Origin of the sequence: Brevibacterium otitidis (assembly GCF_042429315.1) — a bacterium.
GTDB classification, from domain to species: Bacteria; Actinomycetota; Actinomycetes; order Actinomycetales; family Brevibacteriaceae; genus Brevibacterium; species Brevibacterium otitidis.
The window spans coordinates 1-40,403 of sequence record NZ_JBHMAU010000054.1 but is presented as its reverse complement, the minus strand read 5'-3'; the positions used below and the strand labels follow the sequence as shown (position 1 = coordinate 40,403).

Annotated in this window: 30 protein-coding genes, 1 other RNA gene and 2 pseudogenes; 19 read left to right on the top strand and 14 right to left on the bottom strand. The window is 66.5% G+C overall.

The genetic code is table 11. The features are described 5' to 3' along the window. Positions 1-148: 148 nt before the first annotated feature. Positions 149-524, bottom strand: a transfer-messenger RNA (tmRNA) gene (gene ssrA, locus ACFFN1_RS08850). A 615-nt stretch (positions 525-1,139) separates the two neighbouring features. Then, positions 1,140-1,610 carry an SsrA-binding protein SmpB gene (gene smpB / locus ACFFN1_RS08845; protein ID WP_376840328.1) on the bottom strand — a complete coding sequence of 157 codons (471 nt, stop codon included), beginning with the start codon at positions 1,608-1,610 and terminating at the stop codon, positions 1,140-1,142. A gap of 668 nt (positions 1,611-2,278) precedes the next feature. Here smpB and ACFFN1_RS08840 point away from each other — a divergent pair. Next, entirely contained in the window at positions 2,279-4,033 is a 1,755-nt protein-coding gene (locus tag ACFFN1_RS08840) for an HNH endonuclease signature motif containing protein (RefSeq protein WP_376840327.1), read from the top strand. Between the two features lie 217 nt (positions 4,034-4,250). Here ACFFN1_RS08840 and ACFFN1_RS08835 read toward each other — a convergent pair whose 3' ends face one another. The 4 genes from ACFFN1_RS08835 to prfB all read right to left on the bottom strand — a co-directional run bounded on the left by ACFFN1_RS08835 (position 4,251) and on the right by prfB (position 8,391). Next, a complete protein-coding gene (locus ACFFN1_RS08835; RefSeq protein WP_376840325.1) occupies positions 4,251-5,498 on the bottom strand; it encodes a peptidoglycan DD-metalloendopeptidase family protein in 1,248 nt (415 codons plus the stop codon). Between the two features lie 9 nt (positions 5,499-5,507). After that, positions 5,508-6,422, bottom strand: coding sequence for a permease-like cell division protein FtsX (ftsX, locus tag ACFFN1_RS08830; RefSeq protein ID WP_376840324.1), 915 nt, complete (start codon positions 6,420-6,422; stop codon positions 5,508-5,510). After that, positions 6,419-7,108, bottom strand: a complete 690-nt coding sequence (ftsE, locus tag ACFFN1_RS08825; protein ID WP_376840322.1) for a cell division ATP-binding protein FtsE — start codon at positions 7,106-7,108, stop codon at positions 6,419-6,421. Before ftsE ends, ftsX begins: the two co-directional genes overlap by 4 nt. Positions 7,109-7,260: 152 nt before the next feature. Further along, a complete protein-coding gene (gene prfB / locus ACFFN1_RS08820) occupies positions 7,261-8,391 on the bottom strand; it encodes a peptide chain release factor 2 (protein WP_376840320.1) in 1,131 nt (376 codons plus the stop codon). A gap of 245 nt (positions 8,392-8,636) precedes the next feature. Between prfB and ACFFN1_RS08815 the strand changes: the two genes are divergently transcribed. The 8 genes from ACFFN1_RS08815 (at position 8,637) to ACFFN1_RS08780 (ending at position 18,005) form a co-directional block, all read left to right on the top strand. Then, positions 8,637-9,863, top strand: coding sequence for a TadA family conjugal transfer-associated ATPase (locus ACFFN1_RS08815; protein WP_376840318.1), 1,227 nt, complete (start codon positions 8,637-8,639; stop codon positions 9,861-9,863). Between the two features lie 6 nt (positions 9,864-9,869). Further along, on the top strand, positions 9,870-10,742 hold the full coding sequence (locus tag ACFFN1_RS08810; protein WP_376840317.1) for a type II secretion system F family protein: 873 nt from the start codon (positions 9,870-9,872) through the stop codon (positions 10,740-10,742). Between the two features lie 9 nt (positions 10,743-10,751). Then, the gene (locus tag ACFFN1_RS08805) at positions 10,752-11,729 is read left to right on the top strand and encodes a type II secretion system F family protein (RefSeq protein ID WP_376840334.1); all 978 of its coding nucleotides are present in this window, start codon (positions 10,752-10,754) and stop codon (positions 11,727-11,729) included. Between the two features lie 219 nt (positions 11,730-11,948). Beyond that, complete coding sequence (locus ACFFN1_RS08800; protein ID WP_376840332.1) at positions 11,949-12,149, top strand: hypothetical protein; 201 nt, start codon at positions 11,949-11,951, stop codon at positions 12,147-12,149. A gap of 11 nt (positions 12,150-12,160) precedes the next feature. Further along, positions 12,161-12,586, top strand: coding sequence for a TadE/TadG family type IV pilus assembly protein (locus ACFFN1_RS08795; RefSeq protein ID WP_376840315.1), 426 nt, complete (start codon positions 12,161-12,163; stop codon positions 12,584-12,586). Continuing rightward, positions 12,583-13,086 carry a hypothetical protein gene (locus ACFFN1_RS08790; RefSeq protein ID WP_376840314.1) on the top strand — a complete coding sequence of 168 codons (504 nt, stop codon included), beginning with the start codon at positions 12,583-12,585 and terminating at the stop codon, positions 13,084-13,086. Before ACFFN1_RS08795 ends, ACFFN1_RS08790 begins: the two co-directional genes overlap by 4 nt. Continuing rightward, positions 13,083-13,604: a pilus assembly protein TadG-related protein gene (locus ACFFN1_RS08785; RefSeq protein WP_376840313.1), complete on the top strand. Its 522-nt coding sequence runs from the start codon at positions 13,083-13,085 to the stop codon at positions 13,602-13,604. Before ACFFN1_RS08790 ends, ACFFN1_RS08785 begins: the two co-directional genes overlap by 4 nt. Before the next feature lie 204 nt (positions 13,605-13,808). Continuing rightward, positions 13,809-18,005 (top strand): FtsK/SpoIIIE domain-containing protein, encoded by a 4,197-nt coding sequence (locus ACFFN1_RS08780; protein WP_376840311.1) that lies wholly within the window; start codon positions 13,809-13,811, stop codon positions 18,003-18,005. On the opposite strand, the gene ACFFN1_RS08775 is transcribed toward ACFFN1_RS08780, so the two are convergent. Further along, complete coding sequence (locus ACFFN1_RS08775; RefSeq protein WP_376840309.1) at positions 17,981-18,958, bottom strand: histone acetyltransferase; 978 nt, start codon at positions 18,956-18,958, stop codon at positions 17,981-17,983. The genes ACFFN1_RS08780 and ACFFN1_RS08775 overlap by 25 nt on opposite strands. A gap of 58 nt (positions 18,959-19,016) precedes the next feature. Between ACFFN1_RS08775 and ACFFN1_RS08770 the strand changes: the two genes are divergently transcribed. The 4 genes from ACFFN1_RS08770 (at position 19,017) to ACFFN1_RS08755 (ending at position 25,594) form a co-directional block, all read left to right on the top strand. Then, entirely contained in the window at positions 19,017-19,850 is an 834-nt protein-coding gene (locus tag ACFFN1_RS08770) for a purine-nucleoside phosphorylase (protein WP_376840308.1), read from the top strand. Continuing rightward, entirely contained in the window at positions 19,850-21,751 is a 1,902-nt protein-coding gene (locus ACFFN1_RS08765) for a phospho-sugar mutase (RefSeq protein WP_376840306.1), read from the top strand. Before ACFFN1_RS08770 ends, ACFFN1_RS08765 begins: the two co-directional genes overlap by 1 nt. Before the next feature lie 247 nt (positions 21,752-21,998). Further along, the gene (locus ACFFN1_RS08760) at positions 21,999-24,047 is read left to right on the top strand and encodes an LPXTG cell wall anchor domain-containing protein (protein WP_376840305.1); all 2,049 of its coding nucleotides are present in this window, start codon (positions 21,999-22,001) and stop codon (positions 24,045-24,047) included. Then, positions 24,044-25,594: a hypothetical protein gene (locus ACFFN1_RS08755; RefSeq protein ID WP_376840304.1), complete on the top strand. Its 1,551-nt coding sequence runs from the start codon at positions 24,044-24,046 to the stop codon at positions 25,592-25,594. The genes ACFFN1_RS08760 and ACFFN1_RS08755 overlap by 4 nt, the downstream gene beginning before the upstream one ends. 125 nt (positions 25,595-25,719) lie before the next feature. On the opposite strand, the gene deoC is transcribed toward ACFFN1_RS08755, so the two are convergent. The 7 genes from deoC to ACFFN1_RS08720 form a co-directional block, all read right to left on the bottom strand. Further along, entirely contained in the window at positions 25,720-26,397 is a 678-nt protein-coding gene (gene deoC / locus ACFFN1_RS08750) for a deoxyribose-phosphate aldolase (RefSeq protein WP_376840303.1), read from the bottom strand. 65 nt (positions 26,398-26,462) lie between these two features. Continuing rightward, complete coding sequence (locus ACFFN1_RS08745; RefSeq protein WP_376840302.1) at positions 26,463-27,782, bottom strand: thymidine phosphorylase; 1,320 nt, start codon at positions 27,780-27,782, stop codon at positions 26,463-26,465. Next, a complete protein-coding gene (locus ACFFN1_RS08740) occupies positions 27,779-28,201 on the bottom strand; it encodes a cytidine deaminase (RefSeq protein WP_376840301.1) in 423 nt (140 codons plus the stop codon). The genes ACFFN1_RS08745 and ACFFN1_RS08740 overlap by 4 nt, the downstream gene beginning before the upstream one ends. A gap of 82 nt (positions 28,202-28,283) precedes the next feature. Continuing rightward, a complete protein-coding gene (locus tag ACFFN1_RS08735; protein ID WP_376840300.1) occupies positions 28,284-29,582 on the bottom strand; it encodes an ABC transporter permease in 1,299 nt (432 codons plus the stop codon). Then, complete coding sequence (locus ACFFN1_RS08730; RefSeq protein WP_376840299.1) at positions 29,579-30,886, bottom strand: ABC transporter permease; 1,308 nt, start codon at positions 30,884-30,886, stop codon at positions 29,579-29,581. The genes ACFFN1_RS08735 and ACFFN1_RS08730 overlap by 4 nt, the downstream gene beginning before the upstream one ends. Continuing rightward, positions 30,886-32,457 carry an ABC transporter ATP-binding protein gene (locus ACFFN1_RS08725; RefSeq protein ID WP_376840297.1) on the bottom strand — a complete coding sequence of 524 codons (1,572 nt, stop codon included), beginning with the start codon at positions 32,455-32,457 and terminating at the stop codon, positions 30,886-30,888. Before ACFFN1_RS08725 ends, ACFFN1_RS08730 begins: the two co-directional genes overlap by 1 nt. Positions 32,458-32,560: 103 nt before the next feature. After that, complete coding sequence (locus tag ACFFN1_RS08720) at positions 32,561-33,640, bottom strand: BMP family lipoprotein (protein ID WP_376840330.1); 1,080 nt, start codon at positions 33,638-33,640, stop codon at positions 32,561-32,563. 401 nt (positions 33,641-34,041) lie between these two features. Here ACFFN1_RS08720 and ACFFN1_RS08715 point away from each other — a divergent pair, with 401 nt between their 5' ends. From ACFFN1_RS08715 to ACFFN1_RS08690, 6 genes and pseudogenes are all read left to right on the top strand, one after another. After that, positions 34,042-34,578, top strand: a complete 537-nt coding sequence (locus tag ACFFN1_RS08715) for a MarR family winged helix-turn-helix transcriptional regulator (RefSeq protein ID WP_376840296.1) — start codon at positions 34,042-34,044, stop codon at positions 34,576-34,578. Positions 34,579-34,632: 54 nt separating this feature from the next. Continuing rightward, complete coding sequence (locus ACFFN1_RS08710; RefSeq protein ID WP_376840295.1) at positions 34,633-36,450, top strand: ABC-F family ATP-binding cassette domain-containing protein; 1,818 nt, start codon at positions 34,633-34,635, stop codon at positions 36,448-36,450. 16 nt (positions 36,451-36,466) lie between these two features. Continuing rightward, a pseudogene (locus tag ACFFN1_RS08705) lies at positions 36,467-36,948 on the top strand (transposase); the annotation flags it as partial. A 117-nt stretch (positions 36,949-37,065) separates the two neighbouring features. Further along, the gene (locus ACFFN1_RS08700; protein WP_376840293.1) at positions 37,066-38,394 is read left to right on the top strand and encodes an ISL3 family transposase; all 1,329 of its coding nucleotides are present in this window, start codon (positions 37,066-37,068) and stop codon (positions 38,392-38,394) included. A gap of 14 nt (positions 38,395-38,408) precedes the next feature. After that, positions 38,409-38,705 (top strand): annotated as a pseudogene (locus ACFFN1_RS08695) (transposase); the annotation flags it as partial. Positions 38,706-39,049: 344 nt separating this feature from the next. Then, a complete protein-coding gene (locus ACFFN1_RS08690; protein ID WP_376840291.1) occupies positions 39,050-40,252 on the top strand; it encodes an MFS transporter in 1,203 nt (400 codons plus the stop codon). Positions 40,253-40,403: the final 151 nt, after the last annotated feature.

The following is a 40,403-nucleotide window of genomic DNA, read 5'->3' as shown; positions in this document are numbered from 1 at the left end:
ACCCCAACCACCCGATTAGTCAGGAATTCCAGCACTTCACAACCCAAACCCGCAGGTCACAGTGTCAATATGATATCCATCACACCAATTTGAGCCAAGTCAGGTATAAGCGGAAAGCCCCGGATTCGCAAGGAACCCAGGGCTTTCAGAGTGGAGATGGCGGGAATCGAACCCGCGTCCGTCGGCAAGTTATCGGGGCTTCTCCGGGCGCAGTCCGTGAGAACGTTTCTTAGGTCCTGGCCCTCACACGAACACGGTGGCCAACGAACGGAGTTGAGTAAGTGTTCCACTGACATCCCCAACATATGCCAGCGGCAGTGGCTTCCTAGCTGATGCCAGGATCTAGAGCGGAAGCAACTCTAGGCTGACAGAATCGCAGCTCGCTAGATCAGGCAGCGAGGGCGAATTCGGTGCGGTCGTTAGACTTAGCACTTATTTTTTTGCAGAGAACGTTAACGAGATGACTCTACATTCTCGGCCCGCTTCTCCCGACGCATTGAACGACGTCGAAACCGATCATCCCCTTATTCACTTTCGTAACAACACGCTGTCAGCGCCGCCGGTGAGGCGACCAGCTGCCAACGGCAGACCATGAGTCTATCACCGTAACACTAGGGCCTCCAATTCTATTCCGCGAGCTTCGGTGTCTGCACCGGCCCGTTATGCCGGCACCGGCGGACATGACGGATGCATACCGATGACCACAGGCTTTTCCACAGCCCGCGAGACTATCCCCAACCATGTCTGAAAACTGTGGAAAGGACGCCGATTCCTTGCGCTGGCGGGGCGGACCCCAGTTCACCGGCATGCACCGCCCAGGCCGTATCACACCACAAAAGATCCTGCATCACTGCTGGTCAGAGGCCTGCTGAGCAGAAGTGCATGATGGTCGTCAAAGAACCGCAACCGGCTCATTCACAGGCATACTCCCCTTATCCACACATATACACAGGAGCTGTGGAGAAGCGGTAGGAAAACCCGGGCGACCCGCAGATCAGGGCGACGGTTGCGAACTGCCGGTGGACCGCCTCGGGAACGGCGCTCACCCCCGCGCCGGGCCCGGTGGACTGAACAGCGGCCCGCGCCCACACAGGCTGGTCAGGCTGCGGTGGCGTCAGCCTCCGAAGAACAGTGGTGCATCACCCCTGGCGGCGCAGCGACATCGCGCGCTGAGCCTCCCGCTCATCCTGCTTGCGGCGCAGCGTCTCGCGCTTATCCCAGTCCTTCTTGCCTCGGGCGACCGCGATCTCGACCTTCACACGAGAGCCGTCGAAGTACAGCTCGAGCGGAACCAGCGTGCGGCCGGACTCCTTGAGCTTGTGGGAGATCTTGAGGATCTCGTCCTTATGCAGCAGCATCTTGCGTCGGCGCCGAGCCGAGTGGTTCGTCCACGTGCCCTGGAAGTACTCCGGAATGTAGACATGCTCCAGCCAGGCCTCACCCTGGAAGATGATGCCGAAGCCGTCCGTCAGCGATGCACGGCCCTCGCGCAGTGACTTGACCTCGGTGCCGGTGAGGACGAGCCCGGCCTCGTAGGTGTCTTCGATGTGGTACTCATGCCGAGCCTTGCGGTTCTTGGCAATCGTCTTCTTGCCCTGCTCCTTGGCCATGCCCCTCCTCTCCTGCGTCGACGGTGCCTGCGTGCGCACGAAGGCACCATTGTACCGGATCGCGGGCTCGCGGCCAGCGGAGCTTTGGGGTCGCAGCCGGCAAGGCTGTGGGCTCGCGGGACGCAAGGCTGTGGGCTTGCGGCCGGCGGCCGTTCGGACGCCGGGAGCCTCGGGGCTGGCCGCGGGGTCCCGCCGCCGAGGTGGCGGGAGCCTGGGCGCTGCAGCGGCGAGGGGGCGGGAGCCGGGTGCGGCGGCGAGGGCCGGGTGCCGCGCTGCCGACGTTAGCCCTGGTCAGGCAGCGATGTCAGTGCCTCATGCTGTCATAGAACCAGAACACCACACCACCGCAAACACGACGCTAGGCACGACACCAGGCACGAGACCAGCAGAAGGAGGCGACAGCGATGACAGCGACCATCCCCACACCACCCGCAGGCGACACGACCCAAGCCGGCCACGCCTCGGCGACGGCTGCGACGCCAGGCTGCCCACACCTCGGGAACGGGCCCCACCGCTGCACGACTCCCATCGCCCGAATCACGACGTTTTCCCTGGTCAGACAGCGATGTCAGTGCCTCATGCTGTCATAGAACCAGAACACCACACCACCGCAAACACGACACCAGGCACGACACCAGGCACGAGACCAGCAGAAGGAGGCGACAGCGATGACAGCGACCATCCCCACACCAGCCGCAGGCGACACGACCCAAGCCGACCACGCCTCGGCGACGGCTGGTGCTCTGTCCTACCGCGATCGCTTCAGCTCCTTCGAAGCTTCGCTTAGCGCGCTGGAACAGGTGCAGCTCCAGGGCTATGAGGAGATGCTCGGGTTGGTCTTCGAGCGTGTGCGCGCCGACAGCCGGGAGAATGTCGACTCTCAGATCGATGCTCTCCACGACTTTGCCGGAGGCTGTCCTTCCGACAACGCTGCGACGAGCTCTGAGGACACCTCCGGAAGCGCTGGTGAGTCATCAGCCGCTGCGCGTGCGGAGGCGCTGAGCTGGCTGCGTGAGCGCATCGGCACCACCACCCTCACTGGACTGGCGCACGCTCTCGATATCACCTCGAATACGGCATGGTCACGTGTGACGAGCGCTGCCACCGCTTTCATCGGACTCCCCCGGCTCGCTGCTCTCGCGCGCGCTGGAAAGCTGAGCTTTGATCGCTTCGTCTTTGCGGCCGGGCAGGCGTCATCGGTTGATCCGACGCTGCTCGGCAAGCTCGATGCGCTGCTGATCTCGATCACGGCGACGAAGAAGAGCGTGTACTTCTCAGAGGTCAAGGCTGCTATCGCCACACTGGTCACGCGCGAAGAGCAGGCTCGTCAGGTGCGTGAACGGCGGCGCGTCGAGGCCTTCTACGATCGGCACGGTCGCGGCACTCTGATGGTGCATGGGCCCTCGCACGAGATCGCCCTGCTCTATGCCCGGCTTGAGGGCATGGCGCGCTGCGTCGTGCGCGGCTACACCGCGGGCTTCGACCTGCCGGAGAACCATGTCTTCGCTGACTCTCGATCCTTCGAGCAGCTCAAGTACGATTTCCTCGTCGGTGCTGACATCGGCGGATTGGTCAACACGCTGGACCTGGCTCAGGCGGCACTCGCCAAGCGCCAGCAAGCCACCGGCCACACCGGCGTCCCGCACGACCTGCTGGCCGACGACATCGCAGACCTGCTCAGCGACTCGCGGGTATCCTGCCCTGCCAGCGGGCAGTGGCTCGAACGTCAGGCCAGAATCACTGTCACGGTTCCGGCGATGACGCTTTCCGATGGACCAGAAGCCGATCAGCTGCCGGGGTCTGTCGAAGGCCATCCCGTTAGCCCGGAGACAGCCCGGCAGCTGGTCGGGACCGGCAGCGACACCATCTACCGGCTTCTCACCGACCCCTCGACCGGCGAAGTTCTCGATCATGTGGCCACCAGCTACCAGATCAGCACTCATATGCGGCACGCTCTCGTAGCGCGTTGGCGATACTGCACCGCGCCGGGCTGTGACCGTCCCGCGACGAAAGCCGAACTCGACCATATTCAGCCCTTCAACCACCGGCACCCGGCCCGCGGTGGGCCGACGTCGATGGAGAATCTCCACCCGCTGTGCAAACAGCACCACCAACTGAAGACCCAAGATGTGTTCAGACTCAGACGCGAGCCCCGAACAGGGGTGCTGACGTGGACGTTGCCGGGAGGCATGACAGCAGAGACCCATCCACCGGGGTCAGTGCTGCACCGCCGGCATGCCGAAATCATCGCCAGCGCCTCTGCCGATCGCGATGCCCTTGTCAAGACTGCCGGTGCCCCTGCCGATGCCGGTGCCCCTGCCGATGCCGGTGCCCCTGCCGATGCCGGTGATGACCAATCCAGCGTGAGGTCCGGTGACGATACCGGTGCACTCTTCACACCTGAAGGAGCCGGATCTCAATGAGACCATCGCCGCCCCGATCCCTGTGCCAGCGCACTGGCGTGCGGGGCTGTGCGGTCGTTCTTTGATAGCCGCATAGTGACACAGATCGCCAGTCAGCACGTTTGAGCCAGCGCCTGAGCTGCCTCGCGTGCGCTGTTGGCAGCGAAGCTCAGACGTGCTGACTGGTGATTCCCGGAACCTGCTCAGATGCCGCGCGTCGGGTGACCGCGCATACGCGTCAGCTGATCCAGGGCATCGGGTTGACGTACGAGCCGTTCTGCATGATCTCGAAGTGCAGGTGGCAGCCGGTCGAGGCGCCGGTTGTGCCGGAAGAGGCGATGATCTGACCCTGCTTCACGCGGGTTCCTGAGCTCACCTTGAGACTCGAATTGTGGTTGTACGTCGACGCGATGTTTGCGCCCTTCATCTTGCCGTGAGAGATCACGACGCGGTTGCCGTAGCCGCCGGCCCAGCCAGCCGACACGACAACACCGTCACCGGCAGCGCGCACCTGCGAACCACAGGGCATGCCGAAGTCCGTACCGGTGTGCAGCTTCCGGGTTCGGGAGATCGGGTGAATGCGGTAGCCGAACGGCGAGGTGACAGGGAAGCCCTGCGCAGGGTTGACGAGATCGCCGTTGCCGGTGGGCAGGCCCTTGGCCTCCTGCTCCTTCTCCCAGTCCTCGACTTCCTTCGCCAGCCGGTCCTGTTCGGCCTTCTGCTCCTCCAGCTGCCGTTCGGTCTCCGCGCGGCTGTTCTCGATCCGCTTGGACGCCGCATCCTTTGTGGTGATGAGCTCATCGAGGTCGTCGCGCTTCTGCTTTGCGTCGGCTTCGGCTGCTTCCTTGCGCAGCACGACCTTCGCAGCCTCTTCCTTCAGGTCGGAGATCTCGTCGGTGACCGCGTCGAGGCGGTCCTTGTTGTTCATGTTGAGGGAGCGCTGTTCGGACAGCTGCGTGATGCTGCGCTGCTGCGAGCGCACTGCTGAGTCGACGCGGGTCGCGCCTGATGCGCCGTCCTGCTTGTTCGCCATCTGCAGCAGCATCGCCACATCCGAGGTGACACCCGAGTTCTGATACGCCTGGCGGGCGATCTTGGTGACCGACTTCTGCTTCTCCTCCAGGGCTGCTTCGCCTTCGTCGATGTCATCCTGCAGACCGCTCTGGGCGTTCTCTGCCGAGGTCAGACGGGCACCGAGCTCCTCGTCTTCGCGCTGCGCCTCTTCGAGCTCGTCCTGCGCCTGCGCAAGCGCTTCCTCCGCTCCGGGCAGCTCATCTTCAGCCGCTTCCTTCTCCGCGATCGTGCGGGCGAGATCGTCGTCGAGATCGCGGAACTCCTGTTGCAGCTCCTCAACGCGCTTATCGATGCGGTTCTTCTGCTCGCGCGGATTCGCCACAGCCATCTCCATCGGCAGGAGCAGCGTCAGCAGCACGGCGACCACTGCAAGCAGCAGCGAGGGAAGGATCCGTCCGTTTGTCTTCAGCATCTCTCCTACTCAGACCTTCATGTACCGGCGCAAGGTGATGAGCGATGAGCCCCCAGCCATGATGACACCCACGAGCACCAGGAACGGCGCGATGAGCGCGACATCCGCAACTGAGACCAAATCGAAGCTCGACAACTGCGATTGTAGCCAACCACTGACACCGAAGTGCACGATCACAGCCAATCCGCAGGCTGCCAGCAGGGATCCGATCGCTGCAGCGATGACGCCTTCGAGCACGAACGGCAGCTGGATGAACATGTTCGAAGCGCCGACCAGCCGCATAATGCCGGTCTCGCGCCGTCTGGAGAACGCTGAGAGCCGGATCGTGGTGGCGATGAGCAGCACCGCGCACAGCAGCATGATCGCCGCGATGCCGATCGCGATCGCCGTCATCACGTTCATGACGGAGAACAGCTGATCGAGCAGCTGGTTCTGGTCGACGACCTCCTCAACGCCGGGCGTCGCGGAGAAGTACTCGTTGATGATCTGGTACTGCTCGGCATCGGCGAGCTTGACCCGGTACGACTCCTGCATCTGGTCTTCGGGGATGGTGCCCTCCAGCGAGGTGCCTTCGAACTGCTCCTGGAACAGCTTGTAGGCCATCGCCTTGTCCTCGAAGATGACGTCTTCGACATAGGGATCGAGGTCCGCGCCTTCCAGCGCCGTCTCGATCTGCTGCTTCTGCTCCTCAGTCGCCTCGCCTGCCGCGCAGGTGGGAGCAGCCGAGTCCGGCGGGCAGAGGAAGATCGCCACCTGCACACGGTCGTACCAGTAGTCCTTCATGCCTGAGATCTGCATCTGCAGCAGCGCAGCTGCGCCGACGAAGAGCAGAGAGACGAAGGTGACGAGAATGACCGAGACGACCATCGACAGATTCCGGCGCAGGCCGTTCCAAGTCTCGGAGAGGATGAAGGATGCTCTCATGCGCTCACTCCGTAGCTGCCGTGCTCATCGTCGCGGATGATCGTGCCATTCCTCAGCTCGATGACCCGGCGGCTCATCCGGTTGACGATATCGCCGTCGTGGGTGGCCATCAGCACTGTCGTGCCGGCATTGTTGATCCGCTGCAGGACCTCCATGATCTCGTCACCGGTGACCGGGTCGAGGTTTCCGGTGGGCTCATCAGCGAGGAGGATCGCCGGCTTGTTGACGACCGCGCGGGCGATCGCCACTCGCTGCTGCTCACCACCGGAGAGCTCGTGCGGATAGCGCTTCTGCTTGCCTTCGAGGCCGACGGTTTCGAGCACATCGGGCACGAGCGTGGAGATCGCCGCCCGTGTCTTGCCGATGACGTGCAGGGTGAAGGCGACATTGTCGAAGACGGTCTTGTTCGGCAGCAGGCGGAAGTCCTGGAACACCGTGCCGATATTGCGCCGCAGGTACGGCACACGCCACGACGGCATCTTCACCACAGATTTGCCGGCCACGCGGATCCGCCCTGATGTGGGGGTCTCTTCGCGCAGCACCAGCCGGATGACGGTCGACTTGCCCGAACCCGAGGCGCCGACGAGGAAGACGAATTCCCCGGCCTCGGCCGTGAAGGAGATGTCGTTCAGGGCTGGTTGAGCCTTGGAATCGTAGACTTTGGTGACCGATTCGAAGGTAATCAAGAGAGGTTCGCAATCGCAGAGGGACAGTGGCAATCGCTCCCACTGTACGAACTTCTCACCGGCATTGCGCGCACCTGCTTAGGCGAGTCGCTCACCGTTGCGTGTGAGGCTCACGGCTCCGCGGCTCGGAAGGACACCTCGGGCCGGGGCAATCAGGCGAGTTCCGCCTCGGCTGCGGCTGCCTTCTGCTGCTCCTTGCGCCACCGGATGCCGGCTTCGAGGAAGCCGTCGATCTCGCCGTCGAAGACGGCCGGCGGGTTCGACTCCTCGTGCCCGGTGCGCAGGTCCTTGACCATCTGGTACGGGTGCGTGACGTACGAGCGCATCTGGTCGCCCCAGCTGGCCTTGATGTCGCCGGCGAGGTTCTTCTTCTCCCGCTCCTCCTCCTCGTGCTTGAGCTGCAGCAGGCGGGACTGCAGAACGCGCATCGCAGCGGCACGGTTCTGGATCTGGGACTTCTCGTTCTGCATGCTCACCACGGTGCCGGTGGGCAGGTGGGTGATGCGCACAGCCGAGTCGGTCGTATTGACCGACTGGCCGCCGGGACCCGAGGAGCGGTAGACGTCGATGCGCAGATCGTTCTCGTCGATCTCGATGTGGTCGGTCGCTTCGATGAGCGGGATGACCTCGACGGCCGCGAACGAGGTGTGGCGGCGGGCATTCGAGTCGAAGGGGCTGATGCGCACGAGCCGGTGCGTGCCGGCCTCGACCGAGAGCGTGCCGTAGGCATAGGGGGCGTTGATCTGGATCGTCGCCGACTTCACGCCAGCACCCTCCGCGTACGAGGTGTCGAGTTCCTGGACGCTGTAGTCCTTGCTCTCAGCCCAGCGGATGTACATGCGGGTCAGCGTCTGGGCGAAGTCGGTGGCATCATCGCCGCCGGCACCCGAACGGACCGTGATGACAGCGGCGCGCTCGTCGTACTCACCGGACAGCAGGGTGGCGATCTCCAGGGAGTCGAGCTCGCGGCGCAGCTTGGCGATCTCCTCCTCCGCCTCGGCGAGGGTGTCGGCATCGTCTTCGTCCTCAGCCATCGAGACGAGCAGCTCGACGTCCTCGATGCGGGAGTCGAACTTCTCCAGCTTCTCCAGGTGCCCCTGGCGGTGGGACAGCTTCGAGGTCACCTGCTGGGCCTCATCCGGGTCGTCCCACAGGTCCGGCGCCGCCGCAGCCTCGGTCAGCTCTGCGACCTCGGAGCGCAGCTGGTCGATGTCGGAGACATCGCGGATCGAGGCGTACGTCTGTTTGAGGGCAGCGATCTCGGAAGAAAAGTCAATGGCCATAGTGCTCCCTAGCGTAGTGCATCGCAGAAACCGCAGTGCGCACGTGTGCGTGCGACACGAGGTTCGGCGCAACGCGCGAATCGGCGGCTGTGGACAAGCGGGGCGAAGAGCCGTTTGTCCACAACCTGCTCACTTCCTCTTGAAACCCTGGGAAACTCCGACTAGTTTGATTGGCATCCGATTATGTGATGCAGAGCACATTCTTTCCCCTCCCCTCGAGTACCTAAGGACACAAGGACGCAGAGATGAACGCAGCAGAGCTCATCGCCGCTGAGGTTCGCGAAGAGATCCGCAAACGCGGCATCGACCCGCGGACCGAACCGGTTCCCACACGGGAGCTTGTCGTTCAGGCGGTCCACGACTACGACGAGAGGACCTTGGCGGGCTCCCTTCCCCTGCTCGCCGACGTCGAGCAGACATGCCGGGAGATCTTCGACCAGGTGTCGGGGTTCGGCCCGCTGCAGCAGTACCTCGATGATCCCGAGGTCGAAGAGATCTGGCTCAATTCGCCGTCGACGGTCTTCGTCTCCCGTCGCGGAGTGAGCGAGCTGACGACGACGATGCTCACCGCTGAAGAGGTCGACGAGCTCATCGAGCGGATGCTGCGCACCACCGGGCGCCGGGTCGATCTGTCGAGCCCGTTCGTCGACGCTTCCCTCCCCGACGGATCCCGGCTGCACGTCGTGCTGCCGGACATCACGCGCGCCCATCCGGCGGTCAACATCCGCAAATTCATCACTCGCACGCGCAGCCTCGACGATCTCGTCGCGCTCGGGACCCTCACCTCGGCGGCGGCGAAGTTCCTGTCCATCGCCGTCGAGGCAGGGGCCAACATCCTCGTCTCCGGGGCCACACAGGCAGGCAAGACGACGATGCTCAACTCGCTCACCGGTTCCATCCCCGTCCGCGACCGGGTGGTGACGTGCGAGGAGGTCTTCGAACTCTCCGTGCCCTCCCGCGACTGGGTGCCGATGCAGTGCCGGCAGGCCTCTCTGGAGGGCACCGGCGAGGTGACGCTGCGCAACCTCGTCAAGGAGGCGCTGCGGATGCGTCCGGACCGGATCATCGTCGGCGAGGTGCGCGAGGCCGAGAGCTTCGACCTCCTCGTGGCGATGAACGCGGGGCTTCCGTCCATGGGATCGATACACGCGAACTCCGCCCGCTCTGCAGTGACGAAGCTTGTGACCCTGCCGCTGCTGGCCGGCCCGAACATCACCTCCTCGTTCGTCACGCCGACGGTCGCCAGCTGCATCGACCTGGTCGTCCACATGCGCTTGGACCGCAGCGGCCAGCGCCGCGTCGAGGAGATCGCCGCGGTGCCCGGCGGCATCGAAGGCGAGGTCATCGAACTGGAGACCGTCTTCACCTCCACACCGGACCGGCGCCTCGTGCGCGGCCGCGGCTACAGCCACCTCGGCGAGCGCTTCGCACAGCTCGGCCACGACATCCACTCCGTGCTCGAGGCAGCGTGATCGGCGATGACGACCTCACTGAGCGGGGCGCTGTGCGGTCTGGGCATCGGCATGGGCCTGTTCCTCATCTGGTGGTCATGCTGGGAGACCCCGCCGCGGCAGTCGAATCCGCCGCGCTTCATCCGCGATGCCCAGGACATGCTCACCACCGCCGGTCTGCCTCGGCTGCGGCCCTACCACCTCGTGCTCGGCGGGCTGGCGGCCGGCGGCGTCGTCTTCCTCATCGCCTATGCAGTGACGAACGCGATCGGCATCGCCGCCTGCTTCGCGTTCTTCGCCTCGCTCGTGCCGTACTATGCGGTGCGGCATCGGGCGCGCTCCCGCACGGTGGCCCGGCGTGCGCTGTGGCCGGAGGCGATCGACCACCTCAACTCCGGCATCCGTGCCGGGCTGGCGCTGCCCGAGGCGCTCGGCGGCCTGTCCCAGCGCGGTCCCGAGGCGCTGCGCCCGCTGTTCGCTGTGTTCGCCGAGGAGTATCGGGCGACCGGCTCCTTCTCCATGGCGCTGACCGCGTTCAAATCCGCCTGCGCCGACCCGGTCGCTGACCGGATCGTCGCCGCACTCGCCGTCACGCGGGAGGTCGGCGGCACCGATCTGGGCACCATGCTCAAGACGCTCAGCCATTTCCTCCGCGACGACTCCCGCACCCGCGCCGAGATGCAGGCCAGGCAGAGCTGGACGGTCACCGGCGCTCGGCTTGCTGTGGCGGCTCCGTGGGTGGTGCTCGCGCTGCTGGCCACCCGCCCGGAGACCGCGCAGGCCTACAACTCGACGACCGGCACTCTGCTGCTGCTCTGCGGGCTGCTCGTCTCGCTGGTGGCGTACACCGTCATGAAGCGGATCGGCCGGCTGCCGGCTGAGCCCCGGGTGCTGAGGTGAGTGGTCGCGATGCCCTTCGACATGCACTTCGGCCCGCTCGGCTCCCTGCGCTTCGATCCGACGCATCCGGCTGTCATCATCGGCACCGGCCTCATCCTCGGGCTGTCGCTGGCGTTCTTCGTCACCAGCTGGCCGATCTTCAATCGCATCACCCTGGCGGATCGGATCGCGCCGTATCTGCGCGATCAGCCGCGCCTCGCCTCGCTGTTCGCCGAGCCCGAACCCGCTGACGCCGGTGTGCGCGGCATCCTCGTCTCGTGGCTCAACCGCAGCGGAGCGTGGCTGACCTCCCGGCTGACGACACACGCAGGTATCAAAGCGCGCCTCGACAGGCTCGGGGTCGAGGAGACCGTCGAGCGGTTCCGGGCCCGCCAGCTGCTGCTCATCGCCGGCGGGTTCGGCGCTGGCGCGCTCATGGCGGCCGCGGTATCCATCAGCCGCGGGCCGAACCCCGCCATCGTCCTTCTCTGCCTGGGCTTCGGAGCGGTCGGCGGGCACCTCTTCAACGACTGGTGGCTCTCGCATCGGGTCCGGCAGCGCGAAGCGCGGATCCTCGCGGAATTCCCGACGATCGCCGAGCTGCTCGCCCTGTCGATCACCGCAGGCGAAGGCACGATCGACGCGCTCGACCGGGCCTGCCGGGCCACAGAGGGCGAGCTCAGCCGCGAACTGGCCTACACCCTGGCGGAGGCCCGCACCGGCACTCCCCTCGTCGAGGCGCTCGACAACCTCGGCAAACGCACCGGAATCCAGTCGATCGCGCAGTTCGTCGACGGCATGGCTGTGGCGATCGCCCGCGGCACACCCCTGTCCGAGGTGCTGCGCGCCCAAGCCAGCGACGTGCGCGATGAGGGCCGACGGCAGCTCATGGAGCTCAGTGGCAAGAAGGAAGTCGGGATGCTGGTGCCGGTGGTCATCTTCGTGCTTCCCATCACTGTCCTATTCGCGGTCTTCCCCTCTTTGGCGGTGCTCAATCTGAACTACTGAACAACTGAACTGCTGAAAGCTGCCCACAGCTGCAACGCACATCCATCCCACACCGCGGATCGAGCACCTCGGTCCCCGCCGCACGGAAGCGGCACAGATGAAAAGGAGAAACTCATGACCATCCCCACCCGCACACCGGAGCACAGCAGCGCATGCGCGCGCAGCGGCGCCGGCAGCCGGCGATGGACGACATGGCACCTGCTGTTCGTCGCCTTCGTCATCGACCCCTTCGCCGACCTTCCCGGACGCACTGAACGCGGCAACCGGGAGACCAGTCCCGACCGCGGCGATGTGCCCGGGTGGGTTCTCATCACCATGATGACGGCAGGGCTTGTTGTCGCGCTCTGGGCACTGGCTGGCGAAGCGTTCACGACGATGTTCGAAGACTCGATGTCGAAGGTCCGCGGAACCGGCGGATGACCGTGCCCGAGGTGTCAGCAGGGTCGGCAGCGCTGGCGCCGGTTTGCAGCGCCCGTCGGCGCAGCGATGCCGGTGTGGCGGTCGCGGAGTTCGTCATGGTCTCTGCGCTGCTGAGCCTCGTCTTCCTCGCCGTCATCCAGCTCGGCCTGGCGCTGCATGTGCGCAACACCGTCATCGACTCGGCGGTGGCCGGTGCCCGCCTTGCGGCGCGTCCCGATGCCACCGGCCAGCAGGGAGCTGAGCTGACCGCACAGCTCATCAGCACCTCGGTCAGCAGCCGCTACGCTGACCGGATCGAAGTCGACTACGGCCGCCACAGCGGTGAGGACATCGTCACCGTCACGGTCACCACGCCGGTGCCGGTCATCGGGCTGCTCGGCCCCACCGGCACATGGGAGCTCAGCGGCCGTGCCCTTGTCGAGGACATCAACGGATGAGCCGCCGAAACATCTGCACAGGGTCCGGCAGCCTGCGTGCGCTGCACCGCAGGCTGTCACTTCTGCGCCGCAGGCTCGCTGATGATGCAGGCACCGCGCCGATCGAGTTCATCTTCGCCTCGGTCGTGCTCCTCATTCCGCTCGTCTATCTGATCCTCACTCTCGGCCACCTGCAGGCCGGATCCTATGCGACGAGCACCACCGCGATCAACGCTGCACGGGTGGCAGCCGAGCATCCCGAGTCAGCGCAGGCGCGGGCCGATGCGCTGGCGGAGCTGCACTTCGCTGATTTCGGCGTCGAGGACGCCAGCTATGAGGTGATTCTGCGCTGCTCGGACTCGTGCACTGAGCCTGGTGACATCGTCACCGCACATGTGTCGGCCCGCATTCCGGTGCCGGGCGTGCCGGCGATCTTCGGAGCGAAGCGGACCCCGCACATCACGGTGACAGCGGAGCATTCCGATGTCATCTACCCGCATCACGGCGCAGGAGGGCGATGATGCTCAGAAGGGCGATGAAGCTCGAGAGGGGAAGGATAAGGCGGCTGCTCAGCCGACAGGACCGGCGCCTCGGCGGCGGTCGCAGCCACCGCCTCGACGGGGACGAGGGCTCGATCACGCCGTTGGCGATCGGATTCACGGCGATCGGTCTGACGCTGATCTTCCTCGCTGTCGTCGTCAGTGACATCTACCTGGCACATCGCAAGCTCTACGCGCTGGCCGATTCCGCGGCGCTGAGCGCGGCCGACAGCTTTGAGCCCTCGTATCGCGGGGACGGTCCCCGCATTGAGTTCTCCGACGCCGAGGTGCAGGCTCGGGCCCATGACTTCCTTCGGAAAGTGCCGCGTTCCGACCGGTTCCAGCAGGTGCGGGTGCGCGGGCAGGCTGTTGATGCGACCAATGTCGAGGTCACGATCAGCACCCGGTTCCGACCGCTTGCGCTCTCCCCGTTCGTATCCGACGGCATTCCTTTGGAAGCCTCTGCTGTCTCGCGCGGAGGGCTGCGCCTCGACGAGTGACGCGGCACGATCCGTGACACGGCAGCGCGATCCGTGACACGGCGCCTCGACGAGTGACGCGGCGCGATCCGTGACACGGCGGCGCCATCCGTGACGCGGCGGCGCGATCGGTGACTGTGGTCGTCCGGGTGTGGACGGGACAGCGTGTCCACAGGTCTGCGCGCGTGGCGCCGGCAGTGGCCCCGCCGCATCTAGCGTGCTGGCATGCCGAGTGGAATCGTCTACGTCATCGCCGAGTTCAGTGTGCACAGCGCCCGTGTCACTGCCACCGGGCGGCCGAGCGCAGAAACCGTGCTCGGCGCTTTCCTCGACGATTTCCTCCCGCAGGTCGGCCTGCAGCATCTGACAGGGCAGCCGCGGTTCGTTCCCTGCGGGGCAGTGCCGCCGCCTCGGCTGTCGGACCCGTGGCGAACGTGGGCGCAGGCCGCTGCCGCAACCCTCATCATCTTCGACGCTAGGCCTGGCGGTGAAGCCGCACTGGCGGCACCGCATCCTGCTCCGCAGCCGGCACCGGCCACAGATCCCTTCGCTCCGGTGTCCTCGCTGCCGGCCGAGCGCACCGGCATCATCGAGTACCTCACCGGCCCGGATTCGGGTTTCGCCCACCCGCTGCCGATCGGCGCGTGGACAATGGGCCGAACTCCGGCAGCAGATGTCGGCATCGCCGATCCGTATCTCTCACGCGAGCTGCTGAGCGTGAGCAACGCGCCCTCGGGCTTGCAGGTGAGTGAATCCAGCGGAGTGCGCAGCATCCCCTTGGGAACTGCTGCCACACTCACCGGATTCGGCAGCACAGCAGCGCGGATCATTCCGCCGCAGGCACGCGTGCCGCCCGCCGCACAGCCGGGAGCAGATGCGGCAGCCGGTCCCGGCGAACCGGCCACCGGCCGGGTCAGCTGGCCGCGGGTAGCAGCAGTCGCCCGACCTCGGGCACCGTCGTGGCTCATGTATGCTGCCCCGATCGTCATCGGCATCCTCCTCGCGGTCTTCACAAAGATGTGGATGTTCCTGCTCTTCAGCGTCTCCGGCCCAGTCACGGCCGGCATCATGTTCATCACCGGACGGCGCCGGTATCGCCGCGATGTGCTGGCGTCCTGCCGTGACTACCGTGCTGCGGTGCGCGATTGCCTCCGTCGCCGTGACGCTGCCGATCGCAGGGCTCTCGACCGGAGCCACCGGCGCAGGCTCAGCGGCGGTCAGACGGTCATCGGTCTCGGACCGGCCCTGCTGCCCGGCGGCATCGACCGCATTCCGGTTGACTCTCCGCATGCTCCACCGGCTTCGGAGCGCGATCCGCTTGCCCTGCTCGAAGAGCAGCAGCTGCGGAAGATGCTCGACAGCGGAGCGACGTTCGGTCAGCGTCATTTCTCTCGCACGGAGTCCGCACCCCTCGTTCTCGATCTCACCCAGCAGCAGCTGCAGATCACCGGCCCACACGACCAGGTGGCCGCAGTGCTGCGCGCTGTCCTGGTTCAGCTGCTTGCGCGCGGGGTGCCCGTCAGGCTGGCAGAAGCGCAGCTGCGTGAGGTGTGTCCGGAGCTGGCCGCTGTGGCGCTGAGATCAGACGCGCCCGCTCACGTGTTGCAGACGTCGGGGAAGGGTTCCATCAAGCCGAGTTCTGCGGGGCCGGGTTCTGCGGGGCCGGGTTCTGCAGGGCCGGGTTCTGACGAGCATGCGCATGTGGACGTGCTCGCTCGGCTCGCGAACCCTGCGCAGTGGGAGGTGAGGATCGGCCCGGCTGGTGATGTGGTAAGGGAGGTCGAAGCGGTGCTGCTCGACCTCGATTCAGAGGGCAGAGCACAGCTGCAGATCCCAGCGGCCGCTCCAGCTTCGCTGCCGCGCCCGCTCACCGGCGAGATCGAGCCGACGCGCATGCGTGCTGAGCGGTTCCTCACGATCAACCGGGCATGGCAGCCTCCGGTGGCTGACTGGCAGCAGGAGAGCACGCTTGGCGAGCTGCTCGCACAGTTCGGGATGTCAGGGATCACAGCCGACGGGGCCGGCTCAGCTGCGCCCGCTGCATGCCACTCGGCAGTCCCGGATTCGCGCAGCTCGGCTGTGCCGCTCGGGCTCGGCCCGTCCGGTCCAGTGCTCATCGACCTGTTCACCGCGAGCCCGCATGCGCTCCTGGCAGGCACGACCGGCAGCGGAAAGTCGGTGCTGCTGCAGACATGGATCGCATCGCTTGCTGCCCGGTTCACGAGTGCCGAGCTGCGGTTCGTGCTCATCGATTTCAAGGGCGGCGCGGCGTTCGCCCCGTTTCAGGAGATGGCGCACACCGATGCGGTGGTGAGCAATCTCGACCCGGCTGCCGGCATGCGCACGCTGCGCAACCTCGGCGCCGAGATCCTGCGCCGCGAGCGTCTCCTCGCCGAACACGGCGCCGCGGACATCGAAACCTTCAATGCCAGCCTGCGGGCCGATGCCGATCTCCGAACACGCGCTCGTCCAGAAGGCTGCGCGCGTGCACAGCGGCTGCCGCGCCTCGTCGTCATCATCGACGAGTTCCACGCACTCATCACCGAACACCCATCCGGCACCGAGGTGTTGGAATCGCTCACGGCGGTGGGGCGCTCACTGGGCATCCACGTCGTGTTGGCCACGCAGCGGCCGGCCGGCATCGTCACCCCGCGCATGAAGGCGAACATCAATCTGCGCATCGCGCTGCGGGTGCGCGATGGCATCGACTCGCGCGAGGTCATCGACTGTGAGGACGCCGCTGCCATTCCGCCCGAGCAGCCTGGCTTCGGGTACCTCAGCGACGGCGGCCCGCCGGCCCCGTTCCGCACCGCCACCATCGACGTCGGCGAAACGGACGAGCTCGCGAAGCCGCATGACGCACCGCTGCCGCAGTGCTGCGAGGTGCAGTGGACGCTGTTCCCTGCCCGAGCAGGCGAGGTCCGCGCGCTGAGCGGCAGCATCCGCATAAGCTGCTATCCGCCGCCAGCGCCGCCGGCTCTCACGATCGCCGCCATCGTGGCCGGCTCGCAGCAGACGGCGCGAGCTCTGCCGCCACCGCATCGGGTGATCCCACCGCCGCTGTCGGAGCAGGCCGCTGAGGACGGTGATGCGGCGCGGCTCGGGATCCTCGACTTCCCCGATGACGGAGTGTCAGAGCCCTGGCGGTACGATCCAGACCGCGACGGCTCCGTCATCATCACCGGTGGCTCCGGCTCCGGCACCACCAGCGCGGTGCTGCGCTGCGCGCAGGCGGCAGCAGCCTCCGGCCGGAAGGTGGTACTGCTGTCCGCATCGGCGGCACACAGCTCGGGCCCGGCCGGCGGCACGGGCTTCCTCACCTTCTGCCACGACGAACCATGGACCTTGGAGTACCTGCTGGCGCTGTTCGACCTCGGCGCGCTCTCCCTGGCGGAGGTCTGCCTGTGCATCGACGACTACGACGCCCTGGCCGCCCGGCACGAGGGTTCGCGGCGCCTCGACCGGCTCGCCCAGCTGCTCACGGCCGGCGGTTCGTCTGCGCCGCTGTTCGTCATCGCGGCCGGGCGCCGCTTCCTCCACTCCCCTGTCGCCTCGCGCGCGCCGACGCGGATCGTGTTCCCGACCGCCGATGCGCAGGACTCCCTGCATTTCGGGCTGCCGGCTGGGCGCTTCGCCGGCCGCTGGCCGCCGGGTCGGGCCGTCGTCCTCGGGCCGGTGGCACGCAGCCGTCCCGCGCCGAGCAATGCGACTGAGGGCGTTGCGGTGCAGCTCGTGCGCCCCGCACCCGAGGCGGTGGCCGGGGATGGTGGCGCCTCCGCGCTCGGGCCGCTGCTTGGGTCTGGTGCGCGGGTTGGGTCTGGGAGCATCCTCGGGTTTCAGCGGGAAGAGGAGGCGATGTCCTTCCGGCTCGGGCGTGGTCCCTTGGGTGAAGAGGTCGCATGGGTGCCGGAAATCGACGGAGCTGTCCTCAGCGTCCGTGGGCCCGATGAACTGTGTCGGACGGTGCTCACAGCGCTGGCCGCACCACCGGAGGCCGGCCGCGGCCCCGAGATCACAGCGCTCATCGATGCGCACACCGCCGATCCGGCTGCGGCTGCGCAGGCGGCAGCCGCGGACGTCTGTGCGCTCAGCTTCCCGCTCACCGCGCAGCTGCCGTACAGTTCGCCGCTGCAGGCCCTGACAACCACGGGACCGCGGCTGCTGCTCGGGCTGCGCCAACAGGCTGAGCTGTCGGCACTGGGAGTGCGTGATCTGCCGCTGCCGCCGGCAGGCTGGGCGTGGTTCATCTCCGGGACGCTCGCGCTGCCGGTGGACGTCGGCGACGCGCGCGCATCACACCGCTGTCGGCAGAGCTTCAGCGGCCCCGACGCAGCCGAGGACGAACGTTCGAGCGCTCCGCCCAGCGAGTCAGCCGCTCCGCCCAGCGAATCAGCGGCTCAGGACAGCGAGATCGTCTCGTAGGTGTAGAGCACCTCGGCTACACCTGCGGAGATGAGGCCGTCCATGAGCTCGGAGACGACCGGCATCTCGTCGGTCACCTCGACGACGACCTCGGTGTCGGTCGACAGACGGGCAAGCAGTGCGCCGGTGTCCTCCAGGCCGGCCTGGAAGCCGGGATCATTGCGGTCGACGGTGAACTCAGCGGCGTTCTCACCGCGGTTGGCGAGGCCGATCTTGCCGTCGTAAGCGGCGGCGAGCGTCAGCTCGGTCGCACCGTCCTCGTGCGGGTAGGACACCGCGAAGGCCGAGATCTCGCCGTCACGGCGCATGAGGGCAGCACCGTGGGCACCTGTCGGTTCGGACAGGAAGCGGCGGTTGACCTCGCCGATCGACATCTCTGCAGCAGGATCGGCCGCATTGACGCCGGCATACCAGGCAGCGAACGCCTGCGTGAGCGCCACCGAACCGGTGGCGGTGACCTCGAAGTCCTCCAGCCGGTTGGCGCCGAGCCCGCCGAGGGCGGAGGGCTTGACCTGGATGACGCGGGTGGTGAACAGCACCTCGGCGCCCAGCGCAGCGGCTGCGGCCGCACCCACGGAACCGGCAGCGACCCGGCCGCGCAGCGGCAGGTCGACGAGATCGGTCCCAGCCACCGCCTCGCGCGCGGCTTCGAGCAGGGCGGCGCCGACGCCTCGGCGGCGTTCAGGCTCTGCGACCTCGACGTGCGCCCACGCGCGATAAGGATGTGCTGGGGAGGCGGCGATCGCCGCGGCGCCGATGAGCACCTCGGCTCCGGCGCCGGCAGCACCCCCGGGAGCCTCGTCGTCAAGCGAGGCGACGACGCAGCGGGTGAGCGGGGCCTCGGAGTCGGCGCGGAAGAGGTTGCGGGCGGCATGCTCAGCAGGGTTCGCGGCGTCGTGCAGGACGTCGTTGAGCCGCAGATCGTCACCGTCGGCGAAAGGGCGGATGTGCATGGGCGCGTTCCTTTCCTCGATTCCGGCGTGCGCGGATCGCCGCTGATAATCTCAGGTTATGAGCAACTCACACATCAGCGATCCTACCGCCGCCGCCAAGCAGGCAGCCACCGTCCTCAACGACGCTGCCGGCATCGACCACCACGACATCGCCCTCGTCCTGGGCTCGGGCTGGGGTGAGGCCGCCGAGCTCATCGGTGAGACCATCTCCGAGGTGCCGGCCGCCGAGGTGCCCGGCTTCCACCCCCCTGTCGTCGCCGGTCACGGCGGCACTCTGCGCACCCTGCGCATCGGCACCGGCGCTGAGGCCAAGCATGCGCTCGTGCTCGGAGCCCGCACCCACTTCTACGAAGACCGCGGCGTGCGTGCTGTCGCCCACGGTGTGCGCGCCGCAGCTGCCGCCGGCTGCCAGACGCTCGTGCTCACCAACGGCTGCGGCGGGCTGCGCGAGGAATGGGGCCCCGGCACCCCGGTGCTCATCTCCGATCACATCAACCTCACCGCCGCCTCCCCGCTGGAGGGCGCGACGTTCGTCGACCTGACCGACCTGTACTCCTCGCGGCTGCGTGAGCTCGCCCGCTCGATCGACAGTGACCTGCCCGAGGGCGTGTACGCCCAGTTCCGCGGGCCCCACTATGAGACCCCGGCTGAGGTGAGGATGGCCGGTGTGCTCGGCGCCGACCTCGTCGGCATGTCGACCGCTCTCGAGGCGATCGCCGCCCGTGAAGCCGGGCTTGAGATCCTTGGCATCTCGCTTGTCACCAACCTCGCCGCTGGGGTCAGCGCCGAGCCGCTCGACCACTCCGAGGTCATCGCCGCTGGCAGGGCCGCCGGCCCGCGGATCTCGCGGCTCCTCGCCGAGATCGTTGGCGCGATCGCCCAGGAGGACTGATGAGCACCGCCCAGCCTCCGCAGCCCACCGAGCCCCCGCAGCCACCCGCGCCAACGGTGTTCACTGAGGGCTTCGACGCAGAAATCGTCAGGTCTTGGATCGCCGATGACCCCGATGAGCAGACCCGCACGGAGCTGACCTCACTGCTGGAGGCCGCCATCGGGTCGGACGGCGCAGCGGGCGACCCCGCCGCGGTCGCCGAGCTTGAGGACCGGTTCGCCGCTCCCCTGACCTTCGGCACCGCCGGTCTGCGCGGGGCGCTCGGGGGCGGGCCGAACCGGATGAACCGGGCGGTCGTCATTCGCGCAGCTGCAGGGCTCGCTGGGTTCCTGCGCGAGACCCTCGGTGAGGGGTTCCGGGTCGTCATCGGCTGCGATGCCCGCTACGGCTCAGCCGATTTCGCCCGCGACACCGCCGCCGTCGTCACAGCTGCCGGCGGACAGGCACTGCTGCTGCCGGAGCAGCTGCCAACACCCGTGCTCGCCTTCGCCCTCGGGCACCTCGATGCCGATGCCGGGGTCATGGTGACCGCCAGCCACAATCCGCCGCAGGACAACGGGTACAAGGTCTACCTCGGCGCCCGCCCCCTCCAGGTGGTCCTGGAGCGACAGGGTGATGCTCAGGCTGCTGCCGCCGCCGAGGCGGGGGCCGGTGCGCAGATCGTCCCGCCTTTCGATGACCTCATCGCCGCCCATATCGCCGGGATCGCCACGGTCGCTGACACCCCGCGGGCCGAGTCCGGCTGGGAAACGGTCAATGAGCAGATCGTGGAGGACTATCTCTCCTCGATCGATGCGCTCGGCCAGCAGCTGGGTGCGGTGCGCACGGCACCGCTGCGGATCGTCATCACGAGCCTGCACGGAGTCGGCGGGGCGACGATGCGCGCGGCACTTCAGCGCGCCGGTTTCGATGATGTCCATGCGGTGGCCGCGCAGGAGCAGCCGGACCCGGACTTCCCGACGGTAACCTTCCCCAATCCCGAGGAGGACGGCGCCCTCGATGCCGCGATCGCGCTGGCTGATGAGGTCGGTGCCGATCTCATCATCGCCAACGACCCGGACGCCGACCGCATGTCAGCAGCGATTCCGGTGCGCCCGGCTGCAGGTGCTGACCCCGGCGCTGCAGCAGGCGGTTCGGCTGGCGCTGCTGGACGTGCTGCTGTCGGTGCGGCTGGAGGCGCCGGCGGCTGGCGGCAGCTGACCGGTGACGAGGTGGGTCTGCTGCTCGGTGAGCACATCGCCGCTCGCTTTGAAGCGAGCGCTGCGCAGACTCCGGAACACCGCGCCGTGCTGGCCAATTCGATCGTGTCCTCGCGCGCACTCGCTGCTGCGGCAAGAGCCCATGGGCTGGAGCATGCGGCCACGCTCACCGGCTTCAAGTGGATCTCCCGGGTCCCCGGTGTGGCCTTCGGCTACGAGGAAGCGCTTGGCTACTGCGTCGATCCGCAGATGGTGCGCGACAAGGACGGCATCTCAGCCGGTGTCGTGTTCGCCTCGCTCGTCTCGGCACTGGCTCAGCGGGGCCGCAGCGTGGACGACGAGCTCGAACGCGTCCGCAGGCGTGACGGGGCATTCGTCACCCGGCCGCTGACGTTCCGGCTGACGGACACCTCGCTCATCGGAGAGGCGATGGCCCGGCTGCGAGCGGCAGCGCCTGAGCAGCTGGCAGGCCATGACGTCACCGAGGTGATCGACCTGGCTGAGGGATCACCGCAGCTGCCGCCGACGGACGGGATCATGCTGCTGAGTGCCGCCGGCGACCGGGTCATCATCCGTCCATCAGGCACCGAGCCGAAGCTCAAGTGCTATCTCGAAGCGGTCGGGACGTTCGCAGAGATCGAGACAGCTCGTGCGCGGCTGGAACAGATGAGGGCAGACCTGCAGCTGTATTTCCGGCTGTGAGCCGATTGCGCGCGTAGCCATTCAGCACACGCGTGAGCATGGCTCCCTCCGCCGGTGTGCTGGCTCTTTGCTGGCTCTTGCTGCCCCACAGCCGGGCTCCCTCTCCCGAGTGAGACTGCTCACATCAGCATCGCTTCGCATTTAGGCAACGCTAACCTCATTGTGTAATACCTCAACATTGCCTGGCAGTGGTGTGGGTGCAGCCTGTTGCCTGTCCCCGCGTGCAGGCACCGACAGGAAGCAGCTCATGATCAGCCCCTCTCCTCACCGCTGGCGCATCGCGGCGGCCTTCGCGGTCGCGCTCGTGCTGGCTGGCTCCGGCATGTGGGCCGCAACCGCCTCCCCTGCGGCAGCGGCACCCGCCGATGATGTCCTCACCTGGACCGGCGCCTCGGGCGCGGCCACCGGGTCTGCCGTATCCCAGCAATCGTGTGACTTCACCGGCGACAGCCGGGACGATATCGTCACGAGCGCCTGGATGTGGGACCGCCTCGGAGGGGACTCCTCCGGTGTCGCCTACATCATTCCCAGCGGCGCGGAGCCCGGGCAGCTCGATGACCCGACCACCGGTGTCATCCGCATCGAAGGTCCTGTCACCGACAGCGGGCTGACCGGCTTCAGTGTCGGCTGCGCCGGAGACGTCAACGGTGACGATATCGATGACATCGTCGTCACCCAGTTCACCGAGTCCCGGGTCTTCGTCGTCTTCGGCAGGCGTGAGCCTGAGCACGTGCTGCTCGACCACCTCGGCGACCGCGGGTTCATCATCGCCAGCGACGAAGACGACCGCACCGGCTTCTTCGCCACCGGCGTTTCCGACCTCAACGGCGACGGCAAGGACGATATCGGCGTCATCTCGCTGACTCGCAGCCAGCGGTCCGGGCTGGCGACGATCGTGGCCGGCAGCGCCGACATCGCCACGGTCACGATCCCCGACTCTGAGCGCGTCATCGCCACCATCGAGGGGACGCCGGCACAGGGGGTGTCGACTCTCACACCGGCCGGGGATGTCAACGGGGACGGCAAGCCCGACCTCGTGCTCGGCGGATACGTCGCTGCCCCTGAGGGGTACGCGAACTCCGCCCACGGCATGGCCTGGGTTGTCTTTGGCGACGTGACGGGGCAGGTGAAGCTGGGCGAGGACTTCGCAGGCTTCACGATCAACGGCCCTGAAAGGGGACGCGACCGCCTCGGCATCTCCGTCGCGGCCGCCGGCGACATCGACAACGACGGAAAGGACGATGTGCTGCTCGGCGCCGATGGTGTGTCGAACCCGCAGACGGGTCCTCGCGGTGGCGCGGCGGTGCTGGTGCGCGGCTCGGCTTCGACTGACACCGTCCGCACCGATCCCGAGGCGGTGGACGGCAGAGCCGTCTACACCGGCAAGGAGGATCGAGGTTGGTGGATCGCTGGTGGCGCAGAGGCCGGGAACTTCGGCTACGCCGTCTCTGCTCTGGCTCCACAGCACTCGAACCACTCCGGCACGCTCGTGGTCGGTGACTTCGCAGCCAGCCGAGCGTGGGCCATTGACTCGCGTGCGCTGACAGCACCAGTCGTATCGGCTGATGCGATTGCCGCAGACCACATCGTGACGCTGCAGGGCGCGAATGCGAAAGAGCGCCTGGGTCGCGGAGTCGGTGTCATCGCTGGCATGAACGGCCGTGGTGGGCATCAGCTGGTGGCTGGTGGTGATGCGATCGGCGGCATCGGGACTGTCCGGGTGGCGGATCTGCCGCCGCAGGGACCGCGCAGCCCTGAACCGGAGCCGACCGACTCCCCGACCAACACCCCCACGCAGGGACCGACCGACTCCCCGACTGGAGAGCCGACCGACTCCCCGACTGGAGAGCCGACCGACTCCCCGACTGGAGAGCCAACCGACTCCCCGACCAACACCCCCACGCAGGGACCGACCGACACCCCGACCGGCACCCCCACGCAGGGACCGACCGGCACCCCCACGCAGGGACCGACCGACACCCCGACTGGAGAGCCGACAGACACCCCGACTGGAGAGCCGACAGACTCACCCGCACCGACGGAGGAGCCGACACAGCAGCCAGACGATGACGGTGATATCGATGACGGCGGCTCTGACGATGACCCGACGGACAACGGCGGGTCCCGCGACGGCGGTGAGGACGATAGCAGGAGCCCGGACGACCGAGACGCCGACGGTCAGAGGGGCGACCTGCCGCGCACCGGCGCACAGATCGCCGGCGCGCTTGCAGCAGGAGCATTGCTCATCGGCGTTGGCAGCGCGGCACTGGCGCTGTACCGAAGGAGGAGGAAGTGAAGCACATTCGACGGAAGGCGGCCCTCGGAGCTGCAGCTCTGACAGCACTTCTCGTGGCCAGCTCTGGTATCGCAGTCTCTGGCAGCGAGCCTGCGCATTCCGCTGCGACTGAGCAGACGTCGCCGCAGCCGACCCGGGGAGCAGACACCGGCGGCAAGCATGCAGACGATGCTGAGGGTGCCGGTGACGCGCCGGAGCTGAAACGAGGCAGTTCACCCAAAGACCGGCACAGCGATGGACTCCGTGAGGGGCATAGCGGCGGGCACGGCGACAGTCATGCTGATGGTGACAGTCACGGCGACGGGCACGGCGACAGTCATGCTGATGGTGACAGTCACGGCGACGGGCACGGCGACGGTGACGGCCATGGGGACGGGCACGGCGACGGCGAGCGGAAGACCTTCGGCTGGGAGCCCTCGGAGCACGACACCTGCCCGGCGGAGCTGCACGATGCGTACACGGTCGTCGGCCCAGACGGCAAGCGCTATGACTCCTGGCATCCGACAAAGGTCACGGATCCTGCGACCGGCAAGGAGTGCACGTTCGGTCATGAACACGGAGACGATCCGCGCACATCCGACATCTACGACTGGGCTGTGGAGAAGCTCGGCGGCGAAGCAACCGGCATTCCGTTCGGCTACGCAAACGAGGTCTCGGCCGTCGCCGCTGAGGAAACCGGCACAGTTCCGCACCGCCATGAGGACCACTACGGGCACAAGGTCATCGTCCGCAACAACGTCACCTTGGTGCGCGCCGACCGCAAAGGCTACGCAACCGACGCCTCGGGCAAGGCGATCGTCTGCGACTACCTCATGAAGACACATCAGGGCACACATTCGAAGGATGCGCTGAGCAACAACGCGCATGAGCTGTTCTATGCCGCGCGGTGCTCAGACGGGACCGAAGTGGTGGTGACGACGATCACTCCGTACGGCCGGCCGAATGAGTACCACCGCACATGCGCTAATGAGAAGGTCGCTACCGGCGGTTCCGATCTGCCCGGCGCGGCAACCGGGGCCCGGCGGATCCCAGATCGGAAGTGCGTCAGCAGGCAGGTTCTCAAAGGACCGAGAGAAACGAGCGATGTGTGGGGTCTGTATGAGCTGTGGGAGTCGGATACGACCATCACCGACCCGGCAGGCAAGACGATTGCGCGCTTCGACCCGTGGTTCGGGGTGCGCAACCCTTCTCGCTTCGCCGACGGAGCTGCCCCGCGGGCGACAGCACAGCTGTTCGGAGAGAGGACCGTCGGCTGGCCGTGGTCGACGATGTCAAGGCCGCTGGCACAGACAGACCCGGCGTCACCGTTCAACGGCGCTCAGCGTGATGTCTATGTTCAGAACACCCGCGTCGACAACAGAGGTGGTTCCGCATACGTCTACACGGACGCCTACGGTGGCAACAGTTCGACGAAGGAGTTCACCGGATCGATCCGGCAGTACATCTCGACGACTTCGAACACCTCGCTGCCGGAGCTCGAGCGCCGCGCCTTCGGGTTCAACACCGATTATGGTCCGCCTGGTTCAGGGGTGCACGCACCGAACTGAGATGCGCACACCGCGCTAGCGGTGTGTGTCCCCGACGGCGGTGGGCCAGCCCACCGCCGTCGTTCAGAGGTTCTGATCGCAGGCACTGTGTCTGCAGACCCAGTGCCTGCGATCAGTCCCGGCGATCAGCTCTCGAAGCCGGCGAGCACGGCAGCCGAGCCGGAGAGTCCGAGGCGGGAGGCACCAGCGTCGATCATCTGCTGGGCGGCCTCAGCATCACGGATGCCGCCGGAGGCCTTGACGCCGAGGCGGTCGCCGACGGTCTCGCGCATGAGCTTCACTGCGTGCGCGGATGCGCCGCCGGCTGGGTGGAAACCGGTGGAGGTCTTGACGAAGTGGGCGCCTGCGGCCTCGGCGGCCCTGCAGGCGGCGACGATCTGCTCGTCGTTCAGTGCCGCGGATTCGATGATGACCTTGACGATCGCCTCAGTGCCGGTCGCACGGCTCGATTCGGCGCAGGCGCTGACGACTTCGCGGATCTCAGCTTCGACTCCCTTGAAGTCGCCGGCGAGTGCGAGACCGAGGTTGATGACCATGTCGACCTCGGCCGCGCCCTGGCGGACCGACAGCGCTGCCTCGGCGGCCTTGACCTCAGCGTGGTGGGCACCGGAGGGGAAGCCGCAGACGGTGGCGACAACGAGGTCGCCGGTATTCATCAGCGGCAGCATATTCGGTGACACGCACACGGCGAGCACACCGAGCTCCTGGGCTTCGGCGACGAGGGCCGCGACATCCTCGGCGGTGCTCTGCGGCTTGAGCAGGGTGTGATCGATCATGCGGGCGACGTCGGTGCGTGCGGTCATCGCATCTCCTTCAGGTTCGGGGTCTCGGAACGGATGTCAGGGGTGGTTCGGGTTGGAGCTCAGGCTCAGGCGGTGATCCGGTCGAGGACGATCGAACCGGCAGCCGCCTCGGCGTCGGCGCCCTCGGCCGCCGGGGTGATCTCGACCGCCTCGGCCAGTGCTTCCTGGGCGCGGGCGAAGAGGGCCGGGTTGTCGGCGTGCAGGGTCATGAGCGGCTGGCCGGCAGTGACGGCCTCACCGGGCTTGGCGTGCAGTTCGATGCCGGCTCCAAGTGAGAGCTCATCGCCCTGTTTGGCACGTCCGGCGCCCAGGCGCCAGGAGGCAACACCGACGGACAGGGCATCGAGACCGGTGAGCACGCCGGCAGACTCCGCGCGCACCACCTCGGTCTCGGCAGCCTGCGGCAGCGCGGCCTCCGGATCTCCGCCCTGAGCGCGGATCATCTGGTTCCACTTGTCCATCGCGCGGCCATCGGCCAGGGCTGCGCGGACATCGGCATCGGGTCTGCCTACCATGCGCAGCATCTCCTCAGCCAGTGCGACGGTGAGGTCGACGACATCGGCGGGCCCGCCGCCGGCGAGCACCTCGACGGATTCGCGGACTTCGAGCGCATTGCCGACCGCGCGGCCGAGCGGGGTCGACATATCGGTCAGCAGGGCGGTGCAGTCGACGCCGGCTGCGGCGCCGAGGCGGACCATCGTCTCGGCGAGTGCGCGGGCGGAGGCTTCATCCTTCATGAACGCACCGGAGCCGACCTTGACGTCGAGGACGAGGGCGGAGGTGCCCTCGGCGATCTTCTTCGACATGATCGACGAGGCGATGAGCGGCAGACAGTCGACGGTGGCGGTGATGTCGCGCAGCGCGTAGAGCTTTTTGTCCGCCGGAGCGAGGCCGGAGCCGGCGGCGCAGATGACGGCGCCGAGGTCCTCAAGCTGGGCCAGCAGCGTCTCGTTGCTCATATCGGCCTGCCAGCCGGGGATCGATTCGAGTTTGTCGAGGGTGCCGCCGGTGTGGCCGAGGCCGCGGCCGGACAGCTGCGGGACAGCGACATCGAACACGGCGACGAGCGGTGCCAGCGGCAGGGTGATCTTGTCCCCGACACCGCCGGTGGAGTGCTTGTCGACGGTGGGCTTGGACAGCGAGTCGAAGCTCATCCGCTCGCCGGAGTCGATCATCGCCTGCGTCCAGCGGGCGGTCTCCGCATCGCTCATGCCGCGCAGGAAGATCGCCATCGCCAGGGCCGACATCTGCTCATCGGCGACGACGCCGCGGGTGTAGGCGTCGATGATCCAGGCGATCTGGTCATCGTTCAGGGTGCCGCCGTCGCGTTTGGTGCGGATGATGTCGACGGCGTCGAAGGCTTCCGTGGTGGTCTCAGCGGTCATGGGGAGTCCTTTCGCGAGGTGGTGTCGAGGTGGTCCGGGCCGAACGCCTCGGGCAGGACCTCTGCCAGCGGCCGCGTGCCTGAGGGCATGTCGAGGACGAGGTCGGGTCCGCCGAACTCGAAGAGCAGCTGGCGGCAGCGGCCGCATGGCACCAGCTTGTCACGGTTGGCGTCGACGCAGGCAAATGCGACCAGCCGTCCCCCGCCGGTGCGGGCGAGTTCGCTAACGAGTCCGCATTCGGCGCACAGGCCGAGGCCGTAGGAGGCGTTCTCGACATTGCAGCCGGTGACGGTCCGGCCGTCGTCGACGAGTGCGGCGGCACCGACCGGGTAGCCGGAGTACGGTGCGTAGGCACGCTCCATCGCCTCAGTCGCGGCGTCATGCAGCTGCTGCCACACCTCGGCGTCAAACTCGCGCATGTGCGCTCTCCTTCCTGTCCGGTCCCTCGGCTGCTGGCCAGCCTGCTGCTGGGCGTGCGGGGCGGCCGCTGGGCGTGCGGGGCTACTGCTTGGAGTACGGCTTGCCCTCAGCAGCCGGCGGGCGGACACGGCCGACGAATCCGGCCACCGCGAGGATCGTGACGATGTAGGGCAGCATGAGCAGCAGCTCGCTGGGCACCGGGGTGCCGATGGCCGAGAGCGTGTTGCCGAGGTTCTTCGAGAAGCCGAACAGCAGTGCTGCTGCCAGCGCGCCGACAGGATTCCATTTGCCGAGGATCATCGCGGCCAGGGCAATGTAGCCCTGTCCGGCCGACATCTCCTTGCCGAAGGCCAGGCCGGAGCCGATCGTGAAGAAGGCACCGCCGAGGCCGGCGATCGCACCGGCGAAGATCGTGTTGGCCACCCGGTTGAGGTTGACGTTGATGCCGACGGTGTCAGCGGCCTTCGGATGCTCACCGATCGCGCGCATCCGCAGGCCCCAGCGGGAGCGGAAGACGAAGATCTGCAGCAGGATCACCGTGACGTACATGAGGTAGACGAGGATGTTCTGGTTGAACAGCACATCGCCGAGCACCGGGATGTCCGACAGCAGCGGGATCGGCAGGTTCGGCAGCTGCTGACGTGAGTTCCACTTCTCGGCGTTGGCGGTCAGCACAGTGGAGAACAGGAAGCTCGTGACGCCGATGACGAGCACATTGAGCACCACGCCGATGATGATCTGGTCGACCCAGTAGCGCACCGCGAAGAACGTCAGCACCACCGCGACGAGCGCACCGGCGACCGGGGCTGCGACGAGACCGGCGTACGGGCTGGAGAACAGCGAGGCGACGACGGCGGCGAGGAAAGCGCCGGCGAGCAGCTGGCCCTCGATGGCGATGTTGATGATGCCCGAGCGCTCACCGACGAGACCGCACATCGAGCCGAAGATCAGCGGCACCGACAGAGCCAGCGAGCCGGCCAACAGCGCGGTGATCGGGATGCGGCCGGTGTCCCCGCCGGCCCAGTTGAGGAAGCTGAGGACAAAGACGATGCCGAAGGACACCATCACCCAGGCGGGGATGCGGTGCCGGTTCGCCGCCTCGAAGGCGGCGTAGGCGGCCAATGCCAGCAGGACCACGCCGAGGACGATGCCGGTGAGCTTCGTCGGGACCGTCACCTCGGGGATAGCGAAGAAGTCACCCGAGGAGGCGAAGGCGAACGTCGTGCGCTTGCCGGCGGCGGCCAGCAGGCCGAAGAACAGCAGCGCGAGCACGGCGAGGATGCCGAAGATGATCGGGAACTTCCAGGCGATCGGCGCCCGGACGTCGGCTGCGGCGTGGTCGAGGCTCTCAGCAGCCGCGGTAGCCTTCTTGGCGTTCATCGCGCCTCCTTTGCAAGGGGTGCCGGCAGGCGGAAGATCGTGCGCACCAGCGGAGGTGCGGCGATGAGCAGCACGATGACCGACTGGACGACGAGGACGATGTCGATCGGGGTGCCGGTCTGGGACTGCATAAGGTAGCCGCCGGCGCGGAAAGCACCGAACAGCAGACCGGCGAGCAGGGTGCCCAGCGGCCGGGACCGGCCGAGCAGGGCCACGGTGATGGCGTCGAAGCCGAGCGTGCCGGCGATGCCGCCGGTGAGCTTGGCCTCGGTGCCGAGGATGAGCGAGGCGCCGGCGAGTCCCGACAGGGCGCCGGCGATGACCATGACGAGCAGGGTGACCCGGCCGACGGAGATGCCGGCGGTGCGGGCGGCGTTCGGGTTCTCGCCGACGGCGCGGAATTCGAAGCCGAGGGTGGAGCGCTCCAGCAGCCACCAGACGAAGGCCACGGCCAGCAGCGCGACGATGAAGCCGAAGTGCAGGCGGAAGGGATCCGGCAGCAGCTGCGGCAACATCGCTGAGTCGTCGACGGTGCGGGTCGCCGGATTGGCGGATGAGGTCTGCTTGAACCAGCCCTGCTTGAGCAGATAGGCCAGCAGATAGCCGGCGATCATATTCAGCATGATCGTGACGATGACCTCATTGGCGCCGGTGCGGGCCTTGAGGAAGCCGGCGATGCCGCCCCAGACGGCACCGGCGACAGCACCCATGACGAGGGCGAAGAGGAAGTGCAGTACCGGCGGCAGGCCGATCGCGTAGCCGAAGAAGCCGCCGAAGATCGCGCCGAGGATGAGCTGGCCCTGCGCACCGATGTTGAACAGGCCGGAGCGGAACGCCAAGGCGATGCCGAGGCCGGCGAGGATGAGCGGGGTGGCGTTCACCATCGTCTCGGTCAGCGGGCGGATCGCACGCACGAAGCTGGCGGCCTGCCAGTCGATGACGGCGCCGCGGAAGAGCGCGATGTAGGCCTCGCTGACGGTGCGGAAGGAGACGATGAAGAAGTCGCTCGGGCGGGCGAAGAAGTAGCCGAGGGTGGCCTGCACATTGCGGTCGGCGGCGGCGATGAGGACACCGCCGAAGAGGAGCGCGACGACGACGGAGAGCACCGAGACCATCGCTGATGAGGACAGGATCCTCCGGATCACCGTGTGCTGGGTGCCGCCGCTGCCGTTGGTGCCGCTGCCGTTGGTGCCGGTGCGGTGGGGCTCGCCGCTCGGCTTGCTGGCGCCGCCTGCAGCACCAGCTGCGCCGGCGCTGCCTGCGCTCTCCGTGCCGGTGGCTGCGGGAGTGGGCTGGTCCGTCATCAGATGTCCTCCTTCGCTGCGGCAGACACGGCGGTGGCTCCCGAGCCGTCGCGGTAGCGGGCCAGGGCTTCATCGGCAGGAACGCCTGCCATCATGAGGCCGAGCACATCGCGCGGGGTGTCGCCGGGGACGATGCCGATGATCGTGCCGCGGTACATGACCGCGATCCGGTCGGCGAGGTTGAGGGCCTCATCGAGTTCGGTCGAGACGATGATGCACGGGGTGCCGGCATCACGTTCGGCGATGATGCGCTTGTGCACGAACTCGATCGAGCCGACGTCGAGGCCGCGGGTCGGCTGGCTGGCGATGAGCAGCCGGAGTTCGCGGCCGAGCTCGCGGGAGAGCACGACCTTCTGGGCGTTGCCGCCGGAGAGCGTGGAGATCGGATCGTGGATCGAGGTGAGCCGGATGTCGAACTCCTCGACCTTCTCCAGCGCCTTCTCGCGGATGACGTCCGGGCGCATCGCCAGGCCCTTGGCGTAGGGCTCCCGGTCGTACAGGTCGAGGATCATGTTCTCGCGGATGGAGAAGCCGGCGATGACGCCGTCGGTCGAGCGGTCCTCCGGGACGAAGCCGATGCCGGCGCCGAGCCGCTTCTTCACGGAGCGTCCCAGCAGCGACTTCCCGTCGAGCGTGATGGAGCCGGCGTGCGGCTCGGTGAGTCCGATGATCGTCTCGGCGACTTCGGTCTGGCCGTTGCCCTGCACCCCGGCGATGACGAAGATCTCGCCGCGGGCCACAGAGAAGGAGATGTTGTCGACGGTGACGGTGCCGTTCTTCGACAGCACGGTGAGGTCTTCGACGACGAAGGACTCCTCACCCGGTTCGGCGGGCTTCTTCTCCGTCGAGAGCTTGACATCGCGGCCGACCATCAGGCTCGCGAGCTCCTGCTCGGAGGAGGTCGGCTCAGCTTCGCCGACGACCGCGCCGCGGCGGATGACGGTGATGTGGTCGGCGACAGCGCGCACTTCGCGAAGCTTGTGGGTGATGAACACGATCGAGGTGCCCTCAGCCTTGAGCTGGCGCATGATCTCGATGAGCTCGTCGGTCTCCTGCGGAGTGAGCACCGCGGTCGGCTCATCGAGGATGAGCACCTCGGCGTCGCGGGAGAGCGCCTTGATGATCTCGACGCGCTGCTGGGCACCGACCGGCAGGTCCTCGATGACCGCATCGGGGTCGATGTCGAAGCCGAAGCGGGCGGAGATCTCGCGGACCTTCTCACGCGCCTGTTCGAGGTCGAGCAGCCCGAGGCCCTTCGTCGGCTCATAGCCGAGGGCGACGGATTCGGCCACCGTGAACACCGGCACGAGCATGAAGTGCTGGTGCACCATGCCGATGCCGGCAGCCACCGCATCGCCGGGCCCGGAGAAGGTGCGCGGTGCGCCGTCGATGAGGATCTGGCCGCCGTCTGGGGCGTAGAGGCCGTAGAGGACGTTCATGAGCGTCGACTTGCCGGCGCCGTTCTCACCGAGCAGGGCATGGATCTCACCGGGTTCGATGACGAGGTTGATGTCATCGTTGGCGACGAGGGATCCGAAGACCTTGGTGATCCCGCGGAGCTCGAGTTTCACGTGGACTCTCCTTTATTCCGCAGCCGAGGCGGTGCTCACCTATGCGTGTGCGCTGGCGCGCGCACGCGGTCAGGCGAGCACCGCCTCGAGCCTGGGAAGGAACTTACTGCTGCGGTGCTGACGGCGACTCGACGGTGATCTCACCGTCGATGATCTGCTGCTTGAGATCCTCGACCTCAGTCTTGAGGCCGTCGTCGACCTTGTCTTCGAAGTCGTGGTACGGAGCCAGTCCGACGCCGCCGTTCTCCAGGGTGCCGATGTAGGCGGTGGAGTCCCAGTTGCCGTCCTTGGCAGCGCCGACGGTGTCGAAGACCGCGGTGGAGATCTCCTTCATCACCGAGGTGAGCATGATGTCCTTGTACTCAGCAGCGGACTCGTAGCCGTCGGAGTCGACCCAGATGACGCTCGTGCCATCGGCTTCCGCCGCAGCCGAGGCGGCACCGAGACCGACCGGACCGGCGACCGGCATGATGATGTCCGCGCCCTGCGAGATGAACTGCTCGGTCAGCGCCTGGCCCTGGCCCTGGTCTTCGAAGTTGCCGGAGAAGGAGCCTTCCTGCTTCTCCTTGTCCCAGCCGAGGAGCTCGACGTCTGCGTCCTTGTCCTCGTTGTACTTGTCGACGCCGTCGGCGAAGCCGTCCATGAAGATCGAGACGGACGGGATCTGCATGCCGCCGAAGGTGGCGACCTTGCCCGACTCGCTCATGCCGGCTGCCAGGTAGCCCGCCAGGTAGGAGGCCTCAGCGGTGTTGAAGACGAGCGGCTTGGCGTTGTCGAGCGTGACGGCGTTGCCGTCGGCGTCGGCGAAGGTGGAGTCGATGAGGGCGAAGTTCATATCGGTGTTCGCCTCGGCGGCCTCCTGCAGTGCGTCTTCGAGGAGGTAGCCGACGCCGAAGGTCAGGTCGCAGCCCTGCTGGACCATATTGTCGACGTTCGGCGCGAAGTCGGAATCGTCAGAGGACTCGGCCAGCGCCTCGTCGATCTTGAACTCTTCCTTGGCCTGATTGAGACCCTCACGGCCGGACTGGTTGAAGGACTTGTCGTCCCAGCCGCCGGAGTCGGAGACCATGCATGCCTTGAAGTCGCTGCCTTCGCCGCCGGCACCGGACGACTCCTCCGGTGCTTCGCCACAGGCTGAGAGCAGCAGCGCTGAGGCAGCTGCCAGGGCGGTGGCCGGAACCATGATCGATTTCTTCACAGGATGTCTCCCCGTCTCGAGTGATGTGCCATACAGTGGACCCTGTCAGCTGAAACGACCGGTCAGCCGAAGTGAACCTGGCTGTTCCATGAGAACAGTCTGCACCTATCTTGAGACATTTTTGCACATTTTTGACGTTTCGGAGATGTCGCCATGCAGACGTTGCGCAGCCGTAATCTGCACCTGGTATGGGCCGGCGGCGGCGCGCGCCAGCACCCGGCTGTGTCAGCCCTGGAACACCAGTCGCGCAATCCTGCCATAACCCCTGTTCTGGCCTGTCCGCGGCGTTGCGGCGGGGCTAATGTGCCTGGATAGGAATGTGCCGGATGGACGAGTTCCGGTCACCTCGCTGCGCAGCCCCGGCTGCCTGTTCGAAAGGCCCGCAGATGACCGCTTCACGCCGCACCCGGCGCCCGACCCCTCCCCTGTCCGGGGAGACGGCGCGAAGAATCTCGGCCATCGAATCGATCGTGCGGGCGAACCAGCGCCAACTCCTCGGCCTGCGCTCGGCGACCGCCCGGTTCCTGCGCAGCGAGCGGTTGAGCGTGACGGACTTCCATGTTCTGCAGCTCATCGCCGTGGCCGCGGCCGACGACCGGCCGGCCCAGCCGCAGGAGATCTGCCTTCAGCTCGATGTGTCCGCCTCGACGCTGACGTCGATCGCTGAGCGGCTGGCTGCAGCCGGATTCATCGTCCGGCAGCGGCAGGCATCCGACCGGCGGCGCACCACACTGCTGCCGACCGAGGCGGCCGATGCCCTGTTGCAGAGACATCACCGGCTGCTCACCCGCGCCTATGCGGATGCCCTCGCGGCGTATCCGGGCCCTGCTCTGTCAGCACTCCGCGAGCTCCTCGAAGCGCTCGGCACCGCACGGATCGGCTGCGCTGCCGGCAGTGACACTGCGAAAGCACTGTCGCCGTAAGTCGGCACCGCCTGCTGCGCCGGACGGAAAGCGGCGCACACGTACCATGGGGCCGTGGCACATCTACTCGGCGCGGAAGCGATCGCACTCGAATACCCGACCCGCACAGTCTTCGACTCCGTCACCCTCGGCATCAACGCCGGTGACCGGATCGGCATCGTCGGCCGCAACGGCGACGGCAAGTCCAGCCTCATGGGCATGCTCGCCGGCACCATCGCCCCCGATGCCGGGCGGGTCACCCGCCGCGGCGGCACCCGGCTGGGAGTCCTCGACCAGACCGACGATCTCGACACCTCGGCGACGGTGCAGACCTCCATCGTCGGTGAGGCCGCCGAGCACGAGTGGGCCTCCGACCCGAGGATCCGCGATGTGCTCGCCGGGTTGACCGGCGACATCGACTTCCAGGCGACGGTCGGTGAGCTCTCCGGCGGGCAGCGCCGCCGGGTGGCGCTGGCGAAGCTGCTGGTGGGCGACTGGGACATCCTCGCCCTCGACGAGCCGACCAACCACCTCGACGTCGAGGGCATCGCGTGGCTGGCCGAGCACCTCAAGCGGCGCTGGACGGCCGGGTCCGGGGCGCTGCTCGTCATCACCCACGACCGGTGGTTCCTCGACGAGGTGTGCACGACGACATGGGAGGTCCACGACGGGATCGTCGAGCCGTTCGAAGGCGGGTACGCCGCCTACGTCCTCCAGCGCGTCGAACGCGACCGGCAGGCTGCCGTAGCCGAGGCGAAGCGGCAGAATCTCATGCGCAAGGAGCTCGCCTGGCTGCGCCGCGGGGCGCCGGCACGGACGTCGAAGCCGAAGTTCCGCATCGATGCGGCCAATGCGCTCATCGCCGATGTGCCGCCGGTGCGCAATCCGATCGAGCTCACCCGCCTGGCAACCGCCCGGCTGGGCAAGGACGTCATCGATGTCGAGGACGCCTCGGTGTCCTTCGGCGAGCGCGAGATCCTGGGCGATGTCACGTGGCGGATCGGCCCCGGTGAGCGGACCGGGATCCTCGGCGCGAACGGGGCGGGCAAGTCGACGCTGCTGGGACTCATCGCCGGCACGATCACACCGGGCGCCGGGCGCGTCAAGCGCGGCAAGACCGTCAGGCTCGCCGTGCTCGATCAGCAGTTCTCGCAGCTGGCCGAGATCGAAGGCGAGCGGGTGCGCGAGGTGCTCGCCCGGCAGAAGACCTCGGTCGTCGTCGACGGCAAGGAGCTCACGCCCGCGCAGCTGCTCGAGCGCCTCGGGTTCTCGAATGCGCATCTCTCGGCCCGGGTCGGGGATCTCTCCGGCGGGCAGCGCCGGCGCCTGCAGCTGCTGCTCGTGCTGCTCGATGAGCCGAACGTCATGATCCTCGACGAGCCGACCAACGACCTCGACGTCGACATGCTCGCCGCGATGGAGGACCTCCTCGATTCGTGGCCGGGCACCCTGCTCGTCGTCTCCCACGACCGCTACCTGCTCGAACGCGTGACCGACCAGCAGTACGCGATCCTCGACCACGGGCTGCGCCATGTGCCCGGCGGGGTCGAGGAGTACCTCGAGCTCCGGGCCGCCCAGGCGCAGGCCGGGTCCCGTGACGGCGGATCCGGTGCATCTGGCTCTGGTTCCGATGGCGCCGCTCTTGATGCGAACGCCGATTCATCTCGGCTGTCCGGAGCAGAACTCCGGGCGGCACGCAAAGAGATCGCATCGATCGAACGCCGGGTGGAGAAGATTAGCGGCCAGATCAGCAAGATCCATGACCGTATGGCAGACCACGACCAGAGCGACTTCGAGGGTCTGCGGAAGCTCACCGAGGAGATCACCATTCTGCGTCAGGAATCGGATGAGTTGGAAACGAGGTGGCTCGAACTTTCGGAAGAAGCCGAGTAATCCCCGTCGTCGATGCTACAAAAAGACCTTCGGGTTCCACCCGCTGCTGGCCTTCATCGACCACGGACAGGCCGGGTGCGGTGAACCAGTCGCCGAAGCCCTGCGCCCCGGCAACGCCGTATCCAACACCGCTGCCGATCACATTGACCTGATCAAACAGGTTCTCACCCAGCTGCCCGGCGGCCAGCCCGCGGCCGGGTAAGGGGTATTCTCATCCGCAACGACACCGCAAGAGGCACCCACGACTTCCTGGAATTCCTCACGAAGCGGCGCCTGTCCTACTCGGTGGGGTGGATGCTGCCCGACGGGATGTGCGTCATCGTTCGCCGGGAGCGTCCTCATCCGGGTGCCCAGTTGCGGTTTGAGGATGTTGACGGGTACCGGCTGACCGCGTTCGCGACGAACACCACCGGTGGGCAGTTGGCGGATCTGGAAGTCCGGCACCGGTCGTGGGCCCGGTGTGAGGATAGGATCCGCATCGCCAAGGATTCCGGGCTCTTCCGGTTTCAGAGTGCGTGACGCGGTCTCTGACTGCCAGGTGTTGGTGATGAATGAGGGGCGGGCTTTGGGTGAAGATAGAAGTTCCTCAACTCGTCTCTCACCCAAGGCCCTGTCGTGCAATCTACCGTTTCTGCCGCGCCGTGTCCCGTCGCTGATGTCATCTGCCGCACACTCGAGCTCGGCATCCACATCACCGGCGCTCACATCACCGATGATGACATCACTGTCATCGAAGCCTCACCACGCGAACCTCTCGGGTACTGCCCCGAGTGCGGTGCTGAAGGCCGGCTGCGTGACCACGTGATCCGCCGGCTGACGGATGTCCCGATCACCGGCCACCCGACCCGCCTGCACGTACGTCTGCCCCGCTACCAGTGTGTCCACGCCCAGTGCCCGCGCACGATCTTTCAGCACCAGCTCGAAGCGGCCGAACCCGGGGCGAAGACCACGAAACGCGCTACGACCTGGATCCTGAAACGGCTCATCCAGGACCAGATGAGCATCTCTGCTATCAGCAGGGCACTCGGACTCGGCTGGGACCTCGTCAACCAGCTGGCCACCACTGCCGCACAGTCCCTCGTCTACACGCACCCGGACCATCTGGTCGGGGTCCGGGTGCTCGGCATCGATGAGCACTGCTGGAAACACGTGCGCGGACAAGGAGAAGATTCCTTCGCAACGATCTTCGTCGACCTGACCCCGCTCATCGACGGGACCGGTCGAGCACGGCTACTGGACGTGAAGGCAGGCCGTTCCGCGAAGGTCGTGACCACGTGGCTGCAGGAACGCTCCCAAGCGTTCCGTGACAGGGTCGAGGCCGTCACGATGGACGGGTTCGCCGGCTACCACACCGCGACCACGAATGCGCTGCCGGACGCGGTGCCGGTGATGGACCCGTTCCACGTCGTCCAACTCGCAGGGCAGAAACTCACTGCCTGCAGACAACGGCTCCAGCAGCAGATCCATGGACACCGCGGCCGGAAGACAGACCTCCTCTATCAAGGACGCCGGACCCTGCTGACACGCAGGTCCCTGCTGAACAAGAAGGGTAGGGACCGGCTGGAGCGGTTGTGGGCCGAGCACGATGACCACGTCGCGTTGGAAGTGACGTACCTCGTCTACCAAGACGTCATCGACGCGTACGAGCATCCCGATCGGAAGACCGGCAAGAAGCTCATGCAGGCAGTGATCAACCAGTTGCGCAGAGGCCTACCTGAAGGGCTGGAGGAGCTTGCTCAGTTGGGGCGGACGCTGTGGCGGAAACGGGCTCAGGTGCTGGCGTTCTTCGATCGTGGTCGCGCGTCGAACGGGCCGGTCGAAGCGATCAACGGACGCCTCGAGCACCTGCGCGGTATCGGGTTGGGGTTCAGGAACTTCGAGCATTACGTCCTGCGCTGTCTTCTCCACTCCGGGCAACTATCGAACCGGGTCAACGCACTCTAAAACCGGAAGAGCCGGATTCCGGGCTGCGCAATCTCCCGTTGAAGGGATTCGACCAGAACCGGATCTGGTGAGCTGTTGTTGCTCTGGCCGGGGAGATCGATGCGTGGAAATCGTTGTTGGCATTCCCATCCCATGAGATCCGCAGGTGGGAGCCGAAGAAGCTACGGATGCACATCTACTCGGTACCGGCGACGATCGCGCGCTCCAGCCGACGGGTCATCGTGCACATGAAGGCCACCGCGACCTGGGCGTCAGCGATTCTGACTGGATTGAACAGGTTGCGGGCGCTGCCGGGACCGGCACCGGGCTGAGCCTGGTGGTGACCGTGTCCGAGCAATGAAGAAAGAAACTGGGATCGGGAGGCCCCGCGAAACCGTGGCGCACACGGCCTCGTGTCATCCCCGGATGCAAGAATCAACGACAACCCACGGCAACGGGGCCGGAATCATACTCGACAGCCCACCCATGAAAAATCAAGGCTAGTGCTTGCTCAATCAAGGCCGGTTTCACGAATGGGACGAAGCATCAACGCGAAACCTCATCGGCAGTGGTAGCCTAAAATCTAGTCAGTTTGGCCAAATTTGGAACCGTTTGGAGATAGCGCATCAATAGTACATCGAAGTCGGCCCCGAAGGCTTTGGTAACAGCGTCAACGTTGTCAAATCTCGGCGACGGCGTACAGTTGGCGGCGATACCACTTCTCGCGCTATTGGCGGACAATAGTGCCATCAGCGCGGGAATCGTGGTTATCGCGCGAGTGGTACCTGCGATGCTCTTGGCTGGGCCCATAGGTGTGGTTGTTGACTATCACAATCGATTTGCTGTCGCGATCATGGCGAACGTTATCCGAGTAATTGCTTTGATTGCTGCGTCTCTGGCATGGCTCTTCGCGACGGACGTAGAACTCTGGCACTTGATTGTGCTCTCACTTGTTCTCGGCGGAGTAGAACCGCTATTCGAGACGAGTGTTGGTGCCGCGATTCCACAAGTCGTCAGTGGCTCTGCGCTTCACAAATACAACTCGGTCATCTCCTTCGTGCAGACCTTCGCGAACGGAGTCGTCGGCCCTGTTCTCGGCGCATCACTGTTCACCCTGAACGCGAACCTCCCCCTGCTGTTCAACTCCGCACTGCTGGTCGGAGCGTCCCTCACACTGCTCCCGTTCCTCGCTGCGACACCCAAACCGGTCGACTACCAACCAGGCGACACCGACGATTCCGATCGATGGCGGAAGAAAGTACTGGCCGGGCTTATTATCATTCGCAAGAACCCACTTCTCGTGGCGCTGCTATGTTTGACCGCTGGCTGGAATCTCATCGGTTGGATGCCTGAGGGACCACTCGCCTACTATGTGACGGTAGAAATCGGCGCGTCAGACACCGCATACTCATGGATACTCGCGACGACATCAATCGGTTCCCTCGTGGGAGCCTCGCTGGCACCATTGGCCAGAACTGCGAAGGCTCGAGTCGGCGTGCTTGTCGCCAGCACGCCCATTTACGGCGCCGCGTTCGTTCTCATCTATTTTTCTCCCAACATCTGGGTAAGCGCTCTGATTTTTGGCTTACAGGGCCTGCCACTCATGCTGTGGGCGATCACGTCGACGACGCTACGTCAGAAACTCATCGACAACAGGTACCTCGGACGAGTGAACGTAGTGTTCTACTCCACGTCGATCGTACTCGGTCCACTCGGCATGGCTCTGGGGTCCGCCTTCGCCGAGGTCTCCTCGGCCCGCAACATCTTTCTAGTCGCGGGATCGTTGTTGTGCGCACTGGCGGCCGCAATCTTGGGCTGGTCGATCTCGCCTGGGGCGCGAGCGACCAGAAGGGCGCTGGCCCAAGCACTCAAGGACTAACCTCGAGTTCTTCATGTTCAGGTGTGAGCGCCGTTTCGGCCCTAAACCTTGATCCACCGATGTAAGTAGCCGGATCGAGCCGCGTGTGGAATGGAAATGCCCCTCCTGAACTGGGAAAATGGTGATGTTGTAAGTCAACATTCCCGGCCAA

What these genes read in the sequence shown, in the direction of transcription:
- ACFFN1_RS08810 (WP_376840317.1), top strand. Translation starts at nt 9,870, where the DNA reads ATGACGACCTCACTGAGCGGGGCGCTGTGCGGTCTGGGCATCGGCATG.
- ACFFN1_RS08815 (WP_376840318.1), top strand. Translation starts at nt 8,637, where the DNA reads ATGAACGCAGCAGAGCTCATCGCCGCTGAGGTTCGCGAAGAGATCCGC.
- ACFFN1_RS08745 (WP_376840302.1), bottom strand. Translation starts at nt 27,782, where the DNA reads ATGACCGCTGAGACCACCACGGAAGCCTTCGACGCCGTCGACATCATC.
- ACFFN1_RS08770 (WP_376840308.1), top strand. Translation starts at nt 19,017, where the DNA reads ATGAGCAACTCACACATCAGCGATCCTACCGCCGCCGCCAAGCAGGCA.
- ACFFN1_RS08835 (WP_376840325.1), bottom strand. Translation starts at nt 5,498, where the DNA reads ATGCTGAAGACAAACGGACGGATCCTTCCCTCGCTGCTGCTTGCAGTG.
- ACFFN1_RS08790 (WP_376840314.1), top strand. Translation starts at nt 12,583, where the DNA reads ATGAGCCGCCGAAACATCTGCACAGGGTCCGGCAGCCTGCGTGCGCTG.
- ACFFN1_RS08720 (WP_376840330.1), bottom strand. Translation starts at nt 33,640, where the DNA reads ATGGTTCCGGCCACCGCCCTGGCAGCTGCCTCAGCGCTGCTGCTCTCA.
- smpB (WP_376840328.1), bottom strand. Translation starts at nt 1,610, where the DNA reads ATGGCCAAGGAGCAGGGCAAGAAGACGATTGCCAAGAACCGCAAGGCT.
- ACFFN1_RS08780 (WP_376840311.1), top strand. Translation starts at nt 13,809, where the DNA reads ATGCCGAGTGGAATCGTCTACGTCATCGCCGAGTTCAGTGTGCACAGC.
- ACFFN1_RS08735 (WP_376840300.1), bottom strand. Translation starts at nt 29,582, where the DNA reads ATGAACGCCAAGAAGGCTACCGCGGCTGCTGAGAGCCTCGACCACGCC.
- ACFFN1_RS08730 (WP_376840299.1), bottom strand. Translation starts at nt 30,886, where the DNA reads ATGACGGACCAGCCCACTCCCGCAGCCACCGGCACGGAGAGCGCAGGC.
- prfB (WP_376840320.1), bottom strand. Translation starts at nt 8,391, where the DNA reads ATGGCCATTGACTTTTCTTCCGAGATCGCTGCCCTCAAACAGACGTAC.
- deoC (WP_376840303.1), bottom strand. Translation starts at nt 26,397, where the DNA reads ATGACCGCACGCACCGACGTCGCCCGCATGATCGATCACACCCTGCTC.
- ACFFN1_RS08840 (WP_376840327.1), top strand. Translation starts at nt 2,279, where the DNA reads ATGACAGCGACCATCCCCACACCAGCCGCAGGCGACACGACCCAAGCC.
- ACFFN1_RS08805 (WP_376840334.1), top strand. Translation starts at nt 10,752, where the DNA reads ATGCCCTTCGACATGCACTTCGGCCCGCTCGGCTCCCTGCGCTTCGAT.
- ACFFN1_RS08740 (WP_376840301.1), bottom strand. Translation starts at nt 28,201, where the DNA reads ATGCGCGAGTTTGACGCCGAGGTGTGGCAGCAGCTGCATGACGCCGCG.
- ftsX (WP_376840324.1), bottom strand. Translation starts at nt 6,422, where the DNA reads ATGAGAGCATCCTTCATCCTCTCCGAGACTTGGAACGGCCTGCGCCGG.
- ACFFN1_RS08785 (WP_376840313.1), top strand. Translation starts at nt 13,083, where the DNA reads ATGATGCTCAGAAGGGCGATGAAGCTCGAGAGGGGAAGGATAAGGCGG.
- ACFFN1_RS08715 (WP_376840296.1), top strand. Translation starts at nt 34,042, where the DNA reads ATGACCGCTTCACGCCGCACCCGGCGCCCGACCCCTCCCCTGTCCGGG.
- ACFFN1_RS08765 (WP_376840306.1), top strand. Translation starts at nt 19,850, where the DNA reads ATGAGCACCGCCCAGCCTCCGCAGCCCACCGAGCCCCCGCAGCCACCC.
- ACFFN1_RS08760 (WP_376840305.1), top strand. Translation starts at nt 21,999, where the DNA reads ATGATCAGCCCCTCTCCTCACCGCTGGCGCATCGCGGCGGCCTTCGCG.
- ACFFN1_RS08775 (WP_376840309.1), bottom strand. Translation starts at nt 18,958, where the DNA reads ATGCACATCCGCCCTTTCGCCGACGGTGACGATCTGCGGCTCAACGAC.